The organism is Chryseobacterium sp. KLBC 52 (genome assembly GCF_003347605.1).
Taxonomy (GTDB): Bacteria; Bacteroidota; Bacteroidia; order Flavobacteriales; family Weeksellaceae; genus Chryseobacterium.
The window spans coordinates 1-42,116 of sequence record NZ_QDFZ01000027.1 but is presented as its reverse complement, the minus strand read 5'-3'; the positions used below and the strand labels follow the sequence as shown (position 1 = coordinate 42,116).

Below are 42,116 nucleotides of genomic sequence, written 5' to 3'. Positions count from 1 at the left end.
TTAATACCGTTTTATGATTAATTACAATTTCTTGTTGTTTCATAATCAGAGTAATACGACGGTATCCAAACCGACCTTTATGTCTATGATAAATTTGTTTTATCAAAGTTTTTATTTCTCCATATTTATCCTTTTTGTCAAGAGCTTTCTGATGGTAATAAAAACTGCTTCTGGCCATGCCTGTACAATCCAACAGGAGTGACAGATCATATTTTCGCCTTAATCCTTCGATGGCCTCTGCTTGTTCTTTTTGAGAGTTAAGGCGTCTAACTTTTTTAGAAAATCAATTTCAGCTCGAAGCCTTTCGTTTTCCAATAAAAGTTCTTCTTCTCTGGTCAATGGCTTATCAGACTTTCTTTTTTTACGTTTGTAATCACTCATAATGCCGGGTCTTCCTTTGGGGTTGTTCTTTAACCCTAAAATACCACTTTTTTCGTAATTCCTTTGCCAATTCAACACGGTAGACTGAGCTGCAATATTAAATCGGATACATGCTTCCCTTTGTGAGATATGTTCTGTTTCGATGGTTTTTAGAACTTTAACCTTGAAATTCAGGGAATAGCTCATGTTTTTTCGCGGGTATAGTCCCGAGATTCCGTACTTGCTATAAAAACCAATCCACTTGCGCAGATTGCTTTCATTAAATCCTTTCTCTGTTGCTATAGATTTAATTGAACGATGAGAATTTTTGTGAAGATTAATACATTCTAATTTAAAAGCAACGCTAAATTTTTCTTTTCTATACATAAAAAAATGCCCCTAAAAAGTGTCTAACTTTTTGGGGGCAGTCCATTATTGACGGATTTTTTATATCTGAAGCAGATTAACGTAAAGCGAAAGCTATATCGTCAGCCCATGGTTATTCTTTACCTCAGCCATCACAAACGTACTGTGGGTACTCCCTATGGAATCTACCGATCCCAGCTTATTGAATACAAAATCCTGATAATGCTTCATATCTCTTACCTGAACTTTCAGAAGGAAATCAAAATCTCCGGAAATATTGTAGCATTCGGCAACTTCTTCAATTTCTAAAATCTCTTTTACAAAATCATAGCCTACAGACCTGTCATGAATTTTGAGTTTGATCTGGCAGAAAACCGTAAATCCGCGGTTCAGTTTTTCAGCATCAAGAACCGCTGCATATCTTTTAACAAAACCATCCTGTTCCAGTCTTTTTACCCTTTCAAAAACAGGGGAGGTAGAAAGGTTTACTTCTTTTGCAAGTTCCTTAACGGTCAGTTTAGCATTTTTCTGGAGCAGCCTGAGCAGCTGTAAATCCTTATCATCGAGTTGTTCCACAGAATATTATTCTTTTAAATGATTAAAACAGTCAAATGTACAGAATCATATGCTTTTATTTTTATTTTTAAAAGTTTAATTTGCTTAATTATTTAATGTTAATTGTATTTTTATTCTGTATTGCTAATTTTACACAAAATTAAAAACTTTTACTGATGACCATAGTTAAAGGTAAAAGTACAGTTCTTTACAGATACTTCATCAAACAGGAAAGGTTTTACTTAAGGTAGATTAATAGGGAATCGTGTGCAAATCACGAGCTGTCGCGCAACTGTAAGTAACACACCAAAGGTTTCTGTCCTTGCAGATCCACTGCCAAAAGCGGGAAGGATGACGGAAACTGTTACAAGTCAGGAGACCTGCCTTTACTGAATTGACAATGCTTTCGCGGTCTGAAGCTTTGAGGTCATACAGATGATATATCGGATTCGGGTATTTTCTTTTGTAAAGGAAATTACGCTGTCTGCTATGTCATGAATTTCCTGAAACTTCTTCCGATAAAACATTACGAAGCCTTTTAAAGAACTTTCCCGATAAGTTGAATTAAAAAGTTTAAAAAAAATGCAAACTCACATCCTTGGCTATCCGCGTATTGGTAGCAAAAGAGAACTCAAAAAGGCCTGCGAACAGTATTGGTCAGGTAAAATCCTTTTGGAAGAACTTCTGAATACCGGAAGAACGATCTGTAACCAGAACTGGAATATCCAGAAAGAAGCAGGGATAGACCTTATCCCATGTAATGATTTTTCCTACTATGATCAGGTATTGGATATGAGCCTTGTTGTAGGAGCCATTCCAACACGTTACCATGAAGTAGTGCTTAAAAAGAACAATACTGAGTTGGATCTTTATTTTGCGATGGCAAGAGGATATCAGAAAGACGGATTGGATATCACTGCCATGGAAATGACCAAATGGTTCGATACCAACTATCATTATATCGTTCCGGAATTTTATAAAAATCAACAGTTTAAACTAAGCTCAGATAAAATTTTCAATGAATTTGCAGGAGCAAAACAAGCTGGAATCAATGCAAAACCTGTAATTATCGGATTGGTTTCTTATCTGTTATTAGGAAAAGAAAAAGAAGAAGGCTTCGATAAACTGGATCTGACCGGAAATCTTCTTCCTGTTTATACAGAGATTTTAACCAAACTTCAGGATCACGGTGCAGAATGGATTCAATTTGATGAACCTTTTCTGGCGTTGGATTTAACAGAAAAAGCCAAAGAAACTTATCTTTCTGTGTATACCGAAATAAGAAAACGTTTCCCGAAACTGAAATTTATTGTAGCTACGTATTTTGACGGACTAAAAGACAATGCATCACTTGCAGTTTCCCTTCCGGTGAATACATTACATGTTGATCTGGTGAGAAATCCTGAACAGCTGGATGATATTCTGAATATTATTCCGGAAAGCTTAAGTCTTTCATTAGGCGTAATTGACGGTAGAAATATCTGGAAAAATGATTATGAAAAATCATTGTCTTTCATCAGAAAAGCTGTTGAAAAGTTAGGATCTGAAAGGATCTTCATTGCACCATCATGTTCATTGCTTCATTCACCTTGTGACCTTGATTTTGAAACCAATCTTAACCCGGAAATTAAGAACTGGCTGGCTTTTGCTAAACAAAAAGTAAAAGAAGTCGTAACACTTAAAGAACTGGCTTCCGGAACGGAAAATGAACAGATTTTTGAAGCATTTGAAGAAAATAAAAAAGCCATTGAAAGCAGAAGAACTTCTTCTCTTATCCATAATGATCAGGTAAAACAAAGAGCGAATGCAGTTACTGAAAAAGATGCTCAGAGAATAAATACCTTCAAGATCCGTAAAGAAGAACAGCAGAAAGTTTTGCAGCTTCCTTTATTTCCAACCACTACCATCGGATCATTCCCGCAAACCACAGAAGTAAGAAGCTGGAGAGCAAAATTCAAAAAAGGAGAGCTTACTGCAGAACAATATGATACCTTATTGAAAGAGGAAACGCAGAGAACAATCCGCTGGCAGGAAGACATCGGAATCGATGTATTGGTTCATGGAGAATTTGAGCGTAACGACATGGTAGAATACTTCGGAGAACAGCTGGAAGGATTTGTATTCACTAAAAACGGCTGGGTACAAAGCTACGGAAGCCGTTGTGTAAAACCTCCTGTGATCTTTGGGGATGTTTCCCGCCCGACTCCGATGACGGTGTATTGGTCTGAATATGCACAATCCCAGACTGAAAAATGGGTAAAAGGTATGTTGACAGGTCCGGTTACCATTTTACAGTGGTCTTTTGTACGTGATGATCAGCCTCGTTCAGAAACGTGTAAGCAGATTGCTTTGGCAATCCGTGATGAAGTGGTGGATCTGGAAAAAGCAGGGATCAGGATTATTCAGATTGATGAACCTGCGATCAGAGAAGGACTTCCATTAAGAAAAACAGACTGGCAGAATTATCTGAAATGGGCTGTGGAAGCGTTCAGAATTTCAGCAAGTGGAGTAGAAGATGCTACCCAAATCCACACGCATATGTGTTATTCGGAATTCAATGATATTATTGAAAACATTGCCGATATGGATGCTGACGTCATTACCATAGAATGCTCACGTTCTCAGATGGAACTGCTGAATGCTTTTGCAGATTTTAAATATCCGAATGAAATTGGTCCTGGAGTATACGATATTCACTCACCAAGAGTTCCGTCAAAAGAAGAAATGATTGAGCTGCTGAGAAAGGCTCAGAATGTCATTCCAGCCAATCAACTTTGGGTAAATCCGGACTGCGGGCTGAAGACAAGACATTGGGAAGAAACTGAAAAAGCTTTAATCGCAATGGTTGCCGCTGCTAAAGAAGCTTCAGTAGAATATGCTGTGTAGAAAAATTTAAAATAATTAGATTCAATAATTCAGATCGTGTTATGATTTTCATGGCACGATCTGTTATTTTTAGTGGTTAAAATAATGGATATATTATAATATTGTATTCATTTTATATTCTATTTTTGCAGCTCGGTAAATTTTGACATTCGATCATTTTAAATAGATGTTAAAAGCTGATCAAACTAATACACTATACATTAAAACCATGAAAGAAGCATTTCCTGAAATGAGATCGGAAACCTATAATCCTCAATACATTGCAGGAGTAAGGTGGAGTATTGTCATTCTTTTTGCTGCCGTTGCTGTTGTTTTACTGAGGTTTTTTATTGATGCTTTATCCGATCCTTCTACAGACATCGCTTCTGATATGATCTTTTTATTACTGTTTCTTATCGCGGGTTCACTGGCGGGTTGGCTGGTGTATGAAATGATGAGGAATCAGGATGAAAAAATCAGTGGTCTGCTCATCAATCATCAGGGAATTCTGTTTCTCAACAGGAATGATGAAGTGCTGTCAGCAATCAAATACTATGATTTGGTAAAGAGTGATAATCCCTATACAAAAGATATATTTTCAGAATCCAGAGCTTCCGGAAAGTATAGCGATTTCAGAAAGAATCTGTATGTTCATGAAAAAGATGAAAACAGAAACCCTCAAAAGAAACTGATCAATCTGGATGTGATTCCACTTAAAAACCGTTATGATCTTATCGGGCATTTTTTGAAAGGTATACATGTGTTTCGCCCGGATCTGAAAATCAATCCTGAAGTATATAAAGACTTTTATCTTGATGAAAAAACACTGCGTTACGCTCCGGAAAATCTTAAGAGCGATATGAAAGTGAAAATCATTACAATAGCAGTCGTTATTCTGGTGATTCTTGCCTTTAGGTATTTCTTTTTAGAGGAAGTCTAAGTTATTTTGCCTGTAATGCGCTTGGCGGATAGCCAAACTGTTTTTTAAACGCAAACGAGAAATGGGATAGATTTTCAAATCCAAGATCCAGATAAATATCAGAAACGGATCTTCCTTTTTGAGTAAGCAGAAAATGGGCTTCCTTTAATCTTCGAAGCTGCAGCCACTGTCTTGGAGGGATTCCAAATATCTTTTGAAAATCTCTTTTGAACGCAGACAGGCTTCTCCCCGTTAAGTATGCAAAACGTTCTACATTGACATTGAAATGAAAGTTTTTATTCATAAAAGATTCAATGTCAATTTTATATGGTTCAGAAAAGTCAAATAAAATATCCTTAAGTCCCGGATCATAATTCAAAAGCAAGAGGAGGGCTTCTTTTTGTTTAAGCCGAAGAATTTCCTCAGAAGCAGGAAGGTCTTCATAGGGTAATAATGAATACATAAAAGAATGTAATGCCTTTTGCTCAGGTTTTATATAGGCAGGAACATTGTCTTTCTTTTCGGCCTGATATCCATACTCACGGCTGAAATCATGAAGCATGGCATCATCGAAATAGATGGATATCGTTCTGATTTCTCCATTTTTAGGAGGATATTTGGCGAATTTCAGTAAACTGTTTTTTCTCGCAGAATAGAGTTCTCCTTCTTTAAAAATTGTTTTTGTGATCCCGTCATTCAGTTCCATTTCTCCGGAAAGAACAAGCCCCAGACTGTGAATCCGCGCAAACTGTTCTCCTTCCCTGAATTCTGAAAAATGGCAGGAATAATTGATGGGAAAAGGAATATTATTTTCGCTCATAGCTCAGGCAGGTATTTTTGATAGATTCTTATTCAAACTTACAAAACTTTTTAGGATGATAGAATCTTCACAGCAAAACAATCATAAGAATATTTTGCTGTGAAGAATATCAGATTAAACAAGAATTGCTTTGGGTTCCAGGTAAGCTTCCAATCCGAATACACCAAACTCACGCCCGATGCCACTTTGTTTGAAACCTCCGAAAGGAGCATAAGGATCATGGGCAAACCCATTAATGCAGATTCTTCCGGCATCAATCTGTGCAGCTACACGTTCTGCATGTTCCTGGCTGGCAGAACTGATATAAGCTGCCAGACCATAGGTGGTGTCATTGGCAATAGCAATAGCTTCCTCTTCATTGGCATAAGGAATAATAGACAGTACAGGCCCGAAAATTTCCTCCTGAGCAATACGCATATCATTCCGAACATTGGTAAAGATGGTTGCCTTTACAAAATTACCGTTTTCAAGACCTTCCGGTTTACCTTCACCTCCTGCAAGCAGAACAGCACCTTCTTCCTGTCCCAGACGGATATAACTTTGTACTCTTTCAAATTGTTTGGCACTTACCATTGGGCCTACAAGTGTATCTTCTTCATTAGGATTTCCTACTTTTACCTGTTCTGCAGCTTTTTTAGCAAGTTCATTTACTTCCTCCAGCCTGTTTTTCGGAACAAGAAGCCGGGTAGGAGCAATACATGCCTGTCCATTGTTCATGTAAGCCCCGAAAACGGCTATAGGAACTGCTTTATCAAGGTCAGCATCTTCCAGAATGATATTAGGAGACTTTCCGCCAAGCTCTAAGGTTACTCTTTTCATGGTATCTACCGCTCCTTTGGCAATTGCTTTTCCTGTTAAAGTAGAACCTGTGAAAGAGATTTTTGCGATGTGCGGATGTTGGGTAATTTCAGCACCAACCACATTTCCTAATCCGTTAACGATATTGAATACTCCTTCCGGTAAGCCTGCTTCATGAAAACATTCGGTAAGCAGCTGGGTTTGTACTGCACTCATTTCGCTGGGTTTGATGACGGCTGTACATCCGGCAGCAATGGCCGTGGCCAGTTTATTACAGATGAAGCTGTTGCTGGCATTCCAAGGAGTGATAATTCCAACGACACCTAAAGATTCAAAACGTACTTTAGAATGTCCTACTGTTCTTTCGAAGTCATAAGATTCCAAGGTATTGATGGTGGTTGTAAAGGCAGAGATTGCATTTTGAACACTCATTCTGCAGAACTGTAATGTTCCGCCATATTCATTCACCATAGCCAAAACCAGTTCATCTTCTCTTTTGCTTACGGCTGCGTGTAGTTTCTTAAGTAGATTGATTCGTTCTGCTTTTGTTGTTTTTGAAAATGTTTTAAAAGCTTTTTTTGCTGCTGCGATAGCCATTCGGGTATCTTCTTCATTTCCCAGAATTACTTCTCCTGTTTTTTGATTGGTAACAGGACTGATAAGATCAAAAGTCTCTGTTCCTTTTGGCGTAACAAATTCGCCGTTGATGTAAATTTTATTAATCTGTCTCATTTTGATGATTTTAATACCACAAAGTTCGGCAGAAAAGGAAAGGAGAGGTTTGTTGTAGAGTTCAATTTTTCTTTGTTGTATGGTTCATTTTAAAAGCTTTGAATTTTTACTTTTTGAATTTATATATGAAAATGCTCTGTTCTTCAATAAAATTGATTACTTTTATCATAACCAAGTAAATAACTCGTTTTGAGAACCACTCTTAAACTTATTTTCGCTTAGTATCAGTCTCCGTAACCACAGGCTGATCGTTCTTTCGTTTGGGTAATTCTGCCCGAACAGGTTTTTATTTCATCATATTATTTATCGTATTACCTGTAAAGGGTGATTTTATCTGCTGTTTTAGCTTTGAGTATTAATCAAAACTGAAATATACAACAAGATATGGCTTAAGAAATAATCTTTGAGCTATAATCCAGATGCATGTAATCACTTGTAATGCGTGAATACTATGGAAAAAATCCAACAAAGAATTTTAAGCACGATTATAAGTAATGAACACCCAACATATCTGGGAGGTAAAAGCGAAAAATACTCCCTTACTCAAAAAGAAATGCAATCAATGTAGCAGCGACAGATTTCAATGCAGTGATAAATTCAGACTGAATGCTCAGAAAAAGAATATTGATATATGGCTGATTTACCGATGTGTAAAATGCAACAACACCTATAATATGACGGTGTTTTCAAGAATCAGAACAGAATCCATCAGTAAAGAAGTATTCAACAAATTGTCAGAAAACAATACGGAAATGGCCTGGCAATATGCTTTTTCACAGGAAATAATAAGAAAAAATAATGTAGAGGCCGACTGGGAAAGTGTGGAATATGAAATTCTATATCCCAACCTTCCAGTAGAAGATCTTATCAATATGGACAGCGAGATAGTTTCTTTTCAAATACAGTCTCTTTTTAATTTTAATAGGAGAGTTTCAACGGTACTCAGAACCTGTTTAGGCCTTTCATCCTCTAAATTGAACTTCCTGCTTGATTCAGGTACGGTTTATTTTAATCAAAAACCTTTGCAGAAGAAATATAAAATTACCAACGGCGATCGTATCGAGATCAACAGGCATGCATTGATTAATACATACCTTATGGGAAAAGAAGATTTTTTTCTCAATACAGTAGATGATCAATAATTAAAAAGCCTTCCGGTTATTAATCGGGAGGCTTTTTATTGATACTCACTTTGGTTTTTAAAAAAATTAATTTGTTTGTACAAAGTTGGCTATCCGCATGTCATTTAGTCATATGAGACGTTTCTGATCCTTCTGATATTGAGTTCATAATAGATCTGGTGGTATCTCATTGGGATTAATCCCATTTATTTTGGGTAGAAACTGCATATTTTCCTGCTCCGGTAAAGAAAAAGCTTAAACTTACAAGCATATAAATTACAAGAAGTTCCAAAGCCCAGCCTCCGAATTCATTAAGTTTGAAAATATTGGCTGTTTGTACCAGAATAGTAGCCGTGAAACAATTGGCAGCAAAGATCAACCCTGCCAGGCGAGCCCGGAAACCTATGATCAGCAGGACAGGAGCTATAATTTCTCCCGCAAACACACCGTATGCAAAAAATGACGGCAGACCGTGCATGGCCATCATATCTTCAATAAACCCAACTCCATGGATTAGTTTACTGATTCCATACACCGACATGGGAAATGCAATTGCTATTCTGGTGATAAGTAGTCCTAAATCAATGTTCTTTTTCATTTCTTATAATTATTTAAAAGTTATATTTTACAAATGCCCCGATATTTTCCAGGGTCTTTTTTGCGTTGTTAAACTGGTCGAAATTGGAAGCCAGTCCGTACATCATTTTATCGTGTTTTATTCCCAGTCTGACAAACTGCAGCCCTCTGGGATATCCGCTGTCATCAATATTCCCAATGGCGAGCACACTGAAATATCCCTTAAAATTTTCTGTCAGATACGGTGTATATTCAAATGAGATGGACTGCTCCAGGGAAAATCCTTTCTGATACGTAGTTCCTATAGAATAGGAGAGAGAATAAGAGGGTTGGATAATTTTATACTGCAGATAAGCACTGAAAAATGCGCCTGGGTTTTTCATTCCCAATGCAGCATTGGTACTGAGCCTTTTGGTAAGATTATACGAGAGAGTATTTCTGATGAAGAATATATTTTCTTTGTCCCTGGTATATTCCGTATCAAATAGGGTAAGATTGTTCAATTTCAACCGTTCATTCAGCTGATAATTGATATTGTGCATATAAGTATAGGAGCGGTGTCCTAAAACAATATCCGGGGTATAGGAAAGTTTCTGTGCATTCAGATTCAGGGAAGCTGATACCAGAGCTGTTATAGCGATAATTTTTGCCTTCATATTTCACTCATTAAATTTCTGTGAGCAAAATTATTCAGGCCGGAACGCAATAAACTTAAGAAATCTTAAGAAACGTCAGACAGGTGTTTTTTTCTCAGATAGCTGAGATATTCTACCGTTATTCCAAGGTAGGAAGCAATCATATATTGAGGAAAACGCTGTTCGATATTTCGGTAGGTAGTAACAAATGTGCGGTATTTGGTGTAGGCATCAACACGGGAATGTTCAAAGGTTCTTTCCTGTAAAGTAACATAGGCAGACTGCATTTTCAGACGCCAGAATTCTGAGATAGCCGGAACTTCTTGGTACAATGATTCCAGATTACTTTTACTGATCTGGATGATGGTGGTATCTTCATTGGCCTGAATAAACATTCTCGAAGGCAATTCACTCAGATAGCTGTAAAGATCATTCACCCACCAGTTTTCAATGCCCAGCTGAGTGGTATTTTCTTTTCCTTTTTCATCAATATGATAGGCATACAGACTTCCCTGTGCAATGAAGCGCATGTGTCTGGAAACCTGTCCTTCGCGAAGCAGATAATCTTTCTTTTTAAGTTGTATGATTTCTAATCTGGAAGTAATACAGTCAATATCTTTTTCTTCTAAAGAGACGATTTCCTTAAAGTGTTCTATGAGTTGCGAAAGTATTGTATCTGTATTCATTGTGGGATTATGTGCGTATAGCGTACAGATACAAATTTACAGAAATATTAAATTATTCCGGTTGAGATGAACCAATGATACATAAGAAGACCACAATTTACGGGCTAAATTGTGGTCTTCCTCAACTAAGAACTATTTAACTACGATTCTGTTTTCAAATAACCATAATGTAAAACAGTTTCCTTTCCGAATAAGCTTGAGAAAATATTCTGAAACTCATGGATGTATTTACACTTTATGGCGTTCCCGTATATCTTTAATCCTTCCAGTATTTTTCTGGAACTCAGGTCTATGTCATATTTTATGAAAGATTCCGGTCTTTCATACCGGATACTCTGCTCGGAACTGTACGTTCTTAAGAATCCAAGCTTTTCAAGCCATTCTTCAGTGATCTTAATAGGTTTGATGGAGGCTGCCGGAACTGAAATACTTTGAATATCATTTTCAATTTTAACAAAATAAGCCTGTTCGACATTTTGAAAGATCTCAGTAATGGTATAAATCTGATTTTTATACTCAACCAAGTTCTTGATTTTTAGATCTGCTACGTTCATAATATTTTGATTTTAAATGGTGATATTGTCTTTAGTAAAATAGCAAATAGTATGCCCGACATTGCATTGTTAAATCTTGTTTTGAATGATTTTAGGTTAAATTTTTGATATAAAAAATTAATAATACGTTAAAATAGTACATTGTACGTGAATTGTCACATAATCATGAAATACTGGATGTGGTATCTATGTGGTATTAGTTTTTTATTGCCACTTTTGGATTGGTATTAAAAGTGGTAAGAAGCAGAGCTATGATAACGGATATGATAAGAACTCCTATAAAAATATTCCATGAATAGGCATGAAGCAGATAACCGGTACCACTTCCCAGAATACTTGAACCAAAATAATAAAAAAGCCAGTAAATAGAAGTAGCCGAAGATTTTCCTCGTTTGGCATACAGTGCGGTCATCTGGCTGGCCATAGTATGGGCAGCGAAGAATGAAAGGGTGAAAAGCCCGAGTCCAAAAATAAGGATATAAATGTTTTCAGACAGCAGTAAAGCAGCTCCGATAATCATAGACAGGATGGATGCTTTAAGAATATTATTCATGGGAAACCTCCTTGAAAGGCGGCCTACGATCATCGTTCCGAAAACGCCAAAAATATACATCAGAAAGATAAAGGCAATGATAAAGTGGCTTAATGCAAATGGTTTGGCTTCCAGTCTGAATGTCAGGTAATTATAAACGCTCACGAAAACACCCATTAATAATGCTGCAGTACAATATAAACGGAGCATGTAAGGATTGGTAAGAAAGAACTTCATCTGTTTTACCTTAAGATGATAATCTGTTTTCTGAGGATTGAAAAATTTTGATTCCGGAAACAGTTTCCAGAATACAGTACCAAGAATAAAACTTTCTACACCGATCAGAAGAACAGCATTACGCCATCCGAATTCCCCTGCAAAAAGAGTCGCCATTATCCTTCCGCTCATTCCTCCGATTGTATTTCCGCTGAGATACATACTGATGGCTGCTGGTACTGCGAGAGCATCCACTTCCTCGGTAAGATAGGCAAGGGCAACTGCTGAGACTCCTGAAACCACGAATCCTTTCAGTACTCCGATAGCAATCAGGAGGCTTAAACTCGGGATCCAGGTAGAAATAATAGTAAGTACAGCAGATGAAATCAGCGAAAAAACCATGAGGTTTTTTCTGGAATAGCTGTCTGCTTTAAAAGCAAAAAACAGTAATCCCAGTGCCATACCTATTGTGGATGATGATACCAGCAGGGAAGTATCACCTACAGACACTCCGAACTGTTCTGCAGCCATTGGGAGCATCGGCTGGAAAAGATAAAGCTGTGCAAAAACCGAGAGTCCCGAAAAGAAAATACAAAGTTTTATATATCGGAAACGTGAGCTTCCCTGAAGTGCTTTTTCAGATGAATTCATGATTTTTTTTGCAATTACAATGCAGTGGTTTGACAGAAAAATTAAGTGCTGTAAATTTCCTGATTATTTTCCGGATTTAAAAATCATTGTCTCAATGATTTTGATTGGTGAAACAAATCAATGAAGCTGCAGGCTGTTGATGTATTCTGAAGGAGTAATATTCTCCATCTGCTTGAAAACCCTGTTGAAAGTAGACTGATTAGAGAAACCAGCCTCAGTGTAAATATACATAAGGGTTACTTTTTCAATATCATTTTCATGAAGAAGCCTTTTTACACATTCAATTCTGTGCATATTCAGGTAATTATTGAAGTTGGGATATCCCTTTGCACGGATTGATTTTGAGATATAACTGCTGTTAATATCCATTTCTGTAGAAAGTTTTGAAATATTAAAATTAACATCTTTATACAGTTGTTTATCTCTCATCACCGATTCAATTTTTTCAAACAATTCATCTGCAAATGGTGCTTTCTCTGCTACGGAAACCGGTTGAATTACTGTGTTTGAATTCTTTTCCTCAAATTCATGGTAAATTTCAACACGTTTTATTTTATCCTTAAAATAGAGCAGGAGTGATATTACAGCAACGTTGGAAATCATAAGGATCGTATCGGTAATTCTCACATCCTCAGGTCTGTGTATCGGGAATTTAAAGCTGAAGGTTTTGGAAATAAGGTACCCCGCAATAATATTCAGCAAAACAAACATACTGTAAATAAAGACATATTTTCTTTCAAAGAAAACATAGGCTGCCAGGGGAATGGGGATAAGCCAGACAAAACTCGCTATAGAGTTGTTCCAGAAAGCCAGCATAATATAAAAATTATAAAGTGTCGCAATAATGATGTAAGAATGCACCATCACATTCACCGAGTAGGTTTTGCGTACAATCAGATATGTATAGACCATTAAAAAAAGTCCTCCAAAAAGATACCATGCCATTATTTTATCAGGAATGATAAAGGTGTATATCAAACCAAATACAGCAAGGATGACAGACATCAGAATATTATAATAATAAACGAGCTGTCTTTTGTACTGTTCAATTTTTATGTCTTTTTCCGTGGTCATTTGTGGTAAGAGGTAATTTTAAATCATTTCAATATAATTCCATAACAGTCAATTTTCAAAAAATGACTGGGTTAATATTCTGATTATTAGCCGCTTGTGTTTTGTTGAGCCGTTTCCGGTTTTTCATTGATTATGGCTGAGTTTGATTGATCAATGCACATAACTTTGCACCAGCTAGCTCAACATAGGCTGATTGATGATCTGTCAATTAACCCTAAACGATTTATTCAATTCTTAAATAAATCAAATAATTTTTAAACAAATATACTAAAATGAAAAAAATAAAATTACCTCTTGCCAGCATAATGATGTGTTTTTCAATAGCTGCATTTTCCCAAGTAGGGATCAATACAGATTCTCCTAAAGTAACATTACATGTAGAAGGAAAGCCCGATGTGGCTACTGCGGCTGATGGAGTGATGGCTCCCAGAATGACTGGAGATCAGTTAAGAGCTAAAGATAATGTCTATCTGGCTGCTCAGACCGGAGCTTTGGTCTATGTAACCCAGGCTGTAACAGCACCTTCTGTAAAAACAGCAAAAGTAGATAAAGCCGGTTATTATATGTTTAACGGGACCACCTGGAAATTTGCTTTTGGGGGACAGGATGATGATATTACTATTGGAGATTTAATCTATTATCATGGGAGCATTCCTGCAGGTACTTCAGGTGCCGCCACATTAGCCAGTACTTATCTTACTGACCTTCCGGTTTTGGGAGGTTTCCTAAGACTTGATGCACAATTTAACAGCAGTTCAGCAGGAACCGGAGCGGCTACCACTTTTAATCCCAGACTCTATAATGTAGGAACTTCTGATGTGAAAATCTGGGTTTCAGAAATGTCGACCCATACCGGTGACTCCGACAACGGAAATATCAAATTGTCACCAGGAGCTTACCGGCAGTTTGATGATGGTGTTTATCTTACTCAGACCCATAATGAAACCGTAACATTCGATATTACAGTACAAGAACCGGAGCCAAGATGGTACAGAGTGTATTATGCATTCCGCGTAGATAATAAATCTACAACAGGAAGCAGTGATGCTACAACCACAGATTCCAATACTTCAGATAATACAAGAGAGTTGTTTCTCTCCGTACAAAGGCTTTATTAATTAATCGCCTGAAGATTCTAAAAATACAATGATTTAATAAAAATATACAAAATCAATGGGTTAGCTGTTTAAAAATCTAAGATTTGTGTTTTTTCTGGGGCTGGAATACTATTAAATTCCGGCCCCGTTTTCTTAATGCATCATTTCATAGACTTTGATCAGTTCTGCAATATTTCCGACACTAAGCTTTTGAAAAATCCTTTTTTTATAAGTGCTTACGGTAGACATCTGAATATTGAGTCTGTTGGCAATTTCCAGATTTCCGTTCCCATCTGCCAGAAGTTTGAAAATTTCATATTCCCTGGATGATAATTTTTCTACCGGATTATTTCTTTTGTTCTGAATAATAAGTCCAATCAGCTCTGCAGGATAAAAATAACCTTTTTCAATGACAGTTTTCACTGCATTTTTAATTTCTTCTTCACTGCTTTGTTTATTCAGATAGCCTTCAGCACCTTCTCTGATGTATTGAATGGCAACATCTTTGTCATATCCTGAGAATATGAGGATTTTAAGATCATTTTGTATATCTTTAAGCTCCGGGACCATTTTCTTATATTGAGTTCCCGGCATGTCAATATCTAAAATAATAAGGTCATACCGCTGATCTCCAAGCTTCTTTTTTACCTGGTCATAATTTTCCGCAAAATCTATATTCAGTCCCGGATAAGCAGTTTCAAGAACCAGAGAGGTCCCTGCCCTTACTACATAATGATCATCAGCGATTAAAATTCTTTCATTCATAAAGATTAGTTTTTTTTGAGTGTTATTTCCACAACAGTTCCCTTAGGATGGTTTTGTCTGAAGTTCATTTCAGCATTGATCTTTTTTACCAGATGGATAACCATATGCAGACCCAAGCCTTTTCCTTTAAAACTGGGGGTTTCCAGTTTAGGATTTCTGAACAGGTTCATATAAACAGAAATCTGTTCTTCAGACATCCCTGTTCCTGTATCAGTAATGAGTATGGTGGATTGTTGTGGATTTTCTGTAACAGTAAGGGTTATATTTCCTTCAAAAGTATTTTTCACCGCATTATCAAGAATATTATGAATAATGGCTGTTAAAATACTTTCATTTACTTTAGAATAAATGAGGCCCTCTGTAAGATTGGTAATGGTAGTCCCTTTTTCTTTTGCAATTTCACAGAATAATTTATTCTTGATTTCCAGAATTCTGTTGATGGGATATTCTTTTTCTTCAAAAATATTTTCAGCCTTATAAAGTTCAGTATACTCTTTCAGATTCAGGGTAAACTGATACAGCTGCTCAGAAGATTTATAAATACTGTCAAAATATTTTTTCTGAAGCTCCACATCATCAGACTCATGAAGTTTCTGGGACAGCATAGCAATAAATCTGATGGGAGTGGTAATATCATGGCTGATGGTTTCCACCAGTTTTTTCTGATATTCTGTTTCTTTCTGCAGGTTGTTTTTTACGACCTCCAGATGAAGAGAGGTTTCCTTCAGTTCAGAGTTTTTGTTGTGAACAATTTGTTTTAAAGCCTTATTTTTTATCCTTAGAAAATTGGTGGTTAACTGAACGATAATGATGATGAGAATAAGAATAATAACGGACGCACACACTCTGAAAAGCAATGTCTGATAAAAAAGAGGCTGAATTTTAAAACGTATTGTCTTTTCTTCATATCTTCCGTCAGCAGAAATCAATACCCTTACAATCAGGGTGTAATCTCCGGGAGAAAGATTACTGATGGTATATTTTAATTCTTTTCCTGTGGCAATCTTTTCCCATTCAGTGTTTTCTTTTCCTAATATTTTTGCTTCAATATAAAGATTTTCAGGATTGGAAAAATAAGGAATATCGATAAAGACATCTGCCGTTTTGTAGTCGTTTTTCAAATCAAGAATCTGATGAAAATACTGAGGTTCAGAATTTCCGATTTTTACCCGTTCAATGTAAATTTTACTTCTTCCAGGATAATAAGTCTGAATATTCTCAGGATTGAAAAACACAAAACCGTCCATTGAAGGAAATACAAAATCTCCATTCTCAAGAGCGTAGGCATTAGGTTCTGAACTTCCATTAAATTCATTAGTGAGAAAACCTTCTTTTTTGGTGAAGCGATAATAAAAAACCGGAGTATTTTTGTTTTCTGCATACTGCAGCAATTGCTTTTTTGCAACCTTAAACATCCCGTTATTTGAAGAAATCCAATAATACCCTTTTTGATCTTCAAGAATATAATGGGCCGACTGAAGATAACCGTTCATGTCATTCGGCATCTTGATAAGCTTATGATTTCTGAAAAGATAGAAGCCGTTTTTCTCTGTTGTAATCCATATCAGATGATCCTTCGTTTTGATAATACTTTTGACATGAATATTTTTCACTATGGGAGTGATGGTATTGCTTCCAAGTGTTATAGAATAAAGTCCGTCGCTGTTTCCTGTCAGAATTTCACTGTCGTTGTATTGATAAAAAACATTGACAAAGCTTTTAAAAGTATAGGTGAAATCCGGATGCTTAAATATATCTTTCCTGTACAGATGAAGCTGTGTTCCAGAAAGGTCTGTAAAGGTTGTTCCATAAAGGTTTCCGCTTTTCATAAACGTTTCAAGACCCTTTTTAATAAAAATGGAATCCTTCTTTTTATATCCTGAATTTTTATAAAACCTGATAATACGGTTCCGCTTTCTGATCAGAATATTTCCGGAATTGTCATACATCATCAGATAATTGTCATTGTTTCCAAAAGGATGGTTTTTCACGATGCCCTTTCTTCCGAACTCTGTTCCGTCCTCAGCAATAATTGTATTTTGACTGAAAGGAAGGGACGCGAAATAGACATTACTGGAAAAATCAGCTTCTTTCCTTGCAATATAGAAATTGGAAAGCTGCAGCACATTCAATCCATTATTGAGAGTTCCCAGATACAATTTGTTGAAACTCTCATCGTAGTACATAGAACAATAAGAGTGATTCCCTATTTCTTCGAAGTTTACAAGAAATTTCAAACGGAGATCCTTTTCATTTCCTTCTAAAAGATAAATATTGTCATGGTTGATAATAAAAGTCTGATTGGTAATCTGCTGCCAATAAATTTTAGTGTCGGGATGATTAAAAAGTGTGGGTTGATCTGAAACAGAAAGATGTCCCTTGTAAATGGAGTAGGTTTTTCTCTTTTTCAGATCATTGATGAACAGGTGATTATTCAGTACAAAAATATAGTTCAGATCTTTATGGGTAAAAGGGAGAGTAATTTTTATTTCCTTTTTTCCTTCCTTGTAAATGATGGCATTCTTTTCTGTAAAATGATAAACAGAATTTTTAAGCTGAATAAAATACTGGGTGTCATTATAGAAATCCGATGTAATGATATTATTGGCAATACGATGCAGAATATCTGTACCATTGGAATAGGTCATTTTGTCACCGGCAGTAAGGCTGGCCAGTTTGGGAAACCTGTTTCTGATAATGATTTTACTTTCCTGGAAATTATTAAGAACGGTAATACTGTCAAGGCACGGATCTCCTATGAATTCACCAAAATGCAGATTATTTACCCTGAAATTATTAAAGGTAATAAAAGAACTTCCGTCATACCGTACCAGTCCGTTTTCCGTCGAAATCCAGATGAAGCCATATTTGTCTTTAACAATGGCCTTTGCACTGCTTTGTGGAAGCCCATTGTCTATGTTGTACCACGTAGACGTATAATGCTGCCCGGAAATGTTTAGATAGATGCAAGCAAAAATTAATGCCCAAACTCTCATATATGTGCAAAACTGATCTATATCTGCTGCTATTGCAATAGACGGTTAATAATAGTATTTGTACAAGTCAAAGTTTTTTTAAAGGGCAGGAACGATTGAAAATAAATTTTTATCATTGAAGTTTTCAGGTCTTTTGTGTTTTATATTTTTTGATCGTGTAAAAATAGTGAAATTATGGAGAAAAATTAGTATTGGGTATTTTGTTTTCTATAAGTTTTATCATGTATTGCAGGCTATAAATCATTCAATTTTCTTTACTGCATTATTATATTTCAACAATAAGTGATAAATTTATATTGTATTCATTTTAAATTCTTATTTGTAGATGTCCGTATTGCAATGGATTTGTGGTTTGTGTTAAAATTTTATAAATGAGAAATATTATTGAGTTTGAATAATATTTTTAGTTTTTTAATTAATAATTGAAGTTTTGCCCAATTTTTAGTTTTGTAGTAAAAGTTTGACAAAAAAAAGACGGTTTATTCTACATGATAACTTTGTCAGGCCTTATGGATATTCATATTTTTGCAAAAATATTCTCACAACAAAAGTATAGAAGCTTTATTGTTAAAATAATGATTCTAAGAACACAAACGGTTTTTATCTCAAAACAAAAGAGACTGTATCAAAAGTAAACAGTCTCTTTTTATGTCAAACTCCCGGAACCTCTTTTTAATCAAAAAACCTCCCGGAAATGATGGGAGGTGAATAAAATTGACTGTATATTGAAGTGTAATTCAATCGTTATTGATGGGTTTCAAGCCACTTCAGTCTGCGCTGATCCGGCAGATGTTTTACCCTGAAGTTTTCAAAAACTGCATTGAACCCTTCTCCGTCCGGACAGGCTGCCATTAACCCAACCATTACAGGAATGTTATCCTGAAGAGGTGCATTCCGCATCATGATATAATTTTTATCATCAAAAGAATAAAATATCTCAACAGCATCCAATCTTCTCACCGCTTTTATCCATAGGGCAGGAGGTGTTTTTTCTAACGTAATGACGCTCCAGTCGCTTTTATGGTGAGTGACCACCGTGCTGAGATTGTATTTGCCATCTACAAATTCTACTCCGGCTTTAATATAATGTTCCTGATCTATTCTCAGCATAAGTCCCATCTGGTCAAACCTTGCCTTATAACTGCCGGTTATTTTTACTTTTGCCTCAAACTCACCGCCATAAGTAGCATAATAGAAAGGAGCATCATCTACCGTGAATCCATAATGGGAAATCCTCCAGTAATCGCTTCGGGGTGTTACAAACATAGAAAGGCTGTTGTTTTTGATTTCCCATTTTTCAGGTTCATTAAACCAGTTCATTTTCTCAAGGCTCTGAGCGGAAAACTTTTGGATCAGGAATAAGGTGCATAGGCCGATAATCAGTTTCTTCATTCTCTTTGGGGATAATTTCTAAGGGTAAATTATTATTTTAGCAAAAGTATTATTAAACCTCATTTCCGTCAATACTGATAAATAACCATTATGAAAATCCGCGAACAGCTTAGTGACAGATTACTTGATAACAGTTCAAAAAAATGCCGGCTTGATCTGGAGATCTATAAACAGAGAGCATTAGCATACTCTCAGATGGAAGGTGCAATATGTGTACTGAGTGATATGCAGGAGAATAAGAGTTTTATTTACAAATCTGCCGCTGCAGATGAACTCGGGCTAAAAATGGATGAAAACCCTGCAGAAATAGACTCCATATGGGAAGAAGAGATGCTGAAAAAAATACATCCTGATGACCGTCTGAAAAAATACATCCATGAACTCCGTTTTTTCAAATTACTGGATCTCATGGAAATAAGCGAGCGTACAGCATATAGTGTTGTTTCAAAAATAAGAATGAAGGATAAAAATGAGATATACAGGTGGGTGAAACATCGTATGTTTTATGTTTATTCTCCCGATAACGGACGGTTAAGATTGGCGCTTTGTCTTTATAATATGGCATTGACTTCACCTAATGTTTCAGATTTTATGATTGTTAATGTCATAAAAGGAGAAGTGGTAGTAAAAGATAAACTCGATTATAAAAATATATTAAGTGCCAGAGAATTGGAGATTTTAAAATGTATTGGAGAGGGCTATGCAAGCAAAGAAATTGCAGATCTTCTTTCTATAAGCATTAATACAGTAAACAGACACCGTCAGAACATCCTGGAAAAGCTGAAAGTAAAAAATTCTACCCAGGCTTTTAAAGATAGTTTTTCTTAAATATTCAGATTCAAACATCCGAAAAGTTCACCGTGTTATTTTGTCTCTTATGACTAATTTTATATCTTGAATACAGATTAGCAAGAACCAGACATGATGAAAAGAAGTGAAGAAATTACCCGTCAGTATTTTACTTTTTTAGACAAGCATATTCAGGACGTTATTTCCGGAGCTGTTCCTGAATTTATGGAACTGAATGAAATTGCCAGAGAGCTTGCTGTGTCCCATAAGCACCTTTCTGATACTGTTAAAAAAGAAACCGGACAGCACCCTTGTTCCTTCTATGATGAAAAAATTATTGATCAGATCAAGCAAATGCTGGTGAGATCCGACCAATCTGTGGCAGAAATTGCCCGTATTTTCACTTATGATCCTTCCAATTTCTCAAAATTTTTCAAAAAAATGACCGGCTTTACTCCCGGAAATTTCAGAAATTCCAAAAAAGTTTAAATTGACTACTTTTTTTGTTTAATATTGTTGTTGCAAGAGATTTGCGCTGGTTTTTATCTCAGGATAGGGATTTGAACGCTCAAATTGTTGTATTTTTAAAGCTGTTTAGTGAATTAAAATGTTAAAATAGTAAAAAAATAATCTTTTATAAATGAGCTGTTTGTGAAAAATAATTACATTTTTTTATTATTTATGTATTAAAATTTCTTTATTGTTTGATTTTTTTATTAAATTTAGGTAAGAAAAAACTAATTAATTCAAAAGCGAAAAACGTTAAAAAAGATAGATGTATATTTAAATACTTTGGTTTCCAGATAATAAGAGATAAATATTGTGTCTTTAATAATATTTAATCTTAGCGGAGGCGCTTAAGCCTTTTAAATAGTTATATATTTGTTTCTTTTAAACCACAACAAACAAGATTAAGGATGAGCATCAATTTCACAACAGCAACTATTAAAGACTTTGAGAATATACCAGATAATGATATGGCTCAAAGGGCTGAAATTTTTTATGAATATTTAGACTTTGTAAAGTCTAATGGCCACATGAACTACAGACTGAAGAATACTTCAGGAACGAATGCAATACTGAACGTAAATATTGCAGATCACAATAGAGAATTTGTTAGTTTTGTATCAAGTGATTATTTAGGGTTTACGCAGCACCCGAAAGTAAAACAAGCTGCTATTGAGGGAATAGAAAAATACGGTACCGGTACAGGAGCAACTCCTCTTATTGGCGGATATTTTGATTACCATAATGCTTTAGAAAAGAAAATTTCAAGCTTCTTTAAAAGAACAGAAGATGAAGCCGTAGTATTTACAACAGGGTATACCGCTAATAGTGCGAGCTTACAATGTTTAATGCAGAAAGAAGATCTTGCTATTTTAGATATGGCTGTACATGCCAGCGTGCACGAGGGATGTGCTTTTACCAATAAAAAAACATTTCCTCACAATAATTTGGAATCTTTGGAACACATTTTGAAGGTATCTGAAAATCTGTACCGTACGAAACTCGTTATTGTGGATGGTGTGTATTCCCAGGATGGTGATACCTCCCGTATTAATGAGATCTATAATCTTGTGAAAAAGTACAATGCCTTTCTGATGGTAGACGACGTACATGGTGTCGGCATCCTTGGAGAAACCGGAAGAGGTACTTTGGAACAGGCTGGGTTATTGGATAAAGTAGACATCATCACAGGTACATTCAGCAAAACATTTGGAAATCTGGGAGGATATGTCATTGCAGATAAAAAAATAGCTGCATTCATCAGGTTCCATTCCCGCCAGCAGATCTTCTCCGCTACAGCTCCACCATCATCCGCAGGAATTGTTAAAGCCATTGATTTAATTGACGAAGAACCGATCTGGAGAGAAAAACTCTGGGATAACATCAATTATTTCAAAAAAGGACTTGACGATTTAGGGTTAGATACAGGTGTTACGTGCTCTGCAATTATTCCCGTAAAAATTGGAGATCCTTATGTAACAGGTGAAGCCGGAAAACTACTAATAGAAAAAGGAATCTATACCAATCCGATTCTTTACCCGGCTGTACCAAGAAAAGACGCACGTATCAGGATGAGTGTAACGGCAAGACACGAAAAAGAACATCTCGACAAAACGCTTAATGCGTTTGATGATATTAATAAAAAATTGCATATTGCGAAAAAATAATAATTATGCCTAGAAAAGTAGTGCAGGGCCCCATTAGGGACAAAGAAAAAACAAAGCAGAAACTGCTTGCTGCAGTTGGTAAAATTTTAAGAGTAAAAGGATATTCCGGATTAAAAGTAAGCAAGATTGCTGCCGTTGCCGGATTTGATAAAAAATTGATCTATGAGTACTTTGGAAGTACTGATAAACTGATCGATGAGTATATCAAATCTCAGGATTACTGGAGCCAGGTCAACCAGGATGTTGATATGGATTTCTCGGACGGTGGGCACGAACTTACTAAAATGGTTGTATTGAACCAGTTCGAAAACCTGAAGAAAAATAAAGAACTTCAGAAGATTATCCTTTGGGAGCTTTCGGAAAGTAAACCTATTCTCAAGAAACTCGTAGAACAACGTGAAGAAGTAGGAGAGGTTTTATTTGGAAACATCTCAGATCCTTACTTTGGTGAAGGGGTAGCTACAAGACATAGAGCAATTATGGCTCTGATTGTTTCCGGAGCTTACTATCTTAACCTTTACACAGGATACAATGCCAATAAGTTTTGTGGGATTGACCTGAAAACTGAAGAAGGCAGAAAAGAGATTGAAGGCGCTATTGTTGAGTTAATTGACTTTGCATACAGCAAAAAAAAGTAGAAGTTAAAAGTTTTCCGATTTGAGCAGAAATATGTTTTTGTTGATATTTGAAAACTTTTAATTTTCAAATTAAAACTATATTTCTTATTTTTGACCAATGGAAAATTTTATAGTATCTGCAAGAAAATATCGTCCTCAGGAGTTTGATACAGTTGTAGGACAATCCCATATTACGGATACTTTAGAACATGCAATTGAAGAAAGTCAATTAGCTCAGGCATTACTTTTTTGCGGTCCTCGTGGTGTGGGTAAAACTACTTGTGCCAGAATTCTGGCAAGAAAGATCAATGAGAAAGATGGCTCGGTTTCAGAAGATGGCTTTGCTTACAATATCTATGAACTGGATGCTGCATCCAATAACTCTGTAGATGATATCAGAGAACTTATAGATCAGGTACGTTTTGCACCTCAGGTTGGTAAATACAAAGTATATATCATTGATGAGGTTCATATGCTGTCTTCTGCCGCTTTCAATGCTTTCCTTAAAACACTGGAAGAGCCGCCTGCCCACGCTATTTTTATTTTGGCAACCACGGAGAAACATAAAATTATTCCCACAATTTTATCCCGTTGCCAGATTTATGACTTCAAGAGAATTGTTATTGAAGACATACAGAATCATCTGAGAAATATTGCCCAGAAAGAAAGCATCCAGTACGAAGATGATGCCCTGTATCTGATTGCCCAGAAAGCAGACGGTGCATTAAGAGATGCACTTTCTATCTTCGACAGACTTTCTACCTTCTCCCAGAAAAATATTACCCTCGCAAAAGCCGCCGAAGTACTCAATATTCTGGATTACGATCAATATCTGAACATTGTGGATCTCGCCAAAGAAAACAAAATTCCTGAAGTGCTTTTCGCTTTCAATGAGATTGTAAAGAAAGGTTTTGATCCCCATATTTTCATTGCCGGATTAGGAAATCATTTCAGAGATCTGATGATGGCACAGAATGCTTCCACCATGGAACTCATTGAAGTGGGAGAGAAGACCAAGGCTAAATTTGTAGAGCAAGGACAGAAGTGGGCCGCCCAGCAGCTTATAGATGGTATTGAAATCTGTAATCATGCAGATATTAATTATAAGAATTCCAAAAACCCAAGACTTACGGTTGAAATTGCTTTAATGCAGCTGGCTTCACTGACAGCTAATTTAGGCGATACTAAAAAAAAAAGTTCCTGATACTGGCTCCGTTTCTCAGTGAGAAGCAGGAGGTGAAGATGCCGGAAAAAGCTCCGGAGAAGAAAGAAGTTAAAGCAGAACAACAACCTGCAGCTTCCCAGACAGTTCAGGAAGTTTTAGTAACAAAAACCAACAAACCATTATCTAGACCGGGAATCTCTTCCGGTTTCAGCATCAATTCCTTTTTGAATAAAGAAGATAAAGCAGAAACAACAGAAGATGTTGTGGTAAAAACTGATAATCTTCCCCAGAACCATTTTACAGATACAGACCTGCAGGTGGAATGGAAAATTATGCTTAAACAGCTTCAGGTGAAAAATAATTTTGTATTTAATGCTGTCAAGACCTTCAAACTGGTAAAAACTGAAGAGCATAAAATCAAAGTTTTGTTCACTTCAGATTCTGCAAAAGTAGAATTTGATAAAATAAGTGGAGAATTTTTTAATCATTTTAAAAGAAAAATTCAGAATTATATTATTGAGATAGAATACGTCAGAGACGTTGAAAATCTGAAGATTGAGGTGGTGACGAAAAGAAAAATGTTTGAAAAATTTATAGAAAAAAATCCACTTTTGAAAGATCTTGATGATTTAATGAAGTTTGATTTGACATAATTTTTATATATTTGTCAAATATTTCTGTCGAAAATCATTTTTTGACAAAAACAAATTACAAACAGAAACGCTAAATAAAGACATTTCCAGAATAAAATGGAAAATTTGACTAACACATATCAGTCTTTTTTTGCACCCGCTAATTACTTTTTTAGCGGTTATTTTAGTTTTTCTGCTTCTTATTATAGAAATTTCAGAACGTATTACCGATTTTATTGGTACTGTTAACTGAATTTCTTTCCAAAAAATACAGGAGAAGTAGAGCCCTATTATTTTCCTGATTCCTTTAAACAATTTTTGAACGGCATTTTTTGAAAAGAATTATAAATTAAATTTTATAATCCAAAGGGCTATTGCTGTTAACGAAAAAATTATATAAAAAAACAATAAAATTTAGAATAATGAATTTAAATGATTTAAAAAATGAGTGGATCGATGGGCTTACACAGCCTCTAATGATTGCAGGACCATGCAGCGCTGAAAGTGAAGCTCAAATGCTTGAAACGGCCAGGAGAATCAAAGAATCCAATGCCAATGTATCCGTATTCCGTGCAGGAATCTGGAAACCCCGTACCAAACCAAACGGTTTTGAAGGAGTAGGAGTGATCGGTTTGAACTGGCTGAAAAAAGTAAAAGAAGAGTACGGTTTTAAAACAGCAACTGAGGTAGCCAACGCACACCATGTCTTTGCAGCCCTTGAAGCAGATGTAGATGTTCTTTGGATCGGAGCACGTTCTACAGTGAACCCGTTTACAGTACAGGAAATTGCGATGGCTTTAAGAGGAACAGATAAGCCTGTATTCGTGAAAAACCCTGTTAATCCGGATCTTGCATTATGGATTGGTGCTTTGGAAAGGCTTTTAGGACAGGATATTAAAAACCTGGGAGTTATTCACAGAGGATTTTCAACCTACCAGAAAACAAAATACAGAAACAACCCGAACTGGCAGATTGCCCTTGATTTCAAGAGTCAGTTTCCAAATATTCCAATGTTAATCGACCCTTCTCACATCTGCGGAAACCGAACTGGTCTTGCTGATATTACACAGGAAGCCCTTAACGTAGGATACCAGGGAGCGATCATTGAATCTCACTGCAATCCTGATGAAGCTTGGAGTGATGCTTCACAGCAAATTACTCCGGAAGTTCTTGCAGACCTTATCGGAAATCTGAAAGTGAGAAGTTCTAATCTTGCTGGTTTTGAAGGAGAGATGGGAAGACACAGAACTCTGATCTCTGATCTTGACTTCCAGTTAATTGAACTTCTTTCTCAAAGAATGAAAATTTCTGAAAAGATCGGTAAACTTAAAAAAGAGAACGACATTGCGATCTTCCAGCCTGAACGTTGGAAAGTGATCACTGAATACGCTACTCAAAAAGCAAAAGAAACAGGGATGTCTCAGGAGTTTATTGAAAAAGTATTCAAGGCAATTCACGAAGAGTCTATTGAAGTTCAGAATAATATTATGATTGAGAGATAAGCTGTGGATAAAAAGTAAAAGAGATAATACTTCTACTAAATTTTCAGCTTAAAAAATAAATTAGGGCTTAGACATCAGCATTTAGGGCAATTGAAACATGTGTTTTTAAACCTATTTCCTGAATGCTAAGCCCTAATTGCGTATATTTGCACCAGCATTATCTATGAAAGGAAAAATCATTAAATCTACAGGCAGTTGGTACCAGGTTTTGGAATTGGAAACACATAAAATTTTCGAGGCCAGAATCAGGGGGAAATTCAAATTAATAAAAACCAGACTTACCAATCCACTTGCAGTAGGAGATTTTGTTGAGTTTCAACTGGAGCAGGATGATATCGCATGGATCACAAAAATTGAACCGCGCTCCAATTATCTGATTAGAAAATCAGTAAACCTTTCAAAAGAAGCCCATATTATTGCGTCCAATATTGATTTGGCATGCTTTATCTTTACTCTGAAACATCCTGAAACCTCTTTAGGATTTCTGGACAGGTTTCTGGCATGCTGTGAAGCCTATAATATTACTCCACTGATTCTTTTTAATAAGATCGATGTTTTACACGAAGAAGAAATTGAAATTGTAAAGGACATTGAATTCCTATATCAGGAAATTGGATATGATACTTTGGAAATTTCGTCCTATTCAAAATTGAATCTGGATCAGCTTCAGGATATTCTTAAAGATAAAACCTCAGTGTTCTTCGGTCACTCAGGTTGTGGAAAGTCTACTTTAGTAAATGCTTTGCAGCCGGGATTAAACTTAAAAACGTCTGAGATTTCTGACACTCACCTGAAAGGAAAGCACACCACAACTTTCGCCCAGATGCATTTCTGGCATTTGGGCGGAAACGTTATCGATACTCCGGGTGTTCGTGAATTTGCAATGATCGATATTGAAAAAGAAGAAGTACAGCATTACTTCCCTGAAATTTTTAAAAAGCGAGAAGAGTGCAAGTTTCACAACTGTCTTCATATCAATGAACCGAAATGTGCTGTTATCGATGCTCTTGAAACAGGCGAGATTCAGCATTCGCGTTACGCTACTTACATTAAATTGATGGACGAGGCAGAAGAAGCTTCCCAAAAATAATCAATAAAATCCTTTATTTAAAAGGGACAGATTTTGTTAGAAATAATACAGAGACTATCATTAGATGGTCTCTTTTTTTTGTTTAGAACTGTTTTGCCGAAATGGCACCCTTGTCAAGGTTTCAAACCTTGACAAGGGTCACTTTCTTAAAGAATAATATTTACTGTTATTATTTTTTTAAAGATCAATTTAATGTATTCTGGATATTTTATTTCTTGTAATTATTTTTTTTAATTTTAAATGAAAAAAATATTCATTTTTAAATAACTCTACTTTTCAACTTTACAATTTTGGCAGATAACTCCACTTTTGTCATATTTCTGACCACCATGAGATTGGATTTTTAAAAAATTAAATTATTTCACCAATTGAAACAAAATGGAGAAAATCATTAAATATGATCCAATATTAATTGTAAAATTATATAATTAGTAAAAAATAAGGCTGTTTTTTGCAAATAAAAAACCCAGCCGAAGCTGGGTAAAAACTAATAACCATGAAAACTCAAATTAAACATGAGAATCGGAATAGAATAAACAATTACTGTGCCAAAGTTTAGTTTACGATTTCTTAATAAAAGTTATTTTTATGTTAAAAAAAAATTAAAATAAAAATCAAAGATATTTTTTGTAATTTTGCGCCATTAAAAAAATATACATTTATGTCTAACATTACATTCACTATGATTAAGCCTGATGCTGTTGCTGACGGACATATCGGTGCTATATTGGGTAAGATTGCTGAAGGAGGTTTTAAAATCAAAGCTTTAAAATTAACTCAGCTTACAGTTGCTGATGCAAAAAAATTCTATGAAGTACATGCTGAAAGACCATTTTATGGAGAATTAGTAGAATTCATGAGCTCTGGTCCTATCGTTGCTGCAGTTTTAGAAAAAGATAATGCAGTTGAAGACTTCAGAACATTAATTGGTGCTACTAACCCTGCAGAAGCTGCAGAAGGTACTATCAGAAAAATGTTTGCAAGAAGCATCGGAGAAAATGCTGTTCACGGTTCAGATTCTGACGAGAATGCATTAATCGAAGCTCAATTCCATTTTTCAGGAAGAGAGATTTTCTAAGAAAATCATCTTACAAAATAAAAAATCCGGAGAATTTTCTCCGGATTTTGTTTTTATATGAATTGATCTTTAAGATATACTAAAGATTGTTTTCGATAGCTCCCACATTTTCTCTGTAGAGTTCCAGAGGTTTATTCAGTAAGACAGCAATGACGGTCATTTGCTTATCCAATTTTTCCTTTGGAACGTCAATATAAATAATTCCCGGTCTGTCGCTCCAGTACAGCTTGTTGTAGATGGTATGAGGCAGCATAGTACCTTCGCCAACTACTCTTATTCTGGCAATCTCATTTTTTATTCCCTTCAGAGCAATAGGGCCGGTAGGTGCTCCTTCAACAAAAAGATAAAGCGTCTGTTTGTCTTTTGATAGAGCACTCATTCCTGAGTAATGACCAGCCGGAAGTCCTTTTCCTGTCTCAAATAAAGCTTCAGCATGCTTGCTTATCCATTCGATGGTTTCCGGATTTGTTTTAGACGTTTTCTTAATTTTCATGTCAAGGCCATCTTGGGTAAGACCTTCATGGGTAACTAAATTCTGATCATCGTTCAGAGCATTGGCGATATCATAGACGGCTTCCTGGATATTTTTGCTTTCAAGTATTTCGGGAAGAGAATATTTTTCCTTCTTAAAATCGGTCAAAAATGAAGGAGGGCTGTCAAAAGTAATTTCTGCCACAGTGACATCTTTGTCAAATTTTACATTGGAGAAATTCAGTGTCAGTGTTTTCTCAGCATTATAATCCATTGTAATAACAGCTGCCGGATCTCCGATGATCTTTACTGAAAGAGGTTTTGTTGCCAGTCCGTAAATTTTTGTGAATTTTTTGGTTTCTTCCAGATAAAGAAATAAAGATTTTTTAGAGGTCGACAAAGAAGATTTCCCTTTATAATTGTCAAAAGGAATACCGCGGGTGGTTTCATAGATGGCATGCTGGTTTTTTGACGTCCATCTCCCCAGGTTTTTCAGAATCTCAATTTGTTCTTCAGGAATCGTTCCATCGGATTTCGGACCCATATCAAGAAGGAGATTTCCTCCCATGCTAATTACATCTGCCAGGGTTCTGACAATCATATTGGGGGTTTTGTAATTTTTATCAAAAGGCTGATATCCCCAGGAATCATTCATGGTGTAGCAAAGCTCCCAGTACGGATTTTGTGGTGGAACAACAGGAATGCCCTGCTCAGGAGTATCATAATCTCCGTGATGATTGAGCCTTGAATTGATGATAATATTAGAATTGTATTTTTTGAGTAAATCCAGGGTCTGAGCCGCTTTCCATTCTTCGGAAGTATGCTCCCAGTCTCCATCGAACCAAAGAAGATCCGGGGAATATTGGGAAGAAAGTTCATTGAGCTGACCTTGATAATAGCTGATAAAATTCTGCCAGCGCTTTGGATCATTTTTGAGCTCGTAGCGTTTTTTTGTCCGGGTATTGATATCATAATACGGATGGCTCCAATCCGGCAACGAAAAATAAAGCCCTGTTTTTAATCCTGATTTTTTCAGAGCGGAAACAAAAGGAGTTAGCACATCTTTTTTAGCCAAAGAATTTTGAGGGATAGTTGTTGCTTTTTCTGCTCCTGAATTCCATAGTGAAACTCCGTCATGATGTTTTGTGGTAATGACAGCATATTTTGCTCCGGATTCCTTAATAAGGTTTACCCATTGCTCAGGCTGATATTTTGAAGCTGAAAAACCATTCAGCTGTTTCATATAATTTTCGTGATTAATATAATTATTGAAGAATGACCAGGATTCTGAGATTCCATCGACAGAGTAGATTCCCCAATGAATAAAAATTCCCAGTTTTGCTTTGTTGAACCATTCCATTTTTTTGCTGTTGTCAACCGCCTGAACCTGTGCATCGATACTATGTGCAGATAATATCAATCCAAGGAAAACAGCTTTAATCAGACTGCTTTTCATATATAGATTTATTTTAACATTAAATATAGATAAAGAAAACATTACAGAGTAGAATAGTTTCGGATATTTACTGATAATTGTTATCAAAACGTTTCTTATTATTGTATTTTTATAAATGGAACGTTTATTGTAAAATTATCTGAAAAAAGAAATTATGAAAATTCCAGCAATATTAATGGCGAGTTTATTAGCGGTAGGGGTATCTGCACAGACTACTAAACCTGAAGCTAAAACGAAAAAGCCTGTTAAAAAAGTAAAGAAAGCGACTTCCACGGATACGGCTGAAAAGAAAAAACCGGGAACACCCAAGCCGGTTGTTAAAAAAGATACCCTTGTGCTTCGTGGTCATGGTTGTCCTGCTTGCGGAATGGGGTAGAAGATGAGAAAGCCAATGTTAGGAGTATCCATGATGGCGGAACCGGATTTTGTTTCTGCTATTTTGCCATTATTACAGGATAATTCCATCGAAGTGATGGAATGGTCTTTTGATACCCTTTATCATACCAATGAGCCGGATTGGCTTCGGGATCTGTTGAATTTCTACGCTGAAAATAACCGCTTGATAGGACATGGGGTTTATTATTCTTTATTTGATGCAAGATGGACTGAAAGGCAGGAAGAATGGTTAAAAAAACTTAAAGAAGAGGTACGCCTGCGTAAATACAATCATATCACGGAACATTTTGGGTTCATGAACACTGAGAATTTTCATCAGGGAGTACCATTGCCGGTATCTTTACATTCCAAAACTTTACAAATAGGAAAAGACAGATTATACAGACTTCAGGATGCTGTAAGTATTCCTGTCGGGATAGAAAATCTGGCATTCTCATTTTCTATTGAAGATGTTAAAGAACAAGGCGTTTTTCTTGACAAGCTTACGGAAGATACCCATGGCTTTCTGATTCTTGATCTTCATAATATTTACTGCCAGTCCTGTAATTTCGAATTAGAGATGCACGAAATCATTGATTTGTATCCCCTGGACAAGGTAAAAGAAATTCATCTTTCCGGAGGAAGCTGGCAGGATAGCGTATATGGAAAAAAGCAGATGAGAAGGGATACTCATGATGATGTCATCCCTAAAGATATCCTTTCTGTGTTGCCCTCTGTGATGAAAAAATGTTCAAATCTGGAATATATTATCATTGAAAGACTAGGGCACACTTTGAAAACAGAAGAAGAAAGGAATAATTTTTTGGAAGATTTTAATAAAGTCAGAACAATCATTGAAACTTCAGACCTGAAGCTGAGGGAACAAAACGGTTGGTGTAAAGAGAAACTTAAATTTTCTGCTAAACCTCTGGAAGATTTGCTTTTACATGAAGAGCAGTCAAAGCTTACCCGACTTCTGTATGATAATGCAAATGTTGAAACCATTAAGGATCTGGACCTTCATTATTTCAAAACAGAAAACTGGGATGCTGAAATGATTCTTACTGCCCAGAATATCATTAAAAAATGGAATCCCTATTAATTCTATTCTCTGATAACCAAAATCAAAATATATGAAAATGACAACATTAGTATTGATCATTACCGCTGTCCTCACTGCTCTGATAGGAGGACTTTTCTATGCTTATTCGTGCTCGGTTGTTCTGGGGCTGGGAAAACTTTCTGATACAGAATATCTCAAGGCGATGCAGAATATTAACCGTGAAATTCTGAACCCCGTTTTCTTTATGAGCTTTATGGGAACGTTGATTTTTCTTCCTGTAGCTACATTTTTGCTCCGGAGCCAGCAGCCTGTTTTTATCTTTCTTCTTTTGGCCACACTGGCTTATCTGATTGGTGTTTTCGGTGTAACAGTTGCCGGAAATGTTCCGATGAATGACGCTTTAGATAAATTTGATATTTCCAATTCTACAGCAGAAGCCATCAGACAGATGCGGGAAAATTTTGAAAACAGATGGAATTTTCTGAATAATATCAGAACAGTCTTTTCAGTTATTTCGATCATTTTTGTAGTTTGCGCCTGTGTCTGGCATAAAGAATTATAATGGATTAAGTGAAAATACCTATTATTAAATTACGTATTTCTACCGATGTGTACGTCTGGTTTAATTCAGATCTTTGTGTTGTTAGCAAGATAGTTTTAAACATTTTCAAATAAGTTGAAAAAAAGATTATAACCAAGACGACTTAAATTTCCAAACAAGAGAAAAGGCAGCCAATGGCTGCCTTTTGTTTATTATTTTTGATCCTTTTATATCTTTAAAAGTTCAATGGTTCTTTCCGGACTTTCCGCTGAGAAAACAGCATTTCCTGCAACAAGAACATCAGCTCCGGCTTCAAATAATTTAGAAGCGTTGTCAAGATTTACTCCTCCGTCTACCTCGATAAGTGCGGTAGAGTTGTTACTTAAGATCAGATCCTTGGTTTCTGCAATCTTTTTGTAAGTATTTTCAATGAACTTCTGTCCTCCAAATCCTGGATTTACACTCATTAATAATACAAGATCTACATCTGCAATAATGTCTTCAAGCATTAATACCGGAGTAGAAGGATTTAAAACAACACCTGCTTTTGCTCCTTTGCTCTGAATGTGATGAATAGTTCTGTGAAGATGAGTACATGCCTCATAATGTACAGAAACAAGATCAGCACCATGGTTGATGAATTCATCAACATATTTCTCAGGTTCCACGATCATCAGGTGAACATCTACAAATTTTTTAGCATGCTGCTGAACGGTTTTCATTACCGGAAAACCAAAAGAAATGTTAGGAACAAATCTTCCGTCCATGACATCAATGTGGAACCAGTCGGCCTGAGAATTGTTCAGCATTTCAATGTCTCTCTGCAGATTCCCAAAGTCTGCTGATAAAAGGGATGGAGCAATAAGCTTCGTTTTCATTTTTACTTTTTATACTTTTACTTAGATTTCTTTCTTTAAAATGGATTAACAACCAAAAAATAATACAGAGAAATACCTCCGAATAGAATAGCCTCAATGATTGTTAATTTGATATTGTTAATTTTAATAACTAATAATCTGTCAATTATAAATAATCCTAAAGGTACAACGCTGACAATTAACAACATCTCAAGAATCATATTATATGCCGACCCTATTTTGGGAGGATCAAATATTTTATATACAGCCAGAAAGATGATGTAACTAAAAAAGACAGCAGTTAAAACCGATATAAAAGTTGGTTTCCGGATCAGATGATAAAAGACCTTTTTCATTGTAATTAATGATACTTCAGTTTCATTTCCGGCTTGATCTTAAGAACTGTTTCATAGATAAGTTTAATGACATTACCTACATCTTCTTTAGATACCATTTCTACCGTAGTATGCATATATCGCAAAGGTAAGGAAATTAAAGCACTTGGTACTCCGCCGTTGGAATGGGCGAAGGCATCTGTGTCAGTTCCCGTTGCTCTGCTGGCGGCAGCTCTCTGGAAAGGAATTTTCTTGGTCTTTGCAGTATCAATAATCAGTTCTCTGATGGTGTGGTGAACGCTTGGAGCGAAGAATACTACCGGCCCGGCACCACATTTCTGATCTCCTTCTTTTTTCTTTTCAATCATTGGAGTGGTAGTGTCATGGGTAACATCTGTTACAATGGCAATATTCGGTTTGATGGTGTCAGCAATCATGTCTGCTCCGTATAAACCTACTTCTTCCTGTACGGAGTTGGTAATATAAAGCCCGAATGGGATTGATTTCTTATTTTCTTTTAAAAGTCTGGCTACTTCAGCAATCATAAAACCGCCGATTCTGTTATCCAGGGCTCTGCAGACAAAATATCTGTCATTCATTTCAAAGAATTCATCCGGATAGGTGATCATACATCCTACAAAGATTCCCATTTCTTCTACCTCTTTTTTAGAAGTAGCGCCACAGTCGATGAAGATATTCTCGATTTTTGGAGTAGGCTCATTCTGGTTGGTTCTGGTATGAATCGCAGGCCATCCGAATACTCCTTTTACAATTCCGTTTTCACCGTGAATATGAACCACTTTTGAAGGGGCGATGGTCTGATCTGAACCTCCGTTTCTGATGACGTAGATCAATCCGTCATCTGTAATATAATTGACATACCATGATATCTCATCAGCGTGTGCCTCAATCACTACCTTAAATTCAGCTTCAGGATTGATGATTCCGTAGCAGGTTCCGTAATGATCTACTTCTATTTTATCCACATAAGGTCTGATGTAGTCCATCCAGACTTCTTGTCCTTTGTGTTCGTAACCTGTTGGAGATGATGTGTTTAAATATTTCTCTAAAAATTTCAAAGATTTCTTTTCAAATTTCATAAAAAGGAATGATTTTTGCGTTTAATTTTTCTTCTTATAAGTGTAAAAATAATGAATTTTAGTAAGATTATCTGCCTTTTTATCTTCTTTTTTGGAGTCAGTGTTTTTGGTCAGAAAGATGGAATAGTGGCAAAACCACTCAATCAGTATCCGCCTGAATCCCTGAAAGTGGATGAATTTGGGAATAAATATTATTACGACGAACAGCAAAAGATCAAAGTGTATGAGATCAATGGCGAACCGGTAGTAGTATTAGATGAGCTGGTTTTGGTTAATAAACCGAGGTTTAACAATCAGCTGGATAAGAATTACTATTATTTTCTGAATAAAAAGCTCTACAGAGTATATCCGTTATTTGTTACCGCATTGCAGCAGTACAGAGATATACAGAAAGATATGACTGATCTGGACAGCAAAGCCAAAAGAAAGTTTGTAAGAGAAAGACAAAATATGCTTGCTGATCAATATGAAAAACAATTAAGAGATCTTACAACTACTGAAGGACAGGTTTTTGCAAAGCTGATGAACAGGGCAACCGGAAAAAACGTATTTGAGATTATCAAAGAATTAAGAGGCGGATGGAGTGCTTTCTGGTGGAATGTAAAAGGAAAAATGGCTGATATTGATTTGAAAGAACGCTATGATCCTCATAGCAACAGAAGTGATGAATTCATAGAATCATTACTGCAGTCTAATTGGAATTCCGGTTATCTCCAGCCTTATCCCGGAGCGAACGATTTTAAAGTAAAGAAATAATATAATAAAATTCCTGTAAGAATACTTACAGGAATTTTTCTTTTAATTTGTCAAATACAATTTTATCTATGGGCAGAGGAAAAGGATTATCCGGTCTGTCGATATCAATCCATTCTGTTTTTTCGATGCAGGGATCCAAAATAATAAAGTCTTCCTCGTTAACGATGTCTACTATATAATATATGGTAAGAAGCTGCTCATTTTCTTTGAAACGCGATACCAGAAAGTTTTCCTGAGTATAGAAATGCTCCAGCACATTGATTTTTACATTCAGTTCTTCATCAAACTCGCGATGCAGACATTCCAGTACTCCTTCACCGTATTCCAATCCGCCGCCCGGAAATTTCATTAAAGGCTCGCCGGCATATTCTTCAAATAGAGTCAGAACTTGTTTATCTTTTACTGCACATGCATACACTCTGATGTTGATCTTATCTATCATATATATAATGTATAATATTTTGTATAGCTAATGTAAGGAATTTTGTTGGAAAAAGCCGGAAGTTGGAAGCTTGAAACTGGAAGTTTAATACTATCTATTTTAATAATATGAATCAATGCATCTTATATATTAATTGTTGTTTTAAAATAAAAAATCAAAATTAATTAAGTACTCGGCTGTAAACATCCAGCTTCCATCTTCAAGCTTCCTTCTACAACTTAATTGCATTAATCATCTCTCTCTTTCCTGGAGGTCCCTGTTTTTTCTCGACCTGGAAATTCAGCTCCTGAAGAATTCTTCTTACGCTGCCTTTAGATGAGTAGGTGGTTAATAATCCGTTAATGGCCATTTTGTCAGAAACCAGTTCGAATAATGGCTTTTCCCAAAGGTCTGGCTGTACTCTGGCTCCAAAACAGTCGAAATAGACGAGGTTGATTTTTGGCAGATCAATGTCTTTCAGGTCGAAAAAATCACATTCTATCTTTTTTAAATTGAATCCACTAATGATTTCTACTGACTTTTCCCAATCTGCCAGATGAATTTTCTGATAAATATTTTTAAACTCTGGGTTATCGAAAAGTTCAAAGTAAGCCAAATCCTTAACTTCGGATTCATTTATGGGGTATTTTTCGAGCGAAAAATAATTGATGACATGATTTTTGTCAGTTTTTAAATATTCATTAATTGTTACCAAAACATTCAAACCTGTTCCAAAACCGAGTTCTAAAATATTAATTTCGCAATCATTTATCAAATTAAGTCCATTTTTGATAAACACGTGTTCGGCTTCCTGCAGGGCTCCGTGATGAGAATGGTAGTTTTCATTTAAATCATTGATAAACAATGTTTTACTTCCGTCGTTTGTGGTCTTTATTTCTCTTTTCAAGCTATTTTTTTGTCAAATTTACTCTAAAATTTTTATATTTAGAAAATTATGTTAAATTTGTAGAACATCGTAAAAATTTTAAAAAATGATAATTCAAAAAACTGAAAACTCCAGAATTTCTACATTTGACCCTAACAATTTTTCATTTGGTGGTACTTTTATTGATCATATGATCATTTGTGAGTACGAAGATGGGAAATGGGGTGATGTAAAATTAGTTCCTTACGGTCCGATTCCATTTACACCTGCCATGATGGGAGTAAACTATGGACAAGCTTGTTTTGAAGGTATGAAAGCCTATAAAGACAAAGACGGGCAGGTTTTCCTTTTCAGGCCAGAAAAGAATTTTGAACGTATCAATAAGTCAGCGAAGCGTCTTGCTATGCCGGAAGTGACTGAAGAAATGTTTTTAGACGGATTAAAGGCGTTAGTAGATATTGACAGAGAGTGGATTCCACAGGGGGAAGGAATGTCTCTTTATATCAGACCTTTGATTTTTGCTACAGAAGAAGCTTTGAAAGCAAGAGTATCTAATAAATATATGTTTGCCATCGTTGCAACACCTGCGAAGAGCTACTATTCTGAGCCGGTATCTGTGAAAATCTCTGATCACTATTCAAGAGCTGCAAACGGAGGAGTAGGATCTGCAAAAGCTGCAGGTAACTATGCTGCTTCTTTCTATCCAACTCAGTTGGCCATTGAAGAAGGGTATGAGCAAATCATCTGGACGGATGATGCTACTCACGAATATTTTGAAGAGAGTGGTACAATGAATGTATTTGTAAGAATTAACGATACCATCTATACACCTCCGACGTCTGAGAAAATCCTTGACGGAGTAACAAGAGACAGCTTCATCCAGTTAGCTAAGAAAAGAGGTATTGAAGTAAAAGTTGAGCCAATTCCTGTGAAAACAGTGATTGAAGCTTTAAAGAATGGGGAGCTTAAAGAAGTATGGGGAGTAGGTACAGCAGTAGTAACTACACAGTTCCAGGCTTTAGGATACCAGGGTGAAAAACTTGAGCTTCCAAGATTGTCAGATGAAGAAAGCTACGCAGCTCTTCTTAAGAAAGATTTGGTAGATCTTCAAAACAACCTGTCTGAAGATCCATTCGGATGGAGAGTGATGGTAGATCACGCTTTGGAAACAGTATAATAGTATTGATATAACAATATGAAAGCCGGGTTTTTCCCGGCTTTTTCGTATCTATGTATGTACTAAAATATACGAAACGTTTTGGCGGAGATCAATGCCTTACAACATTTACATATTTCTGGGTCAAGTTTTGTAATTGATTCGCGAAATGTGTATTTTCGCAAAAGTTTATGAAAAAAATACTCTTCATATCAGCCATAAGCCTGTTGAGCTGCAACAGAAATGCACAGACGGCCCATCCTCCTGTAGGCGGGGTTTTAAGCCAAAAAGATCTGGATGTTTCCAAGAACAGGATGAAAAATTTGAATGTCATAGAAAGAGAGCAGATTCAGGATTGGATCAGCGGTCAGTCTGTGAAGTATTATCCTACGCAGCTTAATTATTGGGTAACGGTAGAAGGTTATGATCAAAGGGAAAGAAGGAAAGATGAAACTACAGTTTCCTATTCTTATGATCTGTATGATTTTGATCAGACGAAAATCTACGATCAGCCTTTTGAAAGAAGAGATGCCAGATTCGGGCACTTTGATGAACTGAGAGCAGTGGAAAACGCTTTGCGTTTTATACGTGATGGAGAGGAAGTAACTCTTTTGGTACCGTCTTCTTTGGCCTACGGAACGTACGGAGACGAAAAAAAAATAGACAACGATATTCCATTAATCATAAAATTAAAAGCATTATAATACATGAAATTGTTTAACAAGAATATAATTCTGGCAGCGGCAAGTATTTCGCTGATGAGTTGTACCCCAATTTATAAAAAAATGAACGTAGACAAAGAAACTTACGAAGGTCTTAATGACGGACTTTATGCCAATCTTCAAACTACAAAAGGTAACCTGATTGTAAAATTTGAAGACAAAAAAGCACCAGTAACTGTAGCCAACTTTATCGGTCTTGCAGAAGGGAAAATCGACAACAAAGCTAAGGCTAAAGGAGTTCCTTACTATGACGGAACTATTTTCCACAGAGTAATCAAAGATTTCATGATCCAGGGTGGTGATCCTCAGGGAACTGGAATGGGAGATCCTGGATATAAATTCGAGGATGAGAAAAACGACCTTAAGCACACAGGGAAGGGAATTCTTTCTATGGCGAACTCCGGACCTAATTCAAACGGATCTCAGTTCTTTATCACAGAAGTAGCTACGCCTTGGTTAGATGGAAGACATACGATCTTCGGAAAAGTGGTAAAAGGAAATGAGGTAATTGACGCTATTGCTAACGTTGAAAAAGGAGCTCAGGATAAACCTAAAACGGATATCGTTTTAGAAAAAGTTTCTGTTTTCAGCAAAGGTGATGAGTATAAGCATTACGATGCAGCTAAAACTTTCAACGAAGGAAAAGCTAAAATCGCAGAAAACAACAAAGCTTTCATCGCTAAAGAAGAAGCTGAAAAAAAGAAAAGAGAAGAAGAGTTCAAAGCTAACCAGGAGAAATTGGTTGAAAACCTGAAAGCTGGTATGCAAAAAACTGAATCTGGTCTTTATTATAAAATCACAAAAACAGCTGGCGGAAAAGCTCCAAAAGCTGGTGACAACGTATCTGTACACTATGCAGGTAAATTGGTAGACGGAACTGAATTTGATTCTTCATTCAAGAGAAACGAACCAATCGAAATTCCAATCGGAATGGGAAGAGTAATCAAAGGATGGGATGAAGGTATCCTGTTATTGAAAGAAGGTGAAACTGCTACATTATTGATCCCGCCAGCAATGGCTTACGGAGAAAGAGGAGCAGGAGGAGTGATCCCGCCAAATTCCTGGTTAGTTTTCGATGTTGAGCTTGTAAAAGTAAAATAATTGAATCTTCAAAATAGTATCAAAAGCCGTCCGAAAGGATGGCTTTTTTTATTTCGTTCAAATATATTCTGTAACGATTGGTGTATAGGCTACGACCCATTTTAGTAGCTGGAAAGATTAACAGCTTTTCCGGTAAAAGTAATTTTCAAATTTTATAATAACCATTCAACCATGAAAACCAAATCACTTCTGTTTCTGTTTGTTCTGCTGTCATCTATGACTTTTTCACAGACTAAGGCCAATCCTGATGACCCAACGATAAAAAAATCACTTACTTATTTTGTCAACAGTATTCAATCTAAACAGATAGAGCAGGCAGTAAGCTGTATCTATCCAAAATTCTTCACCATAGTTTCAAAAGAGCAGATGACGCAGATTTTGAATATGACTTACAATAATCCATTCATGAAAATTGAAGTACAGGATGTAAATTTTGGAAATATTGAGAAACCTGAACTCATTACCGGTGAATATTTTTCTATTACCCCTTATATTTTGAAACTGAAATGTAATGTCAGTTCCTTAAACGATGAGATGAAAAAGAAAATGACCAATGCCTTAACCGCTAAGTATGGCACAAACAATGTGAAGTACCTGGCCAACGAAGGTTCATATCTCATCAATGCCAGTATGAAAGCCTGTGCGGTTTCAAAAGATAAAAAGGCATGGAAATTTGTGATGCTTGAAAAGGAATATAAAAAAGAACTGGTGAAAATTTTACCTAAGAAAATTCTGGATAAGTTTTAAAGTTGAAAGTATTAATTTTTTATGACTAGTCCTGAAAAAGGTTGACTAGTTTAATATTTCAAATATACTTAGATCAGAGTAGGAATTTTCCTATTCTGATTTTGTTTTTTGTATGTTTTTAATTTCACGTTATTTTTCATATGCACTTGGCTAGGGATGTTATAATTTAGGGAAAAATGAGGTCTTAAATTATTATAATAATAAATTGATTGATCAAGCTGCTGTGAGAGATTCTTAAAGTTTTCAAAAGTATCAATCAATCCAAACTCATATTTCAGAATGCCGTTTACCCTCTCTGCTACAGCATTCTCATAAGGATCCGAGTTCTCGGTCATACTGATAAGAATATCACTTTTCCTTAACGTTTCAGTATATTCTTTACTACAATACTGCAATCCTCTGTCTGAATGATGAATTAAAGAATGTTTATACACCCTGTTCTTTATGGCTTGTTTTAATGCTTTCAATGTGGAGGCAGTCTGTAAATTATCACTTAGTTCATATCCTACAATTTTCTTTGAATAGGCATCGGTAATCAAATGAAGATAATAATTTTTCTCTTTAGTCTTCAGATAGGTAATATCTGCAACCCAAACTTTTTCTGAACATTTCAACTCCTTTTCTTTAATAATATTCGGGTATTTCTTCATCCAATGTCTGGAATTGGTTGTTTTAAAATAACTGTGTCTTCTGGGAATTAAAAGATAATTCGATCTTAAAAGTTGAAATAGCCGATCTCTTCCTATACGAAGATCCTCTTTTGAAAAATCATTTTTAAGTAATACATAAAGTTTTCGAGTCCCTATTTTAGGCATCTTCTTACGAATTGATAATACCAGTTCTATAATCCTTTTTTGATTATTGATAGAATCAGGCTGTTTCTTCCTTTTATAATAAGCTTGTTTACTGTATCCAAACAATCGGCAGATATCTTCCAGTGAAAGATTTGTATACGGCCTTATTTCCTGGATTGATTGGAACCAGACTTTTTTACAATTTCAATCTTCAACTCACGCTCTGCGATTTCTATAAATCTCTTAAACACTTTGAGCTCTTCTTCCTTTTTGGATAAAGCAGCTTCAAGCTCTTTAATCTTTTGTTTCTGTGGATCTTTCATAGGTCTGCCTTTACTTAATTGTTTTTCATAAGTAAAGTTACCATATTTTATTAACCAACTTGAAATGCATGAATTACCCCGAATATTGTATCGAGTTTGCAATTGGGATTTTGTATATAATCCCCGTTCATATTCAGAGACAACTTGTCGTTTGAATGCCTCACTGTATTCTTGGACAGGGGACGATGTTTTTTTTAGATTCATAAGGGTGACTAATTTTATGGTTTTTTAGTCAACCTTTTTCAGGACGAGACA

The 42,116-nt window shown here is 35.9% G+C and carries 41 protein-coding genes, 1 pseudogene and 1 riboswitch; of the genes and pseudogenes, 21 read left to right on the top strand and 21 right to left on the bottom strand.

From position 1 onward, the window contains the following. The 4 genes and pseudogenes from DDF69_RS22560 to DDF69_RS21290 all read right to left on the bottom strand — a co-directional run. The coding region (locus tag DDF69_RS22560; protein WP_162800873.1) for an IS3 family transposase at positions 1 to 178 on the bottom strand (178 nt) is incomplete at its 3' end. Between the two features lie 41 nt (positions 179 to 219). After that, positions 220 to 567 carry a helix-turn-helix domain-containing protein gene (locus DDF69_RS21295; RefSeq protein WP_228411923.1) on the bottom strand — a complete coding sequence of 116 codons (348 nt, stop codon included), beginning with the start codon at positions 565 to 567 and terminating at the stop codon, positions 220 to 222. A gap of 15 nt (positions 568 to 582) precedes the next feature. Further along, positions 583 to 747, bottom strand: a pseudogene (locus DDF69_RS22555) (transposase); the annotation flags it as partial. Positions 748 to 840: 93 nt separating this feature from the next. Continuing rightward, positions 841 to 1,302: an Lrp/AsnC family transcriptional regulator gene (locus tag DDF69_RS21290; RefSeq protein ID WP_079241360.1), complete on the bottom strand. Its 462-nt coding sequence runs from the start codon at positions 1,300 to 1,302 to the stop codon at positions 841 to 843. A 195-nt stretch (positions 1,303 to 1,497) separates the two neighbouring features. Beyond that, a riboswitch (cobalamin riboswitch) is annotated at positions 1,498 to 1,684 on the top strand. Positions 1,685 to 1,863: 179 nt separating this feature from the next. Here DDF69_RS21290 and metE point away from each other — a divergent pair. After that, on the top strand, positions 1,864 to 4,167 hold the full coding sequence (metE, locus tag DDF69_RS21285; RefSeq protein ID WP_114822550.1) for a 5-methyltetrahydropteroyltriglutamate--homocysteine S-methyltransferase: 2,304 nt from the start codon (positions 1,864 to 1,866) through the stop codon (positions 4,165 to 4,167). Between the two features lie 208 nt (positions 4,168 to 4,375). Then, on the top strand, positions 4,376 to 5,086 hold the full coding sequence (locus tag DDF69_RS21280) for a hypothetical protein (RefSeq protein WP_162800981.1): 711 nt from the start codon (positions 4,376 to 4,378) through the stop codon (positions 5,084 to 5,086). Position 5,087: 1 nt separating this feature from the next. On the opposite strand, the gene DDF69_RS21275 is transcribed toward DDF69_RS21280, so the two are convergent. Together DDF69_RS21275 and DDF69_RS21270 are read right to left on the bottom strand one after the other, a co-directional pair. Next, positions 5,088 to 5,885, bottom strand: a complete 798-nt coding sequence (locus DDF69_RS21275; protein ID WP_114822548.1) for a helix-turn-helix domain-containing protein — start codon at positions 5,883 to 5,885, stop codon at positions 5,088 to 5,090. Between the two features lie 114 nt (positions 5,886 to 5,999). Beyond that, on the bottom strand, positions 6,000 to 7,415 hold the full coding sequence (locus DDF69_RS21270; protein WP_114822547.1) for an aldehyde dehydrogenase family protein: 1,416 nt from the start codon (positions 7,413 to 7,415) through the stop codon (positions 6,000 to 6,002). 494 nt (positions 7,416 to 7,909) lie between these two features. Here DDF69_RS21270 and DDF69_RS21265 point away from each other — a divergent pair, with 494 nt between their 5' ends. Next, positions 7,910 to 8,557 (top strand): DUF1062 domain-containing protein, encoded by a 648-nt coding sequence (locus DDF69_RS21265; RefSeq protein WP_114822546.1) that lies wholly within the window; start codon positions 7,910 to 7,912, stop codon positions 8,555 to 8,557. 175 nt (positions 8,558 to 8,732) lie between these two features. Here DDF69_RS21265 and DDF69_RS21260 read toward each other — a convergent pair whose 3' ends face one another. The 6 genes from DDF69_RS21260 to DDF69_RS21235 all read right to left on the bottom strand — a co-directional run bounded on the left by DDF69_RS21260 (position 8,733) and on the right by DDF69_RS21235 (position 13,460). Continuing rightward, positions 8,733 to 9,134 (bottom strand): DoxX family protein, encoded by a 402-nt coding sequence (locus DDF69_RS21260; protein ID WP_114822545.1) that lies wholly within the window; start codon positions 9,132 to 9,134, stop codon positions 8,733 to 8,735. A gap of 13 nt (positions 9,135 to 9,147) precedes the next feature. After that, positions 9,148 to 9,768, bottom strand: a complete 621-nt coding sequence (locus DDF69_RS21255; RefSeq protein WP_114822544.1) for a hypothetical protein — start codon at positions 9,766 to 9,768, stop codon at positions 9,148 to 9,150. A 65-nt stretch (positions 9,769 to 9,833) separates the two neighbouring features. Beyond that, entirely contained in the window at positions 9,834 to 10,433 is a 600-nt protein-coding gene (locus tag DDF69_RS21250) for a Crp/Fnr family transcriptional regulator (protein ID WP_114822543.1), read from the bottom strand. 140 nt (positions 10,434 to 10,573) lie between these two features. Then, positions 10,574 to 10,987, bottom strand: a complete 414-nt coding sequence (locus tag DDF69_RS21245) for a hypothetical protein (RefSeq protein WP_114822542.1) — start codon at positions 10,985 to 10,987, stop codon at positions 10,574 to 10,576. Between the two features lie 196 nt (positions 10,988 to 11,183). Then, a complete protein-coding gene (locus DDF69_RS21240; RefSeq protein WP_114822541.1) occupies positions 11,184 to 12,386 on the bottom strand; it encodes an MFS transporter in 1,203 nt (400 codons plus the stop codon). A 117-nt stretch (positions 12,387 to 12,503) separates the two neighbouring features. Next, positions 12,504 to 13,460: a helix-turn-helix domain-containing protein gene (locus DDF69_RS21235; protein ID WP_114822540.1), complete on the bottom strand. Its 957-nt coding sequence runs from the start codon at positions 13,458 to 13,460 to the stop codon at positions 12,504 to 12,506. Positions 13,461 to 13,732: 272 nt separating this feature from the next. Between DDF69_RS21235 and DDF69_RS21230 the strand changes: the two genes are divergently transcribed. Then, positions 13,733 to 14,578: a hypothetical protein gene (locus DDF69_RS21230; protein ID WP_114822539.1), complete on the top strand. Its 846-nt coding sequence runs from the start codon at positions 13,733 to 13,735 to the stop codon at positions 14,576 to 14,578. A 132-nt stretch (positions 14,579 to 14,710) separates the two neighbouring features. Here the strand turns inward: DDF69_RS21230 and DDF69_RS21225 are convergent, their stop codons facing one another. The 3 genes from DDF69_RS21225 to DDF69_RS21215 form a co-directional block, all read right to left on the bottom strand. Next, positions 14,711 to 15,322 carry a response regulator gene (locus DDF69_RS21225; protein ID WP_114822538.1) on the bottom strand — a complete coding sequence of 204 codons (612 nt, stop codon included), beginning with the start codon at positions 15,320 to 15,322 and terminating at the stop codon, positions 14,711 to 14,713. A 5-nt stretch (positions 15,323 to 15,327) separates the two neighbouring features. Then, positions 15,328 to 18,318, bottom strand: coding sequence for an ATP-binding protein (locus DDF69_RS21220; RefSeq protein WP_114822537.1), 2,991 nt, complete (start codon positions 18,316 to 18,318; stop codon positions 15,328 to 15,330). Positions 18,319 to 19,062: 744 nt separating this feature from the next. Next, complete coding sequence (locus tag DDF69_RS21215; RefSeq protein WP_114822536.1) at positions 19,063 to 19,710, bottom strand: DUF1349 domain-containing protein; 648 nt, start codon at positions 19,708 to 19,710, stop codon at positions 19,063 to 19,065. Between the two features lie 90 nt (positions 19,711 to 19,800). Between DDF69_RS21215 and DDF69_RS21210 the strand changes: the two genes are divergently transcribed. The 9 genes from DDF69_RS21210 (at position 19,801) to DDF69_RS21170 (ending at position 28,757) form a co-directional block, all read left to right on the top strand. Beyond that, positions 19,801 to 20,538, top strand: a complete 738-nt coding sequence (locus DDF69_RS21210) for a response regulator transcription factor (RefSeq protein WP_114822535.1) — start codon at positions 19,801 to 19,803, stop codon at positions 20,536 to 20,538. A 93-nt stretch (positions 20,539 to 20,631) separates the two neighbouring features. Further along, positions 20,632 to 20,988, top strand: a complete 357-nt coding sequence (locus DDF69_RS21205) for a helix-turn-helix domain-containing protein (protein WP_114822534.1) — start codon at positions 20,632 to 20,634, stop codon at positions 20,986 to 20,988. 428 nt (positions 20,989 to 21,416) lie between these two features. Then, positions 21,417 to 22,673, top strand: coding sequence for an aminotransferase class I/II-fold pyridoxal phosphate-dependent enzyme (locus DDF69_RS21200; protein ID WP_114822533.1), 1,257 nt, complete (start codon positions 21,417 to 21,419; stop codon positions 22,671 to 22,673). Positions 22,674 to 22,678: 5 nt separating this feature from the next. Further along, positions 22,679 to 23,311 carry a TetR/AcrR family transcriptional regulator gene (locus tag DDF69_RS21195; protein WP_047375406.1) on the top strand — a complete coding sequence of 211 codons (633 nt, stop codon included), beginning with the start codon at positions 22,679 to 22,681 and terminating at the stop codon, positions 23,309 to 23,311. A 97-nt stretch (positions 23,312 to 23,408) separates the two neighbouring features. Further along, on the top strand, positions 23,409 to 24,494 hold the full coding sequence (gene dnaX, locus DDF69_RS21190; RefSeq protein WP_114822532.1) for a DNA polymerase III subunit gamma/tau: 1,086 nt from the start codon (positions 23,409 to 23,411) through the stop codon (positions 24,492 to 24,494). Positions 24,495 to 24,532: 38 nt separating this feature from the next. Continuing rightward, the gene (locus tag DDF69_RS22365; protein WP_228412072.1) at positions 24,533 to 25,108 is read left to right on the top strand and encodes a hypothetical protein; all 576 of its coding nucleotides are present in this window, start codon (positions 24,533 to 24,535) and stop codon (positions 25,106 to 25,108) included. Between the two features lie 401 nt (positions 25,109 to 25,509). Then, a complete protein-coding gene (locus DDF69_RS21180; protein ID WP_047431451.1) occupies positions 25,510 to 26,589 on the top strand; it encodes a chorismate mutase in 1,080 nt (359 codons plus the stop codon). A gap of 163 nt (positions 26,590 to 26,752) precedes the next feature. Then, complete coding sequence (rsgA, locus tag DDF69_RS21175) at positions 26,753 to 27,679, top strand: ribosome small subunit-dependent GTPase A (RefSeq protein ID WP_114822531.1); 927 nt, start codon at positions 26,753 to 26,755, stop codon at positions 27,677 to 27,679. Between the two features lie 661 nt (positions 27,680 to 28,340). Then, complete coding sequence (locus DDF69_RS21170) at positions 28,341 to 28,757, top strand: nucleoside-diphosphate kinase (protein ID WP_034687444.1); 417 nt, start codon at positions 28,341 to 28,343, stop codon at positions 28,755 to 28,757. Positions 28,758 to 28,836: 79 nt separating this feature from the next. Here DDF69_RS21170 and DDF69_RS21165 read toward each other — a convergent pair whose 3' ends face one another. Further along, a complete protein-coding gene (locus DDF69_RS21165; RefSeq protein ID WP_114822530.1) occupies positions 28,837 to 30,684 on the bottom strand; it encodes an alpha-L-fucosidase in 1,848 nt (615 codons plus the stop codon). Between the two features lie 154 nt (positions 30,685 to 30,838). On the opposite strand from DDF69_RS21165, the gene DDF69_RS21160 reads away from it, so the two are divergent. From DDF69_RS21160 to DDF69_RS21150, 3 genes are read left to right on the top strand one after another with little or no spacing between them, the layout of a single operon-like run. Continuing rightward, the gene (locus tag DDF69_RS21160; protein WP_114822529.1) at positions 30,839 to 31,060 is read left to right on the top strand and encodes a hypothetical protein; all 222 of its coding nucleotides are present in this window, start codon (positions 30,839 to 30,841) and stop codon (positions 31,058 to 31,060) included. 3 nt (positions 31,061 to 31,063) lie between these two features. Further along, entirely contained in the window at positions 31,064 to 32,161 is a 1,098-nt protein-coding gene (locus DDF69_RS21155) for a DUF692 family multinuclear iron-containing protein (protein ID WP_114822528.1), read from the top strand. Positions 32,162 to 32,198: 37 nt separating this feature from the next. Further along, entirely contained in the window at positions 32,199 to 32,684 is a 486-nt protein-coding gene (locus DDF69_RS21150) for a DUF1772 domain-containing protein (protein WP_228412071.1), read from the top strand. A 206-nt stretch (positions 32,685 to 32,890) separates the two neighbouring features. Here the strand turns inward: DDF69_RS21150 and rpe are convergent, their stop codons facing one another. Then, the gene (gene rpe, locus DDF69_RS21145) at positions 32,891 to 33,541 is read right to left on the bottom strand and encodes a ribulose-phosphate 3-epimerase (protein ID WP_034698534.1); all 651 of its coding nucleotides are present in this window, start codon (positions 33,539 to 33,541) and stop codon (positions 32,891 to 32,893) included. Positions 33,542 to 33,881: 340 nt separating this feature from the next. Further along, a complete protein-coding gene (locus DDF69_RS21135; protein ID WP_062670358.1) occupies positions 33,882 to 34,955 on the bottom strand; it encodes a M42 family peptidase in 1,074 nt (357 codons plus the stop codon). Between the two features lie 51 nt (positions 34,956 to 35,006). Here DDF69_RS21135 and DDF69_RS21130 point away from each other — a divergent pair, with 51 nt between their 5' ends. Next, positions 35,007 to 35,711 carry a DUF4294 domain-containing protein gene (locus DDF69_RS21130; RefSeq protein ID WP_114822525.1) on the top strand — a complete coding sequence of 235 codons (705 nt, stop codon included), beginning with the start codon at positions 35,007 to 35,009 and terminating at the stop codon, positions 35,709 to 35,711. A gap of 25 nt (positions 35,712 to 35,736) precedes the next feature. Here the strand turns inward: DDF69_RS21130 and DDF69_RS21125 are convergent, their stop codons facing one another. Together DDF69_RS21125 and mnmD are read right to left on the bottom strand one after the other, a co-directional pair. After that, positions 35,737 to 36,153, bottom strand: coding sequence for an NUDIX domain-containing protein (locus DDF69_RS21125; protein WP_079241390.1), 417 nt, complete (start codon positions 36,151 to 36,153; stop codon positions 35,737 to 35,739). Positions 36,154 to 36,364: 211 nt separating this feature from the next. After that, positions 36,365 to 37,039, bottom strand: coding sequence for a tRNA (5-methylaminomethyl-2-thiouridine)(34)-methyltransferase MnmD (gene mnmD / locus DDF69_RS21120; RefSeq protein WP_047431425.1), 675 nt, complete (start codon positions 37,037 to 37,039; stop codon positions 36,365 to 36,367). Positions 37,040 to 37,124: 85 nt separating this feature from the next. Here mnmD and DDF69_RS21115 point away from each other — a divergent pair, with 85 nt between their 5' ends. The 4 genes from DDF69_RS21115 (at position 37,125) to DDF69_RS21100 (ending at position 40,744) form a co-directional block, all read left to right on the top strand. After that, positions 37,125 to 38,195, top strand: a complete 1,071-nt coding sequence (locus DDF69_RS21115; protein WP_114822524.1) for a branched-chain amino acid aminotransferase — start codon at positions 37,125 to 37,127, stop codon at positions 38,193 to 38,195. A 170-nt stretch (positions 38,196 to 38,365) separates the two neighbouring features. Then, entirely contained in the window at positions 38,366 to 38,878 is a 513-nt protein-coding gene (locus DDF69_RS21110) for an FKBP-type peptidyl-prolyl cis-trans isomerase (RefSeq protein WP_114822523.1), read from the top strand. 81 nt (positions 38,879 to 38,959) lie between these two features. After that, complete coding sequence (locus DDF69_RS21105) at positions 38,960 to 39,997, top strand: peptidylprolyl isomerase (RefSeq protein WP_228412073.1); 1,038 nt, start codon at positions 38,960 to 38,962, stop codon at positions 39,995 to 39,997. Between the two features lie 171 nt (positions 39,998 to 40,168). Beyond that, positions 40,169 to 40,744, top strand: a complete 576-nt coding sequence (locus DDF69_RS21100) for a hypothetical protein (protein ID WP_114822522.1) — start codon at positions 40,169 to 40,171, stop codon at positions 40,742 to 40,744. A 68-nt stretch (positions 40,745 to 40,812) separates the two neighbouring features. Here the strand turns inward: DDF69_RS21100 and DDF69_RS21095 are convergent. Next, a protein-coding gene (locus tag DDF69_RS21095) for an IS3 family transposase (protein WP_114822321.1) occupies positions 40,813 to 42,065 on the bottom strand; the annotation gives its coding sequence in 2 pieces (ribosomal slippage) (positions 40,813 to 41,738 and positions 41,738 to 42,065; 1,254 coding nt in all). Between the last annotated feature and the right edge of the window lie 51 nt (positions 42,066 to 42,116).

Excerpts from the sequence above, each read along its gene's own strand:
- DDF69_RS21295 (WP_228411923.1), bottom strand. The coding sequence starts at position 567 with ATGAGCTATTCCCTGAATTTCAAGGTTAAAGTTCTAAAAACCATCGAA.
- metE (WP_114822550.1), top strand. The coding sequence starts at position 1,864 with ATGCAAACTCACATCCTTGGCTATCCGCGTATTGGTAGCAAAAGAGAA.
- DDF69_RS21280 (WP_162800981.1), top strand. The coding sequence starts at position 4,376 with ATGAAAGAAGCATTTCCTGAAATGAGATCGGAAACCTATAATCCTCAA.
- DDF69_RS21275 (WP_114822548.1), bottom strand. The coding sequence starts at position 5,885 with ATGAGCGAAAATAATATTCCTTTTCCCATCAATTATTCCTGCCATTTT.
- DDF69_RS21270 (WP_114822547.1), bottom strand. The coding sequence starts at position 7,415 with ATGAGACAGATTAATAAAATTTACATCAACGGCGAATTTGTTACGCCA.
- DDF69_RS21265 (WP_114822546.1), top strand. The coding sequence starts at position 7,910 with ATGAACACCCAACATATCTGGGAGGTAAAAGCGAAAAATACTCCCTTA.
- DDF69_RS21260 (WP_114822545.1), bottom strand. The coding sequence starts at position 9,134 with ATGAAAAAGAACATTGATTTAGGACTACTTATCACCAGAATAGCAATT.
- DDF69_RS21255 (WP_114822544.1), bottom strand. The coding sequence starts at position 9,768 with ATGAAGGCAAAAATTATCGCTATAACAGCTCTGGTATCAGCTTCCCTG.
- DDF69_RS21250 (WP_114822543.1), bottom strand. The coding sequence starts at position 10,433 with ATGAATACAGATACAATACTTTCGCAACTCATAGAACACTTTAAGGAA.
- DDF69_RS21245 (WP_114822542.1), bottom strand. The coding sequence starts at position 10,987 with ATGAACGTAGCAGATCTAAAAATCAAGAACTTGGTTGAGTATAAAAAT.
- DDF69_RS21240 (WP_114822541.1), bottom strand. The coding sequence starts at position 12,386 with ATGAATTCATCTGAAAAAGCACTTCAGGGAAGCTCACGTTTCCGATAT.
- DDF69_RS21235 (WP_114822540.1), bottom strand. The coding sequence starts at position 13,460 with ATGACCACGGAAAAAGACATAAAAATTGAACAGTACAAAAGACAGCTC.
- DDF69_RS21230 (WP_114822539.1), top strand. The coding sequence starts at position 13,733 with ATGAAAAAAATAAAATTACCTCTTGCCAGCATAATGATGTGTTTTTCA.
- DDF69_RS21225 (WP_114822538.1), bottom strand. The coding sequence starts at position 15,322 with ATGAATGAAAGAATTTTAATCGCTGATGATCATTATGTAGTAAGGGCA.
- DDF69_RS21220 (WP_114822537.1), bottom strand. The coding sequence starts at position 18,318 with ATGAGAGTTTGGGCATTAATTTTTGCTTGCATCTATCTAAACATTTCC.
- DDF69_RS21215 (WP_114822536.1), bottom strand. The coding sequence starts at position 19,710 with ATGAAGAAACTGATTATCGGCCTATGCACCTTATTCCTGATCCAAAAG.
- DDF69_RS21210 (WP_114822535.1), top strand. The coding sequence starts at position 19,801 with ATGAAAATCCGCGAACAGCTTAGTGACAGATTACTTGATAACAGTTCA.
- DDF69_RS21205 (WP_114822534.1), top strand. The coding sequence starts at position 20,632 with ATGATGAAAAGAAGTGAAGAAATTACCCGTCAGTATTTTACTTTTTTA.
- DDF69_RS21200 (WP_114822533.1), top strand. The coding sequence starts at position 21,417 with ATGAGCATCAATTTCACAACAGCAACTATTAAAGACTTTGAGAATATA.
- DDF69_RS21195 (WP_047375406.1), top strand. The coding sequence starts at position 22,679 with ATGCCTAGAAAAGTAGTGCAGGGCCCCATTAGGGACAAAGAAAAAACA.
- dnaX (WP_114822532.1), top strand. The coding sequence starts at position 23,409 with ATGGAAAATTTTATAGTATCTGCAAGAAAATATCGTCCTCAGGAGTTT.
- DDF69_RS22365 (WP_228412072.1), top strand. The coding sequence starts at position 24,533 with ATGCCGGAAAAAGCTCCGGAGAAGAAAGAAGTTAAAGCAGAACAACAA.
- DDF69_RS21180 (WP_047431451.1), top strand. The coding sequence starts at position 25,510 with ATGAATTTAAATGATTTAAAAAATGAGTGGATCGATGGGCTTACACAG.
- rsgA (WP_114822531.1), top strand. The coding sequence starts at position 26,753 with ATGAAAGGAAAAATCATTAAATCTACAGGCAGTTGGTACCAGGTTTTG.
- DDF69_RS21170 (WP_034687444.1), top strand. The coding sequence starts at position 28,341 with ATGTCTAACATTACATTCACTATGATTAAGCCTGATGCTGTTGCTGAC.
- DDF69_RS21165 (WP_114822530.1), bottom strand. The coding sequence starts at position 30,684 with ATGAAAAGCAGTCTGATTAAAGCTGTTTTCCTTGGATTGATATTATCT.
- DDF69_RS21160 (WP_114822529.1), top strand. The coding sequence starts at position 30,839 with ATGAAAATTCCAGCAATATTAATGGCGAGTTTATTAGCGGTAGGGGTA.
- DDF69_RS21155 (WP_114822528.1), top strand. The coding sequence starts at position 31,064 with ATGAGAAAGCCAATGTTAGGAGTATCCATGATGGCGGAACCGGATTTT.
- DDF69_RS21150 (WP_228412071.1), top strand. The coding sequence starts at position 32,199 with ATGACAACATTAGTATTGATCATTACCGCTGTCCTCACTGCTCTGATA.
- rpe (WP_034698534.1), bottom strand. The coding sequence starts at position 33,541 with ATGAAAACGAAGCTTATTGCTCCATCCCTTTTATCAGCAGACTTTGGG.
- DDF69_RS21135 (WP_062670358.1), bottom strand. The coding sequence starts at position 34,955 with ATGAAATTTGAAAAGAAATCTTTGAAATTTTTAGAGAAATATTTAAAC.
- DDF69_RS21130 (WP_114822525.1), top strand. The coding sequence starts at position 35,007 with ATGAATTTTAGTAAGATTATCTGCCTTTTTATCTTCTTTTTTGGAGTC.
- DDF69_RS21125 (WP_079241390.1), bottom strand. The coding sequence starts at position 36,153 with ATGATAGATAAGATCAACATCAGAGTGTATGCATGTGCAGTAAAAGAT.
- DDF69_RS21115 (WP_114822524.1), top strand. The coding sequence starts at position 37,125 with ATGATAATTCAAAAAACTGAAAACTCCAGAATTTCTACATTTGACCCT.
- DDF69_RS21110 (WP_114822523.1), top strand. The coding sequence starts at position 38,366 with ATGAAAAAAATACTCTTCATATCAGCCATAAGCCTGTTGAGCTGCAAC.
- DDF69_RS21105 (WP_228412073.1), top strand. The coding sequence starts at position 38,960 with ATGAACGTAGACAAAGAAACTTACGAAGGTCTTAATGACGGACTTTAT.
- DDF69_RS21100 (WP_114822522.1), top strand. The coding sequence starts at position 40,169 with ATGAAAACCAAATCACTTCTGTTTCTGTTTGTTCTGCTGTCATCTATG.